Source organism: Roseococcus sp. (assembly GCF_965227005.1).
In the GTDB taxonomy this organism is placed as follows: Bacteria; Pseudomonadota; Alphaproteobacteria; order Acetobacterales; family Acetobacteraceae; genus Roseococcus.
Genome location: NZ_CBDDFJ010000024.1, coordinates 55440 through 99379 on the forward strand (window position 1 = coordinate 55440; position 43940 = coordinate 99379).

Annotated in this window: 45 protein-coding genes (1 of these 45 only partly in view); 26 read left to right on the top strand and 19 right to left on the bottom strand. The window is 68.6% G+C overall.

Features of this window, described 5'->3' with window-relative positions:
- The 8 genes from ACO057_RS13630 to mnhG form a co-directional block, all read left to right on the top strand.
- Nucleotides 1-297, top strand: partial view of a hypothetical protein gene (locus ACO057_RS13630; protein ID WP_421992592.1) — the 3' portion only. 81 nt of this gene lie to the left of the window's left edge; the window shows 297 of its 378 coding nt (coding positions 82-378); the start codon falls outside the window, past its left edge; the stop codon is at nucleotides 295-297.
- Between the two features lie 128 nt (nucleotides 298-425).
- Nucleotides 426-887, top strand: coding sequence for a PTS sugar transporter subunit IIA (locus ACO057_RS13635; RefSeq protein ID WP_421992594.1), 462 nt, complete (start codon nucleotides 426-428; stop codon nucleotides 885-887).
- Nucleotides 888-980: 93 nt separating this feature from the next.
- Nucleotides 981-3857 carry a monovalent cation/H+ antiporter subunit A gene (locus tag ACO057_RS13640; protein WP_421992596.1) on the top strand — a complete coding sequence of 959 codons (2877 nt, stop codon included), beginning with the start codon at nucleotides 981-983 and terminating at the stop codon, nucleotides 3855-3857.
- Entirely contained in the window at nucleotides 3857-4198 is a 342-nt protein-coding gene (locus tag ACO057_RS13645; protein WP_421992598.1) for a Na+/H+ antiporter subunit C, read from the top strand. The genes ACO057_RS13640 and ACO057_RS13645 overlap by 1 nt, the downstream gene beginning before the upstream one ends.
- A complete protein-coding gene (locus ACO057_RS13650; RefSeq protein ID WP_421992600.1) occupies nucleotides 4195-5799 on the top strand; it encodes a monovalent cation/H+ antiporter subunit D in 1605 nt (534 codons plus the stop codon). The genes ACO057_RS13645 and ACO057_RS13650 overlap by 4 nt, the downstream gene beginning before the upstream one ends.
- Before the next feature lie 8 nt (nucleotides 5800-5807).
- Entirely contained in the window at nucleotides 5808-6296 is a 489-nt protein-coding gene (locus ACO057_RS13655; protein WP_421992602.1) for a Na+/H+ antiporter subunit E, read from the top strand.
- Nucleotides 6293-6574, top strand: a complete 282-nt coding sequence (locus ACO057_RS13660) for a K+/H+ antiporter subunit F (RefSeq protein ID WP_421992604.1) — start codon at nucleotides 6293-6295, stop codon at nucleotides 6572-6574. Before ACO057_RS13655 ends, ACO057_RS13660 begins: the two co-directional genes overlap by 4 nt.
- The gene (gene mnhG, locus ACO057_RS13665) at nucleotides 6571-6951 is read left to right on the top strand and encodes a monovalent cation/H(+) antiporter subunit G (protein ID WP_421992606.1); all 381 of its coding nucleotides are present in this window, start codon (nucleotides 6571-6573) and stop codon (nucleotides 6949-6951) included. The genes ACO057_RS13660 and mnhG overlap by 4 nt, the downstream gene beginning before the upstream one ends.
- 23 nt (nucleotides 6952-6974) lie before the next feature.
- On the opposite strand, the gene ACO057_RS13670 is transcribed toward mnhG, so the two are convergent.
- From ACO057_RS13670 to ACO057_RS13715, 10 genes are all read right to left on the bottom strand, one after another.
- Nucleotides 6975-7133, bottom strand: a complete 159-nt coding sequence (locus ACO057_RS13670; RefSeq protein ID WP_421992608.1) for a hypothetical protein — start codon at nucleotides 7131-7133, stop codon at nucleotides 6975-6977.
- Nucleotides 7134-7519: 386 nt separating this feature from the next.
- Nucleotides 7520-8572 carry an Ldh family oxidoreductase gene (locus tag ACO057_RS13675; protein WP_421992610.1) on the bottom strand — a complete coding sequence of 351 codons (1053 nt, stop codon included), beginning with the start codon at nucleotides 8570-8572 and terminating at the stop codon, nucleotides 7520-7522.
- 20 nt (nucleotides 8573-8592) lie between these two features.
- Nucleotides 8593-9957 (bottom strand): LLM class flavin-dependent oxidoreductase, encoded by a 1365-nt coding sequence (locus ACO057_RS13680; protein ID WP_421992612.1) that lies wholly within the window; start codon nucleotides 9955-9957, stop codon nucleotides 8593-8595.
- 66 nt (nucleotides 9958-10023) lie between these two features.
- Nucleotides 10024-10845: an amidohydrolase family protein gene (locus tag ACO057_RS13685; RefSeq protein ID WP_421992614.1), complete on the bottom strand. Its 822-nt coding sequence runs from the start codon at nucleotides 10843-10845 to the stop codon at nucleotides 10024-10026.
- A 10-nt stretch (nucleotides 10846-10855) separates the two neighbouring features.
- Complete coding sequence (locus ACO057_RS13690; RefSeq protein WP_421992616.1) at nucleotides 10856-11833, bottom strand: Bug family tripartite tricarboxylate transporter substrate binding protein; 978 nt, start codon at nucleotides 11831-11833, stop codon at nucleotides 10856-10858.
- A gap of 49 nt (nucleotides 11834-11882) precedes the next feature.
- Entirely contained in the window at nucleotides 11883-12848 is a 966-nt protein-coding gene (locus tag ACO057_RS13695; protein WP_421992618.1) for a tripartite tricarboxylate transporter substrate binding protein, read from the bottom strand.
- A 23-nt stretch (nucleotides 12849-12871) separates the two neighbouring features.
- Entirely contained in the window at nucleotides 12872-13279 is a 408-nt protein-coding gene (locus tag ACO057_RS13700) for a Zn-ribbon domain-containing OB-fold protein (RefSeq protein WP_421992620.1), read from the bottom strand.
- A gap of 7 nt (nucleotides 13280-13286) precedes the next feature.
- A complete protein-coding gene (locus ACO057_RS13705) occupies nucleotides 13287-14483 on the bottom strand; it encodes a thiolase family protein (RefSeq protein WP_421992622.1) in 1197 nt (398 codons plus the stop codon).
- Entirely contained in the window at nucleotides 14480-15700 is a 1221-nt protein-coding gene (locus ACO057_RS13710; RefSeq protein WP_421992624.1) for a CaiB/BaiF CoA transferase family protein, read from the bottom strand. Before ACO057_RS13710 ends, ACO057_RS13705 begins: the two co-directional genes overlap by 4 nt.
- Nucleotides 15701-15712: 12 nt before the next feature.
- On the bottom strand, nucleotides 15713-16840 hold the full coding sequence (locus tag ACO057_RS13715) for a CaiB/BaiF CoA transferase family protein (RefSeq protein ID WP_421992626.1): 1128 nt from the start codon (nucleotides 16838-16840) through the stop codon (nucleotides 15713-15715).
- A 167-nt stretch (nucleotides 16841-17007) separates the two neighbouring features.
- Between ACO057_RS13715 and ACO057_RS13720 the strand changes: the two genes are divergently transcribed.
- On the top strand, nucleotides 17008-17655 hold the full coding sequence (locus ACO057_RS13720; protein ID WP_421992628.1) for a GntR family transcriptional regulator: 648 nt from the start codon (nucleotides 17008-17010) through the stop codon (nucleotides 17653-17655).
- Nucleotides 17656-17665: 10 nt separating this feature from the next.
- On the opposite strand, the gene ACO057_RS13725 is transcribed toward ACO057_RS13720, so the two are convergent.
- From ACO057_RS13725 to ACO057_RS13740, 4 genes are read right to left on the bottom strand one after another with little or no spacing between them, the layout of a single operon-like run.
- Nucleotides 17666-19261, bottom strand: a complete 1596-nt coding sequence (locus tag ACO057_RS13725) for an ABC transporter substrate-binding protein (protein WP_421992630.1) — start codon at nucleotides 19259-19261, stop codon at nucleotides 17666-17668.
- Nucleotides 19262-19299: 38 nt separating this feature from the next.
- Nucleotides 19300-20187, bottom strand: a complete 888-nt coding sequence (locus ACO057_RS13730; protein WP_421992632.1) for an ABC transporter permease — start codon at nucleotides 20185-20187, stop codon at nucleotides 19300-19302.
- A gap of 11 nt (nucleotides 20188-20198) precedes the next feature.
- A complete protein-coding gene (locus ACO057_RS13735) occupies nucleotides 20199-21152 on the bottom strand; it encodes an ABC transporter permease (protein ID WP_421992634.1) in 954 nt (317 codons plus the stop codon).
- Nucleotides 21153-21165: 13 nt separating this feature from the next.
- The gene (locus ACO057_RS13740) at nucleotides 21166-23214 is read right to left on the bottom strand and encodes a dipeptide ABC transporter ATP-binding protein (protein WP_421992636.1); all 2049 of its coding nucleotides are present in this window, start codon (nucleotides 23212-23214) and stop codon (nucleotides 21166-21168) included.
- Between the two features lie 88 nt (nucleotides 23215-23302).
- On the opposite strand from ACO057_RS13740, the gene ACO057_RS13745 reads away from it, so the two are divergent.
- From ACO057_RS13745 to ACO057_RS13755, 3 genes are read left to right on the top strand one after another with little or no spacing between them, the layout of a single operon-like run.
- On the top strand, nucleotides 23303-24070 hold the full coding sequence (locus tag ACO057_RS13745) for an SDR family NAD(P)-dependent oxidoreductase (RefSeq protein ID WP_421992638.1): 768 nt from the start codon (nucleotides 23303-23305) through the stop codon (nucleotides 24068-24070).
- A 42-nt stretch (nucleotides 24071-24112) separates the two neighbouring features.
- Nucleotides 24113-25156 (top strand): amidohydrolase family protein, encoded by a 1044-nt coding sequence (locus ACO057_RS13750; RefSeq protein WP_421992640.1) that lies wholly within the window; start codon nucleotides 24113-24115, stop codon nucleotides 25154-25156.
- Between the two features lie 54 nt (nucleotides 25157-25210).
- On the top strand, nucleotides 25211-26221 hold the full coding sequence (locus ACO057_RS13755) for a Bug family tripartite tricarboxylate transporter substrate binding protein (protein ID WP_421992642.1): 1011 nt from the start codon (nucleotides 25211-25213) through the stop codon (nucleotides 26219-26221).
- A 31-nt stretch (nucleotides 26222-26252) separates the two neighbouring features.
- Here the strand turns inward: ACO057_RS13755 and ACO057_RS13760 are convergent, their stop codons facing one another.
- Entirely contained in the window at nucleotides 26253-27140 is an 888-nt protein-coding gene (locus ACO057_RS13760) for an SMP-30/gluconolactonase/LRE family protein (protein ID WP_421992644.1), read from the bottom strand.
- Between the two features lie 186 nt (nucleotides 27141-27326).
- Between ACO057_RS13760 and ACO057_RS13765 the strand changes: the two genes are divergently transcribed.
- From ACO057_RS13765 to ACO057_RS13830, 14 genes are read left to right on the top strand one after another with little or no spacing between them, the layout of a single operon-like run.
- On the top strand, nucleotides 27327-28457 hold the full coding sequence (locus ACO057_RS13765; RefSeq protein ID WP_421992646.1) for a thiolase family protein: 1131 nt from the start codon (nucleotides 27327-27329) through the stop codon (nucleotides 28455-28457).
- Between the two features lie 22 nt (nucleotides 28458-28479).
- Nucleotides 28480-28881, top strand: coding sequence for a Zn-ribbon domain-containing OB-fold protein (locus ACO057_RS13770; protein WP_421992648.1), 402 nt, complete (start codon nucleotides 28480-28482; stop codon nucleotides 28879-28881).
- A gap of 53 nt (nucleotides 28882-28934) precedes the next feature.
- Nucleotides 28935-30509 (top strand): ABC transporter substrate-binding protein, encoded by a 1575-nt coding sequence (locus ACO057_RS13775; protein ID WP_421992650.1) that lies wholly within the window; start codon nucleotides 28935-28937, stop codon nucleotides 30507-30509.
- Entirely contained in the window at nucleotides 30509-31450 is a 942-nt protein-coding gene (locus ACO057_RS13780; RefSeq protein ID WP_421992652.1) for an ABC transporter permease, read from the top strand. Before ACO057_RS13775 ends, ACO057_RS13780 begins: the two co-directional genes overlap by 1 nt.
- Complete coding sequence (locus tag ACO057_RS13785) at nucleotides 31450-32328, top strand: ABC transporter permease (protein ID WP_421992654.1); 879 nt, start codon at nucleotides 31450-31452, stop codon at nucleotides 32326-32328. Before ACO057_RS13780 ends, ACO057_RS13785 begins: the two co-directional genes overlap by 1 nt.
- Entirely contained in the window at nucleotides 32328-33128 is an 801-nt protein-coding gene (locus tag ACO057_RS13790) for an ABC transporter ATP-binding protein (protein ID WP_421992656.1), read from the top strand. Before ACO057_RS13785 ends, ACO057_RS13790 begins: the two co-directional genes overlap by 1 nt.
- A gap of 43 nt (nucleotides 33129-33171) precedes the next feature.
- Nucleotides 33172-33312 carry a hypothetical protein gene (locus ACO057_RS13795; protein WP_421992658.1) on the top strand — a complete coding sequence of 47 codons (141 nt, stop codon included), beginning with the start codon at nucleotides 33172-33174 and terminating at the stop codon, nucleotides 33310-33312.
- Nucleotides 33309-34280, top strand: coding sequence for an ABC transporter ATP-binding protein (locus tag ACO057_RS13800; protein ID WP_421992660.1), 972 nt, complete (start codon nucleotides 33309-33311; stop codon nucleotides 34278-34280). The genes ACO057_RS13795 and ACO057_RS13800 overlap by 4 nt, the downstream gene beginning before the upstream one ends.
- Nucleotides 34277-35335 carry a LacI family DNA-binding transcriptional regulator gene (locus ACO057_RS13805; RefSeq protein WP_421992662.1) on the top strand — a complete coding sequence of 353 codons (1059 nt, stop codon included), beginning with the start codon at nucleotides 34277-34279 and terminating at the stop codon, nucleotides 35333-35335. Before ACO057_RS13800 ends, ACO057_RS13805 begins: the two co-directional genes overlap by 4 nt.
- Entirely contained in the window at nucleotides 35332-37941 is a 2610-nt protein-coding gene (locus ACO057_RS13810) for a CoA transferase (RefSeq protein WP_421992664.1), read from the top strand. Before ACO057_RS13805 ends, ACO057_RS13810 begins: the two co-directional genes overlap by 4 nt.
- Nucleotides 37942-38706, top strand: coding sequence for a metallophosphoesterase family protein (locus ACO057_RS13815; RefSeq protein WP_421992666.1), 765 nt, complete (start codon nucleotides 37942-37944; stop codon nucleotides 38704-38706).
- Between the two features lie 17 nt (nucleotides 38707-38723).
- Entirely contained in the window at nucleotides 38724-39734 is a 1011-nt protein-coding gene (locus ACO057_RS13820) for a Bug family tripartite tricarboxylate transporter substrate binding protein (RefSeq protein ID WP_421992668.1), read from the top strand.
- Between the two features lie 20 nt (nucleotides 39735-39754).
- Entirely contained in the window at nucleotides 39755-40729 is a 975-nt protein-coding gene (locus ACO057_RS13825) for a tripartite tricarboxylate transporter substrate binding protein (RefSeq protein WP_421992670.1), read from the top strand.
- A gap of 11 nt (nucleotides 40730-40740) precedes the next feature.
- Nucleotides 40741-41655, top strand: coding sequence for an SMP-30/gluconolactonase/LRE family protein (locus tag ACO057_RS13830; protein ID WP_421992672.1), 915 nt, complete (start codon nucleotides 40741-40743; stop codon nucleotides 41653-41655).
- A gap of 10 nt (nucleotides 41656-41665) precedes the next feature.
- Here ACO057_RS13830 and ACO057_RS13835 read toward each other — a convergent pair whose 3' ends face one another.
- The 4 genes from ACO057_RS13835 to ACO057_RS13850 all read right to left on the bottom strand — a co-directional run.
- Nucleotides 41666-42067, bottom strand: a complete 402-nt coding sequence (locus ACO057_RS13835) for a VOC family protein (protein WP_421992674.1) — start codon at nucleotides 42065-42067, stop codon at nucleotides 41666-41668.
- A gap of 76 nt (nucleotides 42068-42143) precedes the next feature.
- Nucleotides 42144-42527: a RidA family protein gene (locus ACO057_RS13840; protein WP_421992676.1), complete on the bottom strand. Its 384-nt coding sequence runs from the start codon at nucleotides 42525-42527 to the stop codon at nucleotides 42144-42146.
- A 4-nt stretch (nucleotides 42528-42531) separates the two neighbouring features.
- Entirely contained in the window at nucleotides 42532-42789 is a 258-nt protein-coding gene (locus ACO057_RS13845) for a DUF2798 domain-containing protein (protein ID WP_421992678.1), read from the bottom strand.
- Between the two features lie 13 nt (nucleotides 42790-42802).
- Nucleotides 42803-43940, bottom strand: a 1138-nt coding sequence (locus ACO057_RS13850) for a FumA C-terminus/TtdB family hydratase beta subunit (protein ID WP_421992680.1), incomplete at its 5' end; no start/stop codon positions are given.

Consider the following 43940-nt stretch of genomic DNA (forward strand, 5'->3'; position numbering starts at 1 on the left):
CAGGCCCAGGACCAGGGTGTCCGCCTGTTCCGCGTCGTCGGGCCGCGGGATGAGGTGACGATCGGCTTCACCGCGGCCGAGCTGGAGGCGATGGGCGCCGGCCCCGATGTGGAGCGCATCGCGCGCAAGCTCGTCGCGGAGGGGCAGGTCACGGCCTGGCAATATGCAGTGGGTCGCGCGCCGGACGGCTCCACCCGCTTCGGCACGACGCGCCGCGTGGCGATCCTGCGCAACGAGACGCTGCGAATCGAGTCCTACACGGCCGCCATACCCGTCGCACCGCCGCCGGCCTCCTAGGCAATCGCCTGACAGGCCCCCGCTTGGGACATCCGGGCCTTCGTGCTACATCCCATAGAATGACAAAACCGTTAGTCGTAAGACGGTTGCTATCTCTATGGGGGAGAGCGTCAGCCACGGAGACCCAGATGGCCATTGCAGACCTGTTCGCCACCCCCGAGGGGATCCTGACCCTCGCGCCTTCGAGCAAGAAGGAATTGCTGGAGATGCTGGCAACCGAGGCCTCGGCCCGGATCGACCAGCCCCAGGACCGGATTCTCGACGCCATCCTGGCGCGCGAGCGCCTGGGCCCGACGGCGCTCGGCCGCGGCGTGGCGTTGCCCCATGCGCGCGTGGACTGGCTGGACAAGCCCTTCGCCGTCCTCGCCCGCCTTGAGCGCGGGATCGACATGGATGCGCGCGACGGCGAGCCGGTGGATCTCGTCTTCCTCGTCCTCTGGCCCGAGGCCGCCTCCGAGGGCTTCCTGCCCGCCTTGTCCAACATCTGCCGCGTCCTGCGCGACAACCAGCTGCCCCGTCAGCTGCGCCAGGCCCGATCGGCGGAGGAGGCGCTGCAGACGCTGGTGGCCGCGGACCGCCCCCCGATTTAATCCCCGCAGGCCTGGACCAGCCCTTCGCGCGGGAAGCCAGTACCGGACCGCAGGCCCGCCGCGCCATCACCCGACGGAGAGCTCACCACCCCGATGCCAGATGTCTTCTACCTCTCGGCTGCGGTCCTCCTTCCGTTCCTCGGCGCCCTGATCGCTTCCATGCTGCCGCAGAAGGCGAGGCTCGAGGCCTGGCTTGGCGGGGCCGTGGCCCTGCTGACGCTGGTGATGGTGATCCTCTGCTATTCGTCGACCGCGGCCGGACGCATCCCGCGCATCGAGATCCCCTGGGTGCCGGAGCTGGGGCTTTCGATCGTCCTGCGGATGGATGGTCTGGCCGCCGCCTTCGCCATGATGGTCTCGGGCATCGGCTTCCTCATCGTCCTCTACGCCCGCTACTACATGTCGCCGGACGATCCGGTGCCGCGCTTCTTCGCCTATCTGCTGGCCTTCATGGGCTCGATGATGGGCCTCGTGCTCTCGGGCAACCTGATCCAGCTCGTCTTCTTCTGGGAGCTGACGAGCCTCTTCTCCTTCCTGCTCATCGGCTATTGGCAGAACAACGCCGCCGCGCGCGACGGCGCGCGCATGGCGCTGACCGTCACGGCCGGCGGCGGACTCGCGCTCTTCGCCGGCATGCTGGTGCTGGGCCATATCGTGGGCAGCTACGATCTCGACGTCGTGCTGAACTCGGGCAATGCGATCCGCGAGCATCCGCTCTATCTGCCCGCTTTGGTGCTGATCCTGCTGGGCGCGATGACCAAGAGCGCGCAGTTCCCCTTCCACTTCTGGCTGCCGCACGCCATGGCGGCGCCGACCCCCGTCTCGGCCTATCTGCATTCGGCGACGCTGGTGAAGGCCGGCATCTTCCTGATGGCGCGGCTCTGGCCCGTCATGGCCGGGACGGACGCCTGGTTCTGGATTCTCTGTCCGGTCGGGCTCATCACGCTGCTGCTGGGGGCCTATGTCGCCATCTTCCAGCATGACCTGAAGGCGCTGCTGGCCTATTCGACGATCAGCCATCTGGGGCTGATCACCCTGCTGCTCGGCCTCAACAGCGACCTCGCCATGGTCGCGGCCGTGTTCCACACGATGAACCACGCGACCTTCAAGGCCTCGCTCTTCATGGCGGCGGGCATCATCGACCACGAGACGGGCACGCGCGACATCCGAAGACTGTCCGGTCTCAATGAATCCATGCCCTTCACCGCGCGGCTTGCTCTGGTCGCCGCGGCGGCCATGGCCGGCGTGCCGCTGCTCAACGGCTTCATCTCCAAGGAGATGTTCTTCACCGAGGCCTTGACGGCCGCGACCACGCCGACCTGGCTGCACAGCATCCTCCCCATCGCGGCGACCATCGCGAGCATCCTCGCCGTCACCTATTCGCTGCGCTTCATCCATGGCGCCTTCTTCGGCCCGCCGACGAACGACCTGCCCAAGAAGCCGCACGAGCCGCCGCAATTCATGCGCGTGCCCGTCGAGATCCTGGTCTTCACCTGCATGGTGGTCGGCATCCTGCCGGCCGCGACCATCGGCCCGCTGCTCGATATCGCGGTCCGCTCGATCCTTGGCGACGCGACGCCCGAATACAGCCTGGCCGTCTGGCACGGCTTCAACCTGCCGCTGATCATGAGCCTCGTGGCCCTGGCCGGCGGCGTGGCGCTCTACCGGATGCTCTACCGGCATCTCAATGCCGGCATCGACGGCACGCCTTTGCTGCGCGGCCTCGACGGACGGCGCGTCTTCGACCAGGTGATGGTCTTCATCTCCTGGCGCATGTCGCGCGTGCTCGAGCGCCTGATGGCGACCGACGGGCTGCAGATGCAGCTGCGCCTGATGATCTGCATCGCCTTCCTCGCGGCGACGCTGGCCCTGCTGCCGCACGGCCTCACCGCCGGGCCGGTCCGCCTCACGCCGGTCGATCCCGTGGTCGCGATGATGTGGACGGTGGGCGTGGCCTGCGCCATCGCCGCCGCCTACCAGGCCAAGCACCACCGGCTGGCCGCGCTGATTCTCCTGGGCGGCACGGGCCTCATCATCTGCCTGACCTTCGTCTGGTTCTCCGCGCCCGACCTCGCGCTCACCCAGCTCCTGGTGGAGGTGGTGGCGACCGTGCTGCTGCTGCTGGGCCTGCGCTGGCTGCCCCGGCGCTCGGAGAATGCCAGCGCGGGCGACCTGCTGGCCCGGCTGCGGCGCGGGCGCGACCTGATCATCGCGGTCGCCTCGGGGGCGGGGCTGACCGCCATCTCCTATGCGACGATGACCCGCGCCTCGCCCGAGGGCATCTCCCGCCACTTCCTGGAGCGCGCCTATACCGAGGGCGGCGGGACCAATGTGGTGAACGTGATCCTGGTGGATTTCCGCGGCTTCGACACGCTGGGTGAGATCACCGTGCTCGGCATCGTGGGCCTCACGGTCTACGCGCTGCTGCGCCGCTTCCGCCCCGCGCCCGAGAGCGTGGGCGTACCGGACCAGCAGCAGGGCGACGCGCGCGACTGGTTGCTGGTGCCGGCCGTGACCATGCGCCTGCTCTTCCCGGTGATCCTGGCGGTGTCGATCTATCTGCTGCTGCGCGGGCACGACCAGCCGGGCGGCGGCTTCGCGGCCGGGCTCATGCTGTCGATCGGCATCCTGCTGCAATACATGGCCGGCGGGACGCGCTGGGTGGAGGACCACCTGCGCGTGCTGCCGCTGCGCTGGATGGGCTATGGCCTGCTGCTGGCGGCGGGGACGGGCACGGTGGCGCTCTTCTTCGGGCGGCCCTTCCTGACCACCTATTTCGCCTATGCGGATCTGGGGATCCTCGGAAAGCTGCCGATGGCGAGCGCCGTTCTCTTCGATCTCGGCGTCTTCGCGCTGGTCTTCGGCGCGACGGTGCTGATCCTCATCGTGCTCGCGCATCAGTCGGTGCGCAGCCAGCGCGCCGCACCGGCCCCGCCGCCCGCGACGCCGATCCCGGTGGGAGAAGACTGATGGAGCTCATCCTCGCACTGGCCATCGGCATCCTGGGGGGATCGGGCGTGTGGCTGCTCATGCGCCCGCGAACCTTCCAGCTCATCATCGGGCTCTCGCTGCTCTCCTATTCGGTGAACCTGTTCATCTTCAGCATGGGCCGCTTTCCCATCGGCGCGCCGCCCATCCTGGAGCCCGGCGGCACGGGCGACCCCACCGTCTATGCCGACCCCCTGCCGCAATCGCTGGTGCTGACGGCCATCGTCATCGGCTTCGCCACCACCGCGCTCTTCCTCGTGGTGATGATGGCCGCCCGCGGCCTGACCGGCGGCGACCATGTGGACGGGAGGCCGCGGCGATGACCGGCTGGCAGCAGCAACTCCTGATCGCGCCCATCGCGCTGCCGCTGATCGCGGGCGCGGTCATGGTCGTGCTGGACGAGAAGCGCAGCCGGCTGAAGGCGGCGATCGGCATCGTCTCGATCCTGGCCATGCTGGGGGTCGCCGTCGCGCTGGCGCTGCGGGCCGATGCCGGGGACACGACCATCGGCGTCTATCGCCTGGGCGACTGGCCGACAAGCTTCGGCATCGTCCTGATGCTGGACCGGCTGTCCGCGCTGCTGCTGATCCTGAGCGCGCTGCTCGGCCTCGCTGCGCTGCTCTATGCGCTCCCGCGCTGGCAGGGGATGGGCGCGCATTTCCACGCGTTGCTGCAATTCCAGCTGATGGGGCTGAACGGCGCCTTCCTGACGGGCGACCTCTTCAACCTCTTCGTCTTCTTCGAGGTGCTGCTCGCGGCCTCCTACGGCTTGGCCCTGCATGGGTCGGGCGTGGCGCGGGTGAAGGCGGGGCTGCACTACATCGCGGTGAACCTCGCGGCCTCGCTGCTCTTCCTCATCGGGGTGAGCATGATCTACAGCGTGGCCGGCACGCTCAACATGGCCGACCTCGCCGCGCGCATCCCGCAGATGCCCGCCGCCAATCGCCCGCTGCTGGAGGCCGGCGCGGCGATCCTGGGCGTCGCCTTCCTGGTGAAGGCCGCGATGTGGCCGATGGGCTTCTGGCTCATGCCGACCTATTCGGCCGCGAGCCCACCCTCGGCGGCGATCTTCTCGATGATGAGCAAGGTCGGCGTCTATGCCATCCTGCGGCTGGCGCTGCTGCTCTTCGGGCCCGAGACGGGCGATTCCGCCGGCTTCGGCGGCACCTGGCTGATGGTCGGCGGCGTCGCCACCATTCTCTTCGGCGCGGTCAGCGTGCTGGCCACGCAGGATCTGCCGCGGCTGGCGGGTGCCGGCGTCTATATCTCCTCGGGCACGCTGCTGGCGGCGATCGGCGCCGGGCAGGTGGCCGTCACGGGCGGCGCACTGCTTTATCTGGCGAGCTCCGCCCTCGCGACCGGCGCCTTCTTCCTTCTGATCGAGCTGCTGGAGCGCGGCCGCGAGGTCGGCGCCGACATGCTGGCCGTGACTTTGGAAGCCTATGGCGACGGCGATGAGGAGGAGGAGGCGGTCGAGGCCGTCGGCGCGCCCATCCCCTCGACGATGGCGGTGCTGGGCGTCTGCTTCCTCTGCTGCGCGCTGCTGCTGTCGGGGCTGCCGCCGCTCTCGGGCTTCATCGCGAAATTCGCGATGCTGAGCGGCATCCTCAATCCCAACGGCTTGGGGCAGGGGCCCGCACTGGTCTCGCCCGGCGGTTGGGCGCTGCTGACGGTGCTGGTCCTCTCGGGCTTCGCGACCCTGCTGTCGATGGCGCGAGCGGGCATCCGCAACCTCTGGGCCACCGGCGACCGGGGGGTGCCGCGCGTCGGCGCCATCGAGATCGCGCCCGTGGTGCTGCTGCTGTTCGTCTGCCTGAGCATGACCGTGGGGGCGGGGCCGGTGATGCGCTACATGCAGGCCGCCGCCGTCTCGCTCCACACGCCGCAGGAGTATGTGCGGCAGGTGCTGGGCCAGGTTCAATGAGGGGCGCGATGAGGCGGCTGCTGCCCCATCCGCTGGTCTCGGCCGGGCTCTTCGTGTTGTGGCTGCTGCTCAACCGCACGGTCGCACCGGGGCCTGCGCTGGTGGGCCTCGTGGTCGCGCTGCTGGGGGGCTGGTCGCTCGCGCTGCTCGACCATGCGCGGCCGCGCATTCGCCGGCCCGGGCTGGCGCTGCGGCTGCTGGGCTGGGTGCTGCTGGATGTCGCGCGGTCCAACCTCGCCGTGCTGCGCGTCATCCTTCAGCGCGACGGAGACCGGCGCGCGGGCTTCGTGCGCATCCCGCTCGCCCTGCGCGACCCGCAGGCGCTTGCCGTGCTGGCCTGCATCCTGACCGCCACGCCCGGCTCGGCCTGGGTGGAATACGACAGCGAGGAGGGCTGGCTGCTGCTGCACGTGCTCGACCTCGAGGCCGAGGGTGGCGATTGGGTGCGCTTCGTGAAGGAGCGCTATGAGGCGCCGCTGATGGAGATCTTCGGATGACCGTGACCCTGCTGAGCTGGTCGCTTCTGCTGGCGCAGATCATGCTCGGGCTGGCGATGTTCTGCGCCGCCTGGCGCGCGCTGAGCGGTCCCCGCGCGCAGGATCGCGTGGTCGGACTCGACACCCTCTATGTCAACGGCATGCTGCTGCTGCTGACCTTTGGCATCCGTTCGGGCACGGCGGTTTATTTCGAGGTTGCGCTGGTGATCTCGCTGCTGGGCTTCGTCGGCACGGCCGCGCTGGCGAAGTTCCTCATGCGCGGCGAGGTGATCGAATGATCGCCCAGGCCGCCGACCTCCCCTGGTACGCCGCGGTGCCCGTGGCGCTGCTGCTGCTCATCGGCGCGGGGTTGACGCTGACCGGATCGTTGGGGCTGCTGCGGCTGCGCGGCTTCTACGAGCGGCTGCATGCGCCGACGCTCGGCACCTCCTATGGGATGGGCTGCATCCTGCTCGCCTCGGCCATTTTCTTCTCCGTGCTGCAGACGCGGCTGGTCATCCATGAGGTGCTGATCGCGGTCTTCGTGGTGGTGACCACGCCGGTCACGCTGATGCTGGTGGCGCGGGCCGCGCTGCACCGGGATCGTCTGGAGCAGCGCGATCCCGTGCCACCGGCCCTGCGTCGCGGCGCCGCTGGGGCGGAAGACGCTGACTGATTCCGCCGAAGCGGAGGCATCGATCAGCCGAAAATATAGCCCAGGACGATCACGGCGAGGACGACGAGTCCCAACGCCCGCAGGACGGCCCAGACCTCGCCCTCGGACGTGCCTTCTTCTGGCCGCGCCGTGCGCAGGACGTTGACGGGCGAGGTGGAAGCAGGCGGCGGGTTGTCTTGCATGATGGAATTTCCCCAGGACACTTATTTCGGGTCCGTGATAACGCCGAATCTGCAGGGTTAATATTCAGTATTATCCCATATTTCGTCGAATATAGATCGAATCCGGGCGATGGTGTTGAATTGCATACCTATTATAATATACACAGCATGACCATTTGATCAAATATACAACCTTGAGTTGCTTTATTGGCGCGAGATATCGATATTTGGTTGTATTGAATGGCTTGAATCGAGACCGCGAATCTCGGCCTCCGCGTATCAAACGAAATCGCCCGGCCGAGGGGATGGCTCGGCCGGGCGCTACGTAACGAGGAGAGATTGCAGGTTCAACGTGCCCGAACCGCTTCGGTTGCTGGGCAAAGGAAATTTGGGAGACGCGCGGGCTTTTAGGTGAGGCCGAGCCTGTCGGCGATGCCGCCCTCCCGCGCCAGCGCGCCGAGCTTCTTCCAGGTGGCGTCCTCGATCTCGATTCCCTCGGCGCCGCGCTTCTGTTCCTGCCGGTGCTCCACCTCGCCGGGATAGAGCACGCCGTCGCTGCCCTTCGCCGGCGGCGTGTCCTTCAGATAATTCGCGAAATCGGCGACGTCCTTGCGGAAGCTCAGCAGGGGACGGAAGGCATCGACCTTGATGGCGATGAGGAAGCAGCCGTCATTGTGCCGTCCCGTGGGCTCCACGCCGAAGCCCAGCCCGGTGAGGATGCCGCAGAAGACCTCGCCCATGGCAGCGAGCGCGGTGCCCTTATAGCCCTCGCCCGGCCCGCCGAGGGGCAGCAGCGCCCCGCCCTTGATCTTCGCCGGGTCGGTGGTCAGCTCGCCCTCGCTGTCCACGATCCAGCCCAGCGGCACCTCCTGCCCGCGCGCCTCGGCGAGCTTGATCTTGCCCATTGCGACGGCCGAGGTGGCCATGTCCATGCAGAACTCGCCGTCGAGATCCGAGGGCACCGCCATCGCCCAAGGGTTGGTGCCGAGCCGCGCCTCGCGTCCGCCGAAGGGGGCCACGCCCTTGGGTGAGCGCCCGGAATCCGCCCAGGCCATGCCGATCATCCCCGCGCGCGCGGCCATCAGCGGATAGCTCGCCAGCCGCCCGACATGCCCCTGCCGGAAGACGGTGCAGGCGGCGATGTTGCTCTTCTCCGCCTTGTCGATGGTGAGCTGCATCGCCTGCTCGTTGATGACGTAGCCGAAGCCCCAATTGCCATCGACGACGGTGGTGGTCGGGCTCTCCTGCACGATGGTGAAGGGCGCGCCGGGAACGATCTGGCCGGCGCGCACGCGCTCGATGTAGTTCGGCAGCATGATGACGCCGTGGCTGTCATGGCCGGCGAGATTGGCGTTGACCACGTGGCGGGCGACGGTCGCGGCCTCCGCCTCGGGCACCTTGTTGGCGATCAGAAGTGCCTGTCCGATCTCGCGCAGGCGTTCGGCTGGAACCTTGGGCATGTGGCTTCTCCCTGTATTGGCTATTGCGCCGCCAGCTGCGGCTGCCAGTCCCCCCGCGCCGCGCGCGGCAGGCCGAGATGGTCGCGCAGCGTGGGGCCGGTATAGTCCTTGCGGAACAGCCCGCGGCGCTGCAGCTCAGGCACGACGTGGTCCACGAAATCGGTGTAGCTGCCCGGGATCACCGCGGCCGAGATGACGAAGCCGTCGCAGGCGCCGCCAGTGAACCAGGCCTCCATCTGGTCCGCGACCTCCTTGGGGCCGCCGACCATGTCCATGCGCGGGCGGCCACGGCCGCTGCCGATGATGAAGTCGCGCACCGTCGGGTTCTTCTTGCCGGTCCGCTCCACCACCCGGTCGCGGATGGCGTGCATGCCCTGGATGCCGGCCATTTCCTCGTCGCTGAAGGCCTCGTCCATGCCCTTGGTGGCGAAGTCGAAGTTCAGCGCCTCGGAGAGCAGCGACAATGCGTCGATCTCCAGCGGCAGCCGCTCGATCAGCGCGGCCTTGTCCTCGGCCTCGGCCTTGGTGGCGGCGCAGATCGGGTTGCAGAGCGTGGCCACCTTCACATGGTCGGGATTGCGCCCGGCCGCGGCAACGGCGGCCTTGAAAGCCTTGTACTCGCGCTGCCCGCCGGCGAGATCGTGATAGGCCACGAAGACCATCTCCGCCCAGCGCGCGGAGAAGGTCTTGCCCCGTCCGCTGCTGCCGGCCTGGATCACCACCGGGCGGCCCTGCGGGCTGCGCGGAACGGTGAAGGTGCCGTGGCTTTGCAGATAGTTTCCCGTAAAGTCGAGCCGGTGCACCTTCTGGCCGTCCCCGAAGCGGCCGGAGGACTTGTCGACGATCAGCGCGTCGTCCTCCCAGGCGTCCCAGTGGGACTGCACCACCTCCACGAATTCATCGGCGCGGTCGTAGCGCGCGTCATGCGCCATCATCTCGGCATGGCCCATATTGGCGGCCTCGCCGTCGTTCAGCGAGGTGACCACGTTCCAGGCCGCGCGCCCGCCGCTCATCAGGTCGAGCGTCTGGAACGCGCGCGCGACGTGGAAGGGCTCGTAATAGGTGGTGGAGGCGGTCGAACCCAGGCCGAGGCGGCTCGTCACGGCGGCCATCATGGTCAGCGTCACCACCGGGTCCATCTTCACGCAGCGGATGCCGTGCTCGATCGTATGCGCATGGTCGGAGCCGAAGCGGTCGGGCATGGAGAGGCGATCGTCGAAGAAGCCGAGATCGAACTTTCCGCGCTCGAGGATGCGCGCGATCTCCTGGAAGTAGTCGGCGGTCAGGAAGTCGGTCCGGCTCTCGGGATGTCGCCACGAGCTGGCGAAGATGGTGCAGTTCTGCGCCTGCAGAAATCCGACCAGATGCATCTGACGCTGCGCCATTTCGCGCTTCCTCCAATGATTGATGTCATCACAGGCCAGCGGCGCGGCAGCCGCAAGCCCCGGCTCTCATCCGAAGTCGTAGTCCCAGCCGATCCAGGCGCAGAGCCCGCGCCCCATGACGGCTTCGAGCTCGTCTCCCCTCAGCCACGGCAGTTCCTCCGTGAAGAAGGTCACGCATTGGCGGTAGCTGCAGGCCATGCGCGTGATGTCGGTGCCCCAGAAGAAGCGCTGGGGGCCGAAGGCGTCGAAGAGGCGGTGCAGCCCGTCCTGGATGTTGCGATAGGGATAGGGGGCGCTCGAATAGGCCGGCGCGCCGGTCGCCTTCACCGCGACATTGGGCAGGCGCGCCAGGGCCACAAGATCGTCGAGCCGGGCGAAGGCCGCCTCGTCCTGCGCCATTCGCACCAGCCCGCAATGGTCGAGGATCAGCTTCAGCCCGGGATGCGCCTCGGCGATGCGGCGGAAGTCGTCGAGGAAGAGGCTGCCCATGGTGGCGATGGCCACCCCCTCGCGCTCGGCCGCCGGCCAGAGCCAGTCGAGCGAGCCGTCGCGCAGCCAGGCCTGCTGCTCGGGCGCGATCAAGGGCCAACGCAGGCCCATCATGCCGGTCTGCCGGCGCCAGCCCCGGATCGTCGCGGGACTCTGCGGACGGTTCAGCGGGAACTGGCCCATGACGGCGAAGCGCGTGGGGTATCGCCGCGCGGCCTCCACCGAAAGGGCATTCGCGTCCGGATCCCAGCTGCAGGGCGGGTGGATCAGCGCGGCATCCACACCCGCTTCGTCCATTTCCGCCAGCATCTCCTCGGCGGTGAAGACGGGCACCTGGCGATGCATGTGGCCGGGAATGCCCTGGCCCCAGATGTGGATCTGCGCGTCGATGATCTTCATGTCGTTCTCCTCAGGCCGGCCGAAGCCCGGCGCGCACCGCGGCGGCCTGGGTGCGAGGCAGCTCGGTCGCCAGGAAGGCGGCGAAGCCGGCCGGCGTGCGTTCCTGCTCGGCCGCGACCTCGCTGCCGGTCTCGTTGATCCGGCGCTGGACCTCGGGCCGCGCGAGCGTGGCCGCCAGCGCGGCGGCAAGGGTGGCCTGGGCCTCGGGAGGCGGATTGGCGGGCAGCACCACGCCGATGAAGGCCGCCTCGCGGAAGCCGCGGACACCCGCCTCCTCGGCCGTCGGGAGATCGGGCGCCAGCGCCGAACGCGCGGCCGTCGCGATCGCCAGGATGCGGATCTGCCCGCCCCGGTGCAGCGGCATGGCGGTGCTGATCTCGGTGATGGCGGAATCCATGTTGCCGGCCAGCAGGTCGGTGACGATCTGCGCCCCGCTGGGATAGGGCACGTGCTGCAAGGTGAGGCCGGTGAGCGCGGCGAAGCTGGCGATGGCCAGGTGCCCGCTGCTGCCCACGCCCGAGCTCCCCACGGTCACCTGGCCTCGGTTCTCCTGGGCATAGGCGATGAATTCGCGCAGGTCGCGCACGGGCAGGCCGGGCTTCACCACGATGGTCAGCGGCGTGCGGCAGGCGAGGCCCAGCGGGGCGAAGTCGCGCAGCGGATCGTAGCCGAGGGCGGGCTGGATGGACGGATTCACCGTCATCGGCCCGTTGCTGCCGACCATGAGGGTGTAGCCATCCGACCGGGTGCGCGCGATCTGCAGCGAAGCAACGCTGCCACCGGCGCCGGCCCGGTTCTCCACGACGACGGGCTGGCCGAGGATTTCCGACATGGGCTGCGACAGGATGCGCGCCAGGACATCGGTGTTCCCGCCCGGCGCATAGGGCACCACGAGGCGTATCGGGCGCTCGGGAAAAGGCGCGGCGAAAGCGGGGCGCGCCGTGGCGAGCATGGGCAGCGCCAATAGGGTGCGACGTGGGGCGATCATGCGAGGTTCTCCGTTTTTGTTCTTGTTGTCGGCGCCGCGAATGCGGCCGTCAGTCTGGCAAGAGCCCCAGGGCGCGCACCACCTCGATCTTCTCGGCATTGTCCCGATGCGCCTGCGCCGAGAATGCCACCCGGTCGAGGAAGGCAATGGGTTGGCCCAGCCGGTCCATCACCGCACGGAAGCCCGTCGCTTCCGTGGCGGTGCGGCACAGGTCGCTCAGCCGCTCGACCACGGCGGCTGGCGTGCCGCGCGGGACGGTCACGCCGGCGAGGACCGGTTGCAGCGTGGGCAGGCCGAGCTCACGCGTGCTCGGCACCTCGGGCGCCTCGCCGCTGCGCGTGTCGCCGAAGACAGCCAGCATGCGGAGCGGCCGGCCGCGCACGCCGCCGAGCGTGCCCATGCCGAAATGCAGCCGGCCGCTGAGGATCTCGGGGAACATGCCCGCCTCGCCGCGAAAGGCCACATCCACCACCTGCAGCGACAGCGCATGGACGATGTTCGCGAAATAGACATGGGCGAGGCCGTTGGTGCCGTTGTGCCCGTAGTTCAGCTCGCCTGGCCTCGCGCGGATGGCGGCGACGAGCTCGGCCATGCTTCGAAGCGGCGAGGCCTCGGCGACGGTCACCCCCATCACATTCTCGAAGACCTTGCAGACGTAGTCGAAGGAATCGATCGAGAAGGGCACGCCGCGCACGGTATGGGCGGCGGTGGTGATCGGCGTGATCGGACCGAAGCCGATGGTGTAGCCGTCGGGCCGGGCGCTCGCGAGGGCCTGGGCCCCGACGATGCCCGAACCGCCATCGCGGTTGACGACGACGAAGCGCCCCTCCGCGGCATCGGACAGCATCTGCGCGAAGGCGCGGCCGACCGTGTCGATGAGCCCTCCGGCCTGCCAGGAGACGATCACCTGCACCGGGCGCGCCGGATATTCCTCCGCCGGCTGCGCCTTGGCGGAAGCGCAGAGCAGCGTGGCCGCGAAGGCCGCGCGCAGGGCGGCCCTGATCGTTCTTTTCATGGCTTCCTCCCTTCGCGGCGCGGCTAGTCCAGCGCGAAGCGCGGCAGCACCACCCCGTCCGGCATCGCGACATAGGTCAGGCTCACGCTCCGCCCGATGCTGTCGGGCCCGGGCATCGCGCCCTCGAGGTTGGTGATCATCGTCGGCCCCTCCTCCAGTCGCACGGCGATGGAGTTGTAGGGGGCCGGATAGGCCGGCAGGTATTGCCGGTGGAACACCACCCAGGAGAGGATCTTTCCGCGCCCGGAAATCTCCGTCCATTCCAGCTCGCAGGACAGGCATTTCGGGCAGGACGGCCCCGGTGGATATTGCCAGGCCGAGCAGGCGCGGCAGCGCTGCAGCCGCATCGCGCGCGCCGAGATGCTTTCCCACATCGGCGTGTCGTAGAGGCCCATGACGGGCTTCGGGGTCTTTGCTTCGCTCGCGTTCATGGCGCCCTCACCGGCCGTAGATGATGGAGAAGCATTTGCCCGCGACGTCGGAGGTGTAGTGGGCATGGCGCGCATCCGCGACCTGCCTTTCCCCGCATTCGCCGCGCAGCTGCCGCACGCATTCGATCTGATGCGCCCAGCCCTGCATATAGGTCTCCGACAGATGCCCGCCGCTGGTGTTCAGCGGCTGCTTTCCCCCGGGGCCGATGCCCTGCTCCCGCAGGAACTTCCCCGCATCGCCGACGTTGCAATAGCCGTAGCCTTCGAGCGCGAGCGGCACATGCACGGAGAAGCTGTCATAGACCTGAAGGACGTCCATGTCCTTCGGCCCGAGGCCCGAGAGCGCATAGGACTGCGCCGCCGCCGCCTGCTGCGCGGGGAGGTAGAAGTCGTCGATGCGCGGCTCCAGGCTGGTGGCGCCGCGATTGAGGTCGAAGCGGCCGAGGCCTTCGATGAAGACGGGCTTGTCGGTCATGCGCTTCGCCCGCTCCGCCTCGGCGATGATGATCGCGACGCCGCCGTCATTGATGAGGCAGTAGTCGAAGAGGTGAAGCGGCTCGCACACGTAGTTCGAGGCCATGTAGTCCTCGATCGAGATGCGCTTGCGCATGATCGCGTTGGGATTCATCGAGGACCAGCCGCGCTGCGCGACCGCGACCTCGCCCATCTCCCGCTCGGTGAAGCCGCGCGCATGCTTGTAGCTTTGCAGCGTCAGCGCATAGAGCGCGCCTTGCGAGGTCAGCCCCCAGGGCGAGTGATAGACGTAGGAGAGGAAGGCCCCGCCGCCCATCGCCTCGGGCCCGCCATATTGCGTGCCGACGCTGCGCTGGTCGTTGCCGTAGACGAGCGCGATGACCTCGGCGTAGCCGGCCTCGATCGCCATCACCGCCTGCGCGACGGCAAGCACGGCATCCGCCTGATCGCCCCAGCGCGGGTTGATGCCGGTCAGCTCGCCCAGGCGCTCATAGGCCGTGGTGGGGCCGGCGATCAGCCCGTCGATCTCGTCGCGCGAGATGTTCGCGTCCTTCAGCGCGTTGCGGAAGGCGCCCACGGCATAGCCGTAGGAATCCGTCGGGCGCTCTCCGGCGCGGCAGCGCGCCCAGTCGCCCACCCAGTCGGTATGGCCGATGCCGACCACCGCCGCGGCGCGCTTGTTGCGCGGGTTGGGGTGCTTGCGCGCGTAGTCGGGCTGCACGTCGTTCATGCCAGGATCTTCCTCTCCGCGAGTGCCGTGATCTCGGCCTGCGTCAGGCCCAGGAGGCCGCTCAGCACCTCCTGCGTGTGCTCGCCGAAGAGCGGCGGGCGCGAGAGCTCCACCCGCTCGCCATCGATGCGGAAAGGCGGCGAGGTGAAGAGCGCCGGTCCCATTTCCGGATGGTCCACCTGCTGCCAGTAATCGCGCGCGGCGAGCTGGGGATCGTCCTCCACGAGGTCGCGCGAGGAGGCCACGCGCGCCGCGGGAACGCCGGCATTCTGCAGGATGCCCGCGGCCTCGGTGGCGGAGCGGCCGGCACACCAGGCGCCGACGGCCGCCTCCAGCTCATCCCGTGCGGCCAGGCGCCCTGCGGCCGTGCGCAGATCCGCCCGTCCCGCCAGGTCCTGCCGGCCGATGGTCGCGGCGAGCGCGATCCATTCGCCATCCGCCTCCACCGCCACGGCGCACCAGCTGTCCTCGCCGTTGCAGCGGAAGACGTTGTGCGGGGCGTCGGCGCGCGAGCGGTTGCCGGGGTGCTCGGGCTCGGCGTCGGTCTGCGAGGCCTCGAGCAGCGAGGCGCCGACGAAATTCGCCGTGGACTCGACCTGGCTGAGGTCGATCTTCATCCCCCGGCCGGTGTGCCGCCGGTGGCGCAGCGCGGCCAGTACGGCGAAGGCGGCGTGATAGGGATTGGCCGCGTGATCCGGGTAATGCGTGCCCGGACCCAGCGGCTTCTCGCCATTGCCATAGCCCGTCATCCACATCATGCCGGTGACGGCGGCGATGGTCATGCCCACGCCGAGCAGCGTCGAAAGCGGGCCCGCCTCGCCGTACATCGGCATGGAGAGATAGATGATGTCGGGCTTCACTGCCCGGACCTCGTCATAGGTGAGGCCCAGCCGCTCCATGGCGCCGGGGCCGAAATTATTGCTCACCACATCCGATTGCGCGATGAGCTTCAGCGCGATCTCACGCCCTTCGGGATTCTTCAGGTCGAGCGAGAGCGACTTCTTGCCGGTGTTGCGCGAGGCGAAATAGCCGCTGCGGTTGGTGCCCGCGATGCCGTCGCGAAAGGGGCCGCCGCGACGGACCGGATCGGGCCGCGACATGCTCTCGATCTTCAGCACCTCGGCGCCGAAATCGGAGAAGACCTTGGTGCCGAAAGGCCCCGCGCCGGCCCAGGTCAGGTCGGTGAAGCGGATGCCTTTGAGGAAATCGGGTTTCATGGCTTCTGCCTCCTAGATCGTGTGCTGGCCGAGGGCGGGCGCCGGCGAGACGGACCAGACCGGCTCGGATAGCTTGTAGGGCGCGCCGGGGAAGCGGGCGCCGCCCTCTCCCATCGGCACGAAATAGTCGCGCCAGACGAGCTGCTCGTCGTCCAGCACGTCGCGCAGGCGGGCGACGGGGGCCATGACGATGCGCCGTTTCAGCGCGTTGTCGACGAGCTCCTTGCGCGTGAAGCCCTGGGTGAAGGCCTCGAAGATCGGGTGGAACTCGGCGCGCGCCTCGGGTGTGGAGCGATAGGGACGGCTGAGCCATTTCTCGTCGCTGAAGAGGTCGAAGGAGGGGTGCTCCACCTCGCCCATCCAGGCGAGGAGCGACTTCCAGGACACGCCCGTCGTCGGCGGCGAGGCGAGGAAGACATGCCCGTCGCGGCAGGCATAGATGTTCTCGCTGGCGTCGCGCGTGCCCTCGCCCGCGCGGTGGGAGACGCGCCGCTCCAGGTCCCAGACCTGCAGGGCGTTCTGGAGCGAGTGGGCGATGCACTCCTGGGCCGAGATGTCGATGATATGCCCGCGTCCACGCGTCTCGGCATCCATCAGCGACACCGCGATGACCGCGCCCGCATAGACCGAGCAGACCATCGCGGATTGCCCGCCGGGCAGGCGCAGCGGCGGCTCGTCGCCGCGGCCGGTCATCCAGGCGATGCCGCCGGCTGCCTGGAGCGTGAGGTCGGAGGCTGGCGCATCCTCCAGCGGCCCCCCCAGCCCATAGGGCGAGACGAAGGCGATGACCGAGGTCGGGTTCAGCTCGCGCAGCCAGGGGATTTCCGCCGCGCCGAGCGGGCCGCCGCGCTCCATCACGACGATCTGCGCCTCGCGCGCCAGGTCGGCGAGGCGGGCGCGGCCTTCATTGCCGGCGAGGTCCAGTACGAGGCTCTGCTTGCTCGCATTGAAGAAGGCGAAGGCCTCCGCGCCGCCGGGGCGCGCGGCGGTGTCGCGCACGCGGTCGGGCAGGCCGCCGGGCGGCTCGATGCGGATGACCTCGGCGCCGAGATCGGCGAAGAGGCGCGTGGCATAGCGCCCGAGGTCATGCGTCATGTCGAGGATGCGGATGCCCGAATAGGGGCGGAACTGGTCCGTCATGCGGCGGCTCCGTGGGTGAGGGATGCGGGTCGGGGGGTGGCGCCGCGCGGGTTTCGCACGGAGATATAATTTATATTTAGCAGCCGTTTCGAATCCGTGAGATTGGAGGCGGCGGCCGGCAGGCGTAGTGCTGCCGCGGATTTGGCGACGAAACGGAGACGGTCGGAATGGCGTTCGAGACCAAGCAGGATCAGGTGGCCGAGATCCTGCGGGAACGGATCATCGCGGGGTTCTACCCCCGGGGCATGAAGCTGAAGCAGTTCGATATCGCCCAGGAGCTGGGCGTCTCCATCACCCCCGTGCGCGAGGCGCTGCACATCCTGGAGGCCGAGGGCTTCGTCGCGGGGGCGTCGCACAAGGGCCTCACCGTGCCGCTCGTCGCGCCCGAATCGGCGCGCGAGATCTTCGACCTCCGGCTTATGCTGGAGCGCGACCTGACGGTCCGCGCCCTGGAGCGCATGGATACGGCGACGCTCGCCGAGCTGCGTCGCGGCCAGACGATCATCGCCGCCATCGCCGGCGGGAAGGACCGCCTCGCCAGCCGCACGGAGAACTACCGCTTCCACTTCCGTCTCTACGCTCTGGCCGGCCGACCGCAGAGCCTGCAGTTCACCCGCGTGCTCTGGGCGAAATACCCCTTCATCAGCCAGGAGCTCGGCGGGCGGCGCCTGAAGCATGTGGATGAGCACGAGACCTTCCTGCGCCACGTCGAGGCCGGCGCCATGGACCTCGCGGCCGAGGCCATGGTCGCGCATATCCGCAGCGGCTGGAACGACTTGCGTGCCGACTTCGCCGACCGGAGCGCGGCGCAATAGCGCCACCGGCTCAGCGCCGTTCCGGGGCGAGCCAGACATCGCGCAGGTCCTGGTAGATCATGTGGGTGGGCGCCATCGACCAGCCCTGGACGCGGCTGTTCATCACCACGATGCGTTGCCACCACAGGATGGGCACCGCATGCGCCTGGGCCATGGCGCGGGTCTCGAACTGCCGGACGAGCTGCTTGCGCTTCACCTTGTCGACCTCCTGGGCCTGGGCGTCGAAGAGCGCGTCCAGCTCGCGGTCCGTGGCGCGCGCGACGGCGACCTCGGCGCGATCGAAGGAGATGTACTTCACCAGGACGTTGGTCGGGTCGTCGCTGAACTGGGTGAAGCTGTCGATCATCACCTGGAAGTTCCCGCTGCCCTGGGCCGCGTACCAGGCCGCGAGCTCGACCTGCTGGTGCTCCACCCGCAGCCCGATCTGGCGCAGCTGGTCCACCACGAAGATGCCGGCCGTGACATAGGGCTGGTGGTTGCGGTTCATCAGCGTGAAAGTGAGGTTCTCCGCCCCCGCCTCCTTGAGCAGGCGCCGGGCCTCGGCGCGGTTGGCCGCCATGTCGCGGCCGTAGCCGGGCCATTGCTCCATTTCCGCGTGCGAGGCGGACCACTCGCTGCCTGGCCGCACCATGCCGCCGACCTCGCCGAGCTGGGAGATGCGCTTCAGGGAGTCCGACCCGCCCCAGCGATCCAGCGCCAGCGACAGCGCGCGGCGCACGCGAACGTCGTTGAAGGGCGGCTTCTCGTTGTTGATGGTCATGATCATGTGCAGCATCCAGCTGCTTTCCTGGACCCGCGCCTCCGCGCCCAGGGCGCGCACGATGCGGTCGCGCTCATTGGGCGTGAAGCCGCGGAACTCCGCCAGAATCTGCCGGCCGGAAAGCGCGTTGACCATGGCCGAGGGCGACATGGTGATGGCGCGGAAGCCGTCGAGATAGGGCTGGCCCGCGCGGAAATACCCGTCGAAGCGCTCGCCCACCCAGTGCGAGCCGGCGACATGCTCGACGAAGCGGAAGGGCCCGGTGCCCATGATGTTGCGGACCGGGAAGTTCGGGTCCTGCGCGAGCCGCGCCGCGCTGAAGATCGAGTTCCAGGGCGAGGCGAAGGTGTCCAGGATGGACGCATCGACCCGCTTCATCCGGAAGACGACGGTGAGCGGATCGGGCGTCTCGATCGCGGCGATCTGCGAGAAGGCCGGCTGCCGGTTCGAGGTCACGGGCGGCACGGGCGCGATCATGCGCTGGTAGCTGGCGCGCACATCCTCGGAGGTGAGGGTGGTGCCGTCATGGAAGCGCACGTTCGGGCGCAGGCGGAAGGTATAGGTCAGCAGATCGGGCGCGGCCTGCCAGCTCTCGGCGACGTCGCCGACGATGTTGGGATAATTGCCGGGCTCGTAGGTGAGCAAGGTGGAGTAGTGCGGGGCCACGCGATGCATCACCGCGAAGGTGCCGGTCTGGTGCAGGTCGTAGGTCGGCGGCTCGGCGGCGACGGCATAGGTCAGCGTGCCGCCGCGCTGCGGCGCGCCTTGCGCATAGGCCGCGCCCGACAGGGCGCCCAGGCCGGGAAGGGCAAGCACCGCGCGGCGCGACAGGTCGTGTTGGGTCATGGTCGAACTCCCTCGGGACTTTTTTTGTTCTTGATGGATCAGCTGTGGAACTTGGGATCGAGCCAGTCGCGCAGGGAATCGCCGAAGAGGTTGAAGGCGAAGACCGCGAGCGAGATGGCGAGGCCCGGGAAGAGGATCATCCAGGGGGCCTCCTGGTAGAAATTCGAGCTGTCGCCAGCGAGCATGAGGCCCCAGGCGGGCTTGGGCTCGGAGACGCCCAGGCCGAGGAAGGAGAGCGACGCCTCCAGCAGGATCGCCTGCGCGACATAGGCCGTCAGCAGGATCAGGAAGGGCGCAAGCACATTGGGCGCCATGTGGCGCAGGATGATGTAGCCCGAGGAGTAGCCGCCCGCCCGCGCCGCATCGATATAGGGCATCGCGCGCACGGACAGCGCCGCCGAGCGCACGACGCGCGCCGCGCGCGGGATGATCGGGATGGCGATGGCGAAGATCAGGTTGAGATCGATGCCCCCCACCGAGGTCTTGCCCATCACCGCGACCACGACCAGCGCCAGCACGATGATCGGGAAGGAGAGGATCACATCTACGAAGCGCTGGATGACCAGGTCCACCGCACCGCCGAAATAGGCCGAGGCGGTGCCGAGCAGCCCACCCAGCGTGCAGCCCAGGAACGAGGACAGGAAGCCGATGGTGAGCGCCGTGCGCGCGCCGTAGATGATGCGCGTCAGGATATCCCGCCCGAAGGCGTCGGTGCCGAAGGGGTGCGTCCAGGAGGGCGCCTCCAGCATGGCGGCGAAGTCGATCGTCTCCGGATCGAAGGGCGCGATCGCCTCCGCGAGGATGGCGGCCGATCCCATGGCCAGGATCACGAAGAGGCCCGCGGCGCCGAGCGGCTGCGCGGCGATGAAGGCCAGCACCGGATTGCGGCGGCGCGGGCGGGCCAGGGGCAGGGCGGTGGCGGACATGGCGCGCTCCCTCAGCCGTATCGAACCCGGGGGTCGAGCAGGCCGTAGAGCATGTCGATCACCAGGTTCATGGACACGAAGACCAGGGCCAGCATCATCACCAGCGCCTGGATCAGCACGAAGTCGCTGCGCGAGACGGCCTCGACGAAGAGCCGGCCGATGCCGTTGAGGTTGAACACCTGCTCGGTGACGACGAGGCCGCCCACGAGGAAGGCGAATTCCAGCCCGATCACCGTGATGGCCGGCAGCAGCGCGTTGCGCATGGCGTGGCGCGAGACCACCAGCCGCTCGAACACGCCCTTGGCGCGGGCGGTGCGGATATAGTCCTCGCGCATCACCTCCACGATGGAGGAGCGCACCATCCGGGCGACGACGGCCGCGTAGCGATAGCCCACGGCCAGCGCCGGCCAGATGAGCTGCGCCAGGTTCTGCATCGGATCCTGGAAGAACGGCGTGTAGGTGACCGGCGGCGACCAGTGGAAGACGGTCAGCAGCATCAGGATCGTCATCATGCCGAGCCAGAAGGAGGGCACGGCCAGCCCCGCGATGGTGAAGATGCGCACCACATAGTCGATCCAGGTGTCCCGGAAGAGCGCGGAGATCGTGCCGAGCGGAATGGCGATGAGCACCGAGATGATCGCCGCCATGACCGCCACCTGCAGCGTCAGCCCCAGCCGCGCGCCGATCTCCTCGGAGACGGGGCGGCCGGTCCACATGGAGTTGCCGAGATCGAGCGTGACGAGGCCCTTCATCCAGTCGGCGAATTGCGCGGGCAGCGGCTTGTCGAGGCCGAGGCGCGCGCGCTCGCGCTGGAGGATCTCCTCGGTGACGTGGCCGCCATCGGCGCGCAGCTTCACCTCCACCACGTCGCCGGGGATGACGCGGAGCATGAAGAAAGTGAGCAGCGCCACGCCCAGTAGCGTGGGCACCATCAGGGCGATACGGCGGGCGGCGTAGCGGAACATCCGGCGTGCCTCCTCAGAGCTTGATGCAGGCGGCCATATGGCCACTGTGGATTTCGCGCAGCGCGGGGACGGCCTGGGCGCATTCGGGGCCGGCCATGGCGCAGCGGGTGTGGAAGACGCAGCCCGTGGGCGGCGACAGGGGCGAGGGCAGCTCGCCGCCCAGCGCGCGCGGCGCGCGGGCGCGCTCGACGGCCGGGTCGGGGATGGGGGCGGCGTCCAGCAAAGCGCGCGTATAGGGGTGCAGCGGGCGGGCGTAGAGCGTGTCCCGGTCGGCCACCTCCATCACCCGGCCGAGATACATGACCACGATCCGGTGCGAGAGATGGCGGACCACCGCGAGGTCGTGCGCGATGAAGAGATAGGCGATGCCGAGCTTCGCCTGCAGCTCGGAGAGCAGGTTGACGATCTGGCCCTGGATGGAGACGTCCAGCGCCGAGACCGGCTCGTCGCAGACGATGAATTCCGGCTCCATGGCCAGCGCGCGCGCGATGCCCACGCGCTGGCGCTGCCCGCCCGAAAGCTGGTGCGGATAGCGCTCCGCCATGTCACGCAGCAGGCCTACCTGATCGAGCAGCTCGGCCACGCGGTCGCGCGCGGCGGGACGCTTGAAGCCGCGCCGTTTCACCAGCGGCTCGGCGATGGTGTCGCCGATGCTCATGCGCGGATTGAGCGAGCTGAAGGGGTCCTGGAAGATGACCTGGATGCGGCTGCGCAGCGCCTTCATCCGGCTGGCGGAGGCGGTGGCCAGATCCTCGCCGTCGAACAGGATCTGCCCCGCCGTGGGATCGTCCAGGCGCAGCACCATGCGGCCCACCGTCGTCTTGCCGCAACCGCTCTCGCCCACCAGGCCCAGCGTCTCGCCCCGGCCGATGGTGAAGGACACGTCCTCCGCCGCGCGAACTAGCGCCTTGCCGCCGAACAACCCAGGCAGGCGGACGTCGAAATGCTTGGTCAGGCCGCGCAGCTCGACGAGGGGCGAGGCGGTCTCGATGCGATGCCGTGCCTCGCCACGCGCCTCGGCCTGGGGCGGCGGGGGCATCTGCTCCGCGAAATGGCAGGCGGAGCGCTGGCTGTCGCCGACCTCCTGCAGCGCGGGATCGGTCGCGCAGATGTCCTGGCGCCAGCAGCAGCGCGGGGCGAAGCGGCAGCCGGTGGGCGGATCGAAGAGGCTGGGCGGCAAGCCCTCGATGGTCTCGAGGCGGCCGTGCCGTGCCTCGTCCAGGCGCGGCACGGACCGCAGCAGGCCCACGGTATAGGGGTGGCGTGGGGCGCGGAACACCTCCTCCGCGCGGCCCTGCTCGACGATGCGTCCGGCATACATCACCGCCAGCCGGTCGGCGTAGCGTGCCACGACGCCGAGGTTGTGCGTGATGATGACCAGTGTGATGCCCAGGCGCCTCGAAAGGTCCTTCATCAGCTCCAGGATCTGCGCCTGGATGGTGACGTCGAGCGCGGTCGTCGGCTCGTCGGCGATGATGAGGCGGGGATCGCAGGCCAGGCCGATCGCGATCATCACGCGCTGGCGCATCCCGCCGGAAAACTGATGCGGATACTGGCCGAGACGACGCTCGGCATCGGCGATGCCGACCAGGCCCAGCAGCTCGATCGAGCGGGCGCGCGCGGCGGCGTCGCTCATGCCCAGATGGATCTTCAGCGGTTCGGCGAGCTGCAGGCCGATGGTGAGCACCGGGTTCAGGCTCGTCATCGGTTCCTGGAAGATCATCGCGATGTCGCGGCCGCGGATCTCGCGCATTTCCCCTTCGGTGAGGTCGAGCAGGTTGCGGCCCTGGAACATCACGCGGCCGCCGGCGATGCGGCCGGCGGGCTTGGTCAGCAGGCGCATGACCGCGAGGGCCGAGACGGATTTGCCGCAGCCGGATTCACCCACCAGCGCCAGGGTCTCGCCGGGCATGACGGACCAGCTGACGCCGTCGACCGCCCGCATGGTGCCGCGGCCGGTGGCGAATTCGATCCTCAGATCCTCGACGGAGAGCAACGGCTCCACCTGGCAATCAGGCCCCGGTGACAACGCGACGTCCGCCAGGTGCGGCAGAATGTTCATGCCCTGCAGCCCCCTCCCTCTTTTCTTATAAAATATATAATGCATTCTCTCAGGGGCGACGCAAGAGCGCCCCTGGGGATTGGAACGCATGAAATTCGACGATCTGGCCGGCAAGACCGTCCTTGTGACGGGCTCCTCCACGGGCATCGGCGCCGCGGTGGCGCGCGCCTTCGGTGCGCAGGGTGCGCGCGTGGCGGTGCATGGAAATTCGAGCCTGGCCGCGGCCGAGGAGGTCGCCGCCGCGATCCGCGCTGCGGGCGGCGAGGCGGTGGTGCTCCAGGCCGATCTGCGCGATCTCGGCGAATGCGGACGGCTTGTGCGCGACGCGCAGGCGGCCTTCGGGCGGCTCGACATTCTCGTGAACAACGCGGGCGGCGTGGTGGCGCGCAAGCCGATCCGCGACGTCGAGGACGAGCTGTACCAGAGCATCGTCGAGCTCAATGCGCGCTCGGTCTTCGGCTGCTCGCGCGCCGCGCTGCCCTTCATGGAAGCGCAGGGCGGCGGGGCGATTGTGAGCACGACCTCGCTGGCCGCGCGCAATGGCGGCGGCGGGCGCTCGGTGCTCTATGCCGCGTCGAAGGGCTTCGTCTCCACCTTCACGCGCGGATTGGCCAAGGAGGTCGCGCGCTTCGGCATCCGCGTGAACGCCGTCGCACCCGGCGTCATCGACAAGCCGAACAAGGACGCCACCACGCCGTCCCACCAGCTCGAAGCCTCGATCCGCCAGACCCCCATGCGGCGCACAGGCACGGTGGAAGAATGCGTGGGCGCCTATCTCTACCTGGCGTCGGAGGAGGCCGCGTCCTTCGTGACCGGCCAGATCATCGAGGTGAATGGCGGAATGATCATGCCCTGACGTGGCGGAAGCCGCCGTGCCGAAGCCGCGAAAGGAACGCCCATGACCCAGACGGACGACAGGCCCCACAATCCCCATCTGCCGATCCGGCCCGACTGGCTGGCGCGGCGGCAGGAGGAAATCCTGGACCCGGCGTTGCCCATCATCGATCCGCACCACCACCTCTGGGTGGAGCGCGGCGGCACGGCCTATCTGCGGCGCGATCTGCTGGCGGACATGGCCGAGGGACACGACATCCGCGCCACCGTCTTCGTCGAGTGCAAGGCCCGCTACCGGACCGGGGGCGAGGAGGCGATGCGCCCCGTCGGCGAGGTGGAGTTCGTCGTTGCCGAGGCGGGCGCGCCGGAGGACGGCGGGCCCAGGATCGGCGCGGGTATCGTGGGCTATTGCGACCTGCGGCTCGGCGCCGCGGCCGCGCGCGTCCTGCAGGCGCAGATCGCCGCGGGCGAGGGGCGTTTCCGCGGCATCCGCAACACCTCGGCCTGGCATCCCGACCCTTCCGCCTGGGGATCGGCCGTGCTGCCGCCGCCGGGGCTGCTGCTGGAACCTAAGTTCCGCGAGGGCTTCGCGCAGCTGGCGCCGCTGGGGCTCAGCTTCGACGCCTGGATGTTCCACACCCAGCCGGCGGAGCTGCGCGATCTCGCCGACGCCTTTCCCGACACGACGATCATCCTCAACCACATCGGCGGGCCGCTCGGCATCGGGCCCTATGCGGCGCGGCGGGCCTTCGTCTTCGCGGAATGGCGTGCCGAAATGCAGCGCCTGGCGCGGCATGCCAATGTGCATGTGAAGCTTGGCGGGTTGGGCATGCGGCTCTTCGGCTTCGATGTGCATGCCGGGGAGATGCCGCCCTCCTCGCAGCAGCTCGCCGCGGCCTGGGGCCCCTATATCGAAACCTGCATCGAGCTCTTCGGCCCGGAGCGCTGCATGTTCGAGAGCAACTTCCCCATGGACAAGGGCAGCTGCAGCTATGCCGTGCTGTGGAACGCCTTCAAGCGGATCACGGCCGGCTGCACGGCGGCCGAGCGCGCGAGCCTCTTCCACGGCACGGCCGCGCGCCTGTACCGACTGCCGCCGGTGACGTGACGGAACGCCAGAAAACCAAACCCGGATGAACGGGATTACAGGGAGGAACACGATATGATTCAGGTGACAGGAACCGGGATTCGACGCTGGGCGGATCGCAGGACATTCCTGCTCTCGGCGGGGCTTGGGGCCGCGCTGGCTGCGCCCGCGATCGCACGGGCCCAGGGGCGCTTTCCCACACGTCCGGTGCGCGTGATCTGCGCCTATGGCGTGGGCGGTACGGCGGATGTCGTCTCGCGCATTCTCTGCAACTGGATGTCGCAAAACACCGGCCAGCAATTCGTCGTCGAGAATCGCGGCGGCGCCGCCGGGACCATCGCGGCCAATGCCGTCGTGAATGCGCCGGCGGATGGCTATACGCTGCTCTATGACGCCACCGCGCATTCGGTGAATCCGTCGCTGTTCGGCGCGCGGCTGCCCTACAACACCGAGCGCCAGCTCATGCCCGTCTTTCTCTCCATGGTCGCGCCCAATACGATCAACGTGCATCGCGATTTCGGGGCGCGGACGGTGCCCGAGCTCATCGCCATCGCGAAGGCCTCGCCGGGCGGGTTGGACGCAGGCTCCACGGGCGTCGGCTCCGCGCAGCACATCTCGCTCGAATTGTTCAACAAGATGGCCGATGTCCGCATCAACCACGTGACCTATCGCGACACGCCGGCCGTGAGGAACGACATGCTGGCGCGGCGCATCGCCCTGCATCTGTCGAACGTTCCCGGCTCCGTGCCGGTGCTGCAGATTCCCGAGGCGCGCGTGCTCTGCCATGCCGGCGTCGTGCCCGTGGAAGTCTTGCCCGGCGTCGAAGCGATCGCGACGACGTTGCCCGGCTACGAGACCTACGAGTGGAACGGCATCTTCGCGCCGGCGGGAACGTCGAGCGAGATCATCCAATACCTGAACACCACCTTCAATCGCGCCATTCAGGCCCCCGCGGTGGCGGAGCTGCTGCGGACGCTCGGCGCGGTGACCCGGGCGAACACGCCCGACGAATGCGCGAGCTTCCGCCAGGCGCAGATGGCGCTGCACGGAAGTATCGTCCGCGACGCGAATATCCGCATCGAATAGGTACTTGATCGACGCGCGCGACATGGGGCCGCTATCCGCCGAAGAGCGGCTCCGCCACGCCCGTCACGCCGAGGCCGTGCACCTCGAAGAGCGCGCCGGCCAAGGGTTGCCTGGCGCGCTCGGCCTCGTCCAGGAAGACGGTGCCCGAGGTCACATAGAGCACGTCCAGATTCGGTCCGCCGAAGTTGCACATCGTGGGGTGCGAGACGGGGAGGCGGACGATGCGGTCGAGCCGCCCCATCGGATCGAAGCGCCCGACGGACCAGTCGCCGAGCAAAGCGCACCAGTAATAGCCCTCGGAATCGAAGGTCGCGCCGTCCACGCGCCAGGGCAGGTTGTGCGTCGTGAGATAGACCTGACGGTTGGCTACGGTGCCGGCCTCCAGGTCGAGATCGTAGCGGTAGAAGGTCTGGGCGGTGCTGTCGCCGAAGACCAGCGTGCGGTCGTCCGGGCTGAAGGCCATGCCGTTGCTGACGATGAAGCCCGTATCCATCTTGTGGCAGGTGAAATCGGGATCGAAGCGGTAGAGCGAGCCCGTGCCCTCCCCCGATCCGGGATTGCGCGATCCCACCCAATAGCGGCCCCTGCGGTCGCACCGGCCGTCATTGAGGCGGTTCTCCGGCAGGTGAGGTTCGGGATCGAGGATATGCTCGATCTTGCCCGTCTCCAGATCGACGGCGGCGAAGCCCGTCTTGAGTCCGGCGATGATTCCGCCTTTCCGGCGGAAGACGTAGGAGCCGATATTCGTGGGCATCGGCCAGGTCCGGACCGAGCCGTCCCGGTTGAGCCGTTGCAGCGAGGGCTTGCGCGTGTCCACCCAGTAGAGGACCTGCTCGATCGGGTGCCACATCGGGATCTCACCCACGATGTTCTGGCCTTCATAGGCCACCCGGATTTCGGGCGTGATCACCTTCGGCATCGTTACGCTTTCTCCCATCTTCTTGATGCGCCGCAGCATGATCCGCGGTCGTTGGTCGATGATTTCCGCACTAGCGGGCAGGCGAAACCATGCCTACACTCCGTATGATGAAAGCGCTTTCTTGCAGGGCGCGCAATCGCGGACGAACCGCGATCGATGGAGGGAAACGGCGCATGGAAAAGCTCCATGAATGACTGGCACAAGCTGAAGGACCGCATCGCGATCGTCGGTGTCGGCAACACGCCCTACGGAAATTTTCCGGAGATCGACGATTACGGCCTCGGCGCGCGCGCCTTCCGCAATGCCGTCGAGGATTGCGGCATCGATAAGAACCAGATCGACGGCCTCCTGGTCTGCCGCGTGCCCGGCTACGCGCGCATGGGCGAGATCCTCGGCCTCAATCCGCGATGGACCATCCAGCTGCCACCGCATGGCCGCATGTCGGGGATGGCGATCATCGAGGCGGCGGCCGCGCTCGATGCCGGGCTCTGCGACTATGCCGCGCTGATCTACGCCAATATCGGCCGCTCGCGCCGCGTGAACTACGGCGGCGAGGAGAGCCCCGGCGTCTGGGATCCCTGGGGCTTCACCTCGCCCGGCGCCGCCCATGCCATGATGTTCCAGCGCCATCGCGCGCTTTACGGCACCACCACGCGGCAACTCGCCGAGGTCTCCGTCGCTTTCCGCCATCATGCCTGCCTGAACCCGTCAGCCGTGATGAAGCAGCCCATCACCATCGACGACCACGAGGCCGCGCGCCCCATCACCGAACCGCTGCGCCTGCTCGACTACTGCCTCATCAATGACGGCGCGGTCTGCATCATCCTCACCACGAAGGAGCGGGCGAGGGATCTGAAGAAGAAGCCCGTGATGATCTCGGGCATCGGCGCGCGCGAGGCCTTCACCACCGGCTCCATCGGCAATTTCGACCTCAACTTCTGGTATGATGAGATGCGCGATTTGGGCCGGCAGGCCTATGGCATGGCGGGCGTCGGTCCCGGCGATGTCGATGCGCTGATGTGCTACGACAATTTCAGCCCGACCGTGCTGTTCAGCCTGGAAGGCCTGGGCTTCTGCGAGCAGGGCGAGGCGGGAAGCTTCGTGGAAGGCGGCGCGCTCAAGCTCGGCGGCCGGCTGCCGACGAACACGGATGGCGGGCACCTGTCCAATTCCTACATGCAGGGCTGGGCGCTCAACATCGAGGCCGTCCGCCAGATCCGCGGCGAGTGCGGCGAGCGCCAGGTTCCGGGCGCCGAGGTCGTCCAGTATTGCGGCGCGACGCCCTGCTCGCGCTCCATCATCTATACGCCGGGTTGAGGGAAAGCCGATGTCATCGAGCATGACCAAGCCGCGCCCGAAGATCGACAACGTCAATCGCGGGTTCTGGGAGAACGCGCGCGACGGGAAGCTCTCCGTGCAGCAGTGCGACGCCTGCGCGGACCGGCATTATCCAGGCTCGCCCGTCTGCCCGAAATGCCTTTCGGAAAGCCAGTCCTGGGTGCCCGTTTCGGGCCGCGGCACGCTGCTCTCTTGGGTGCGGTTCCACCGCGCCTATTGGGACAGCTTTCGTGAGGAGCTGCCCTATCTCGTCTGCCTCGTCGGCCTGGAGGAGGGACCGCTCCTCGTCAGCAATCTTCTGGGCGGCGAGCCCGGCGATACGGCGATCGGATCGGCGGTCGAGGTCGTGTTCGAGACGGTGGATGACGAGCTGACCCTGCCGAAGTTCCGCTTCGCAGGCTGATCCGGCCCAGAAGGCGCGCCAAGCGCCCGGGCCTCCATGGGAGGAACGATTGCATGAAGCGCCTGATCCTGATGGCCGCGCTGGTCCTGTCCAGCATCGCGTCCGCACCGGCCCAGACGCCGGACCGCGCGAGCACGCTGCGCGTGGTGGTGCACGCCAATCTCCAGATCCTCGATCCGGTCTGGACCACGGCCTTCATCACCAACCGGCACGGCTATCTCATCTACGACACGCTTTATGCGCTGAACTCGCGTTTCGAGCCGCAGCCGCAGATGGCCGAGGGACATGAGGTGCTGGAGGATGGCCTCGTCTATCGCATCCGCCTGCGTGACGGCCTGCGCTTTCACGACGGCGCCCCGGTCCGCTCGGCCGACGTGCTGGCCTCGCTGCGGCGATGGATGGCGCGCGACTCCATGGGCCAGCGCCTGGCCTCCGTCACGGCAAGCCTGGACGCGGTGGACGAACGGACCTTCGAGATCCGCCTGAAGGAGCGTTATGGCCTGGTGATCGAGACGCTCGCGAAGGCGGCCAGCCCGGCTTACATCATGCCGGAGCGCATCGCCCTGACGCCGCCGATGACGCAGATCACCGAGACGATCGGCTCGGGCCCCTTCATCTTCGTGCGCGACGAATGGCGCCCCGGCAACCGCGTCGTCTATCGCCGCAATCCCGACTACATGCCGCGCGCCGAGCCGGCCGACTACATGGCCGGCGGCAAGCGCCCGCTGATGGAGCGCATCGAGTGGCTCTACATCCCCGACCAGAACACGGCGCTGGCCGCGCTCAACGCCGGGGAGATCGACTATTACGAGGCGCCGCCGCTGGACTTCATCGCGAGCCTGGAGCGCAACCGCAACATCCGCATCGTCGAGATCGACCAGCTCGGCACTCAGGGCCTGATCCGCGCCAACCAGCTCTTCCCGCCCTTCAACGATCCGCGCGCGCGCCAGGCCGTCGCGCATCTGGTCCGGCAGGAGGACTATATGCGGGTCGTCGTGGGCAATCCGCGGCTGTACCGCAACTTCTGCGGCGCCTTCTTCCAGTGCGGCTCGGGCAATGACACCGCCGTCGGCAGCGAGCCCTTCCGTCAGCCCAATGTCGAGCGCGCGCGGCAGCTGCTGCGCGAGGCGGGCTATAACGGCGAGCGCATCGTGGTCATGCAGCCCACCGACCGCGCGCAGTACAACGCCGCCACCATGGTGCTGATCCAGAGCTTGCGGCGGGCCGGTGTGAACGTCGACGTGCAGGCGATGGACTGGAGCACGCTGCTGTCCCGCCGCGCCAATCGCAATCCGCCGGACCAGGGTGGCTATCACCTCTTCATCACGACCCATGGCGGACCGGATACGGCGATGCCCGTCTCCAACACCTGGTTCAACTCACGCTGCGATCGCGCCAATCCCGGCTGGGCCTGCGACATGGAGCTCGACGCCATGGTCGGCGAATGGTCGCGCGAGGCCGATCCGGCGGCGCGCCGGCCGATCCTGGAGCGCATCCACCGCCGCGCCTGGGAATCGCTGCCCTATATTCCCTTCGGTCAGTACACCCAGCCCATCGCGGTGCGCGCGAACGTCCAGGGGATCGTGGCGGCGGGCATGCCGGTCTATTGGAACATCGAGAAGCGCTGATGTTCTCCTATGTCGCGCGGCGGGTGCTGGCCACCATTCCCGTCCTGGGGGTCGTGGCGGTCATCGTCTTCCTCATGCTCCGGCTGAGCCCGGGAGACCCGGCGGCGATCATCGCCGGCGACAACGCCACCGCGGATGACATCCTGATGATCCGCGAACAGCTCGGCCTCGACCGGCCGATGGTCGAGCAGTTCGTGCAATGGCTGTGGCAGCTGCTGGGCGGGGATCTGGGCAATTCCATCTACCTCCAGCGCCCGGTGCTCGGATTGATCCTGGAGCGGGTGGAGCCCACTCTGGCGCTGGCCCTCACCACCCTGGGCTTCGCCATGCTGCTAGCCATCCCCATGGGCGTGCTGGCCGCCTGGCGCGCCGGTTCGTGGGTGGACCAGACCATCATGGCGCTCTCGGTGCTCGCCTTCTCCGTGCCGGTCTTCCTGATCGGCTATGGTCTGGTGATCGGCCTGTCGCTGACGCTGGAATGGCTGCCCGTCCAGGGCTTCGTGAGTCTCGCCGAGGATCCCCTCCAGTTCGCGCGGCATCTGGTATTGCCCACCATTGCCCTCGGCCTCGTCTATACCGCGTTGCTGGCCCGCATCACGCGGGCGACCATGCTGGAGACGCTGAGCGAGGACTTCATCCGCACCGCCCGCGCCAAGGGGCTGGGCGAGCCGCGCGTGCTCATCCTCCACGCGCTGAAGAACGCCTCGGTGCCCATCGTGACGACCATCGGCACAGGTCTCGCGCTGCTGATCGGCGGCGTGGTGGTGACGGAGAGTGTCTTCGCCATTCCCGGCATCGGCCGCCTCACCATCGAGGCCGTGCTGCAGCGGGACTATCCGGTGATCCAGGGCGTCATCCTCGTCATCGCGGCCGTCTATGTCTTCGTGAACCTGGCGATCGACCTCGCCTATCCGCTGCTTGACCCGAGGATCCGCTTCTGATGAGCGCGACGACCCTCCATCCGGCCGAGGCCATCCCTCGCCGGCGCGCCGTCCTGCTGCGCCGCATCCGCCGCCAGCCCTTGCCCGCCTTGGGCGCGATCCTGCTCGTGGCACTGGTGGTCACCGCCATCGCCGCGCCCTGGATCACGACCCACGATCCCTTCGAGATGAACGTTGTCGACCGTCTTCAGCCACCCGGCGAGGACTACTGGTTCGGCACCGACGCCTTTGGGCGCGACATCCTGAGCCGCACCCTGCACGGCGGGCGCGTCTCCCTGGCCATCGGCCTCTCGGTCGCGGCGGCGAGCACGGGCATCGGCCTGGTGATCGGCGTGATCGCCGGATACTTCCGCACGGCCGACGCCATCCTGATGCGCATCATGGACGGGCTGATGGCCATCCCCGGCATCCTGCTCGCCATCGGGTTGATGTCGGTGACGCGGGCGAGCATCGGCGTGGTCATCGTCGCCATCACCATTCCCGAGATTCCGCGCGTGGTGCGCCTGGTGCGGGCCGTCGTCCTGACGGTGCGCGAGCAGGTCTATATCGAGGCGGCGAGCGCCATCGGCACGCGCTTCCCGCGGCTCATGTGGAAGCACATCCTGCCCAATACGCTCGCGCCACTCATCGTGCAGGCGACCGATATCGCGGCTTCGGCGGTGCTGGTGGAATCCTATCTCAGCTTCCTGGGCGTCGGCACGCCGCCGGAGATTCCGAGCTGGGGCAACATCATCTCCGAAGGGCGGCTCTACGTGCAGATCGCCTTCTGGAACATTCTCTTCCCGAGCTTGTTCCTGGGAATGATGGTGCTCTCCATCAACATCCTGGGCGACGGGTTGCGCGACATGCTCGACCCTCGCCTGGCGCGGCGGCTGTGATGGAAGCGCCGATACTCGCCATCGAGGGACTGCGTACGGAATTCGCCACCGGGGAAGGTCCGCCGCGCATCGCCGTGAACGACCTGTCGCTGACCGTTCGGCGCGGCGAGACGCTGTGCATTGTGGGCGAATCCGGTTGCGGCAAGAGCCTCACCGCCTTGTCGATCCTGCGGCTGCTGCCGCGCCCCTATGGGCGCATCGGCGCGGGGCGCATCCTCCTCGACGGGCAGGACCTCGCGAAGGTCTCCGATGCGGAGATGCGCGCCATCCGAGGCCGCGCCATCTCCATGATCTTCCAGGAGCCGATGAGCAGCCTGAACCCGGTGCTGACCGTGGGCCGGCAGATCGCCGAGACCGTGATGGTGCATGAGGGGCTCGGCTGGGGCGCCTGTATGGACCGCGCGCTGGAGATGCTGAAGCAGGTCCGCATCCCCGAGCCGCAGCGCCGGCTGCACGAGTATCCGCACCAGCTCTCCGGGGGAATGCGCCAGCGCGTGATTATCGCCATGGCCCTGGCCTGCCGGCCGCGACTGCTGCTGGCGGACGAGCCGACGACGGCGCTGGACGTCACCATTCAGGCGCAGATCCTCGATCTCGTCCGTGAGCTGCAGCAGGAGACGGGGACGGCGGTCATCCTCATCACGCATGATCTCGGCGTCGTCGCGGAAATGGCCGAGCGCGTTCTCGTCATGTATGCGGGCCACAAGGTCGAGGAAGGCAGCGTCGAGGAGATCTTCGACGCGCCGACCCATCCCTATACGCGCGGCCTGATGGCGGCGATGCCCGCATCTGGGCGGTAGTGGCGAGGGGCCCCGTGGCCGGCTGAACGAGATTCCCGGCGTGGTGCCGGCGCTGAATGCGCGCCCCGCGGGCTGCTCCTTCGCGCCGCGCTGCGGGCTCGCTTTGGATCGCTGCCGCGCCGAGACGCCGCCGCTGACCTCGGCCGGTGGGACGCATGCGGCGGCCTGCTGGGTGACCGCATGATCCCCGTCCTGCAGGTCGAGGGCCTGGTGAAGCATTACGGCATCGCCGGCGGCTTCCTCGGCCGTGCCGTCGCGCAGGTCCGCGCCGTGGACGGCATCAGCTTCGCCATCGCGCCCGGCGAGACGCTGGGCCTCGTGGGCGAGAGCGGCTGCGGGAAGTCCACCGTCGGCAAGGCGGTGCTGCGCCTGGTGGAGCCGAGCGCGGGGCGGATCGTGCTCGAGGGGGAGGACATCACCCGCCTCGGCCGCTCCGCGATGATCGAGAAGCGCAAGCGAATACAGGTCATTTTCCAGGACCCCTATTCCTCGCTGAATCCGCGCATGACGGCGGGCGATATCGTGCAGGAGCCGCTGGTCAATTTCCGCATGGGCACAGCGGCCGAGCAGCGCGAGCGCGTGGGCGCGCTCTTCGCACGCGTGGGATTGCGGGCGGATCAGCGCGCGCTTTACCCGCATGAATTCTCCGGCGGGCAGCGCCAGCGCCTGGGCATCGCCCGCGCGCTGGCGCTGGGGCCCAGCGTGATCATCGGCGACGAGCCGGTCTCGGCGCTGGACGTCTCGGTGCAGGCGCAGGTCATCAACCTGATGGTGGAGTTGCAGGAGGAGCTGGGGCTCAGCTATCTCTTCGTGGCGCATGACCTCGGCGTGGTGGAGCATATCAGCCATCGGGTGGCGGTGATGTATCTGGGCAAGATCGTCGAGATCGGGCCGCGCAAATCGCTCTTCGAGGCGCCGCGCCATCCCTATACCGAGGCGCTGCTCGCCGCGGTGCCGGTCGCGCATCCGCGCCTGCGCCGCAAGCGCGCGGTGCTGAAGGGCGACGTTCCCAGCCCGATCAACCCGCCGCCGGGCTGCCGCTTCCACACCCGCTGCCCCATCGCGGTGCCGCGTTGCCGCGAGGCCGAGCCGCCGCTCGTGGCCGACGGCGCTGGACATGCCGTGGCCTGCCATCTACGCGCGCCGGCATGACCCTCAAGCCCCGTCCGCCCAAGCCTCACGCAAAGATCCGCATCGAGGAGGTCGCGCGCGCCGCCGGCGTCTCCGCCGCCACCGTTTCGCGCGCGCTGAACAATCCGCATCTCGTGAGCAAGGAGCTGCGGCAGAAGGTCGAGAAGGTCACGACCCGCCTGGGCTATGTCGCGCATGGCGCGGCGCGGGCACTGGCCTCGCGCCGTTCCCGCGCGCTGGGGGCGGTGGTGCCCACCTTGTCCAACACGATCTTCTCGGATGCCATCGGCGCCTTCCAGCGGCGCCTGGAGGCCGAGAACTATACCATGCTGCTCGCGACCTTCGACTATGACGCCGAGGTCGAGTTCCGCAACGTGCGCACCATGATCGAGCGCGGGGTGGATGGGCTGATGCTGGTCGGCGTCACCCATGGCAAGCCGCTCTACGACCTCCTCGCGAGCTCGGGCGTGCCCTTCGTGCAAACCTGGGCCCCGGCCAGGACCAGCCCCCATCCGACGATCGGCTACGACAATGCGGCGCTGACGCGCATGGTGGTGGATCACCTGGTCGGCCTCGGCCATACGGAGATCGGCATCGTCGCAGGTGTCGCCATGAACAACGATCGCGTGCGGGCGCGGCTGGTCGGGATGCGGGCGGCGATGCGGCGGCATAAGCTGCCTTTGCCGGCCAGCCGTATCGTCTTCACGGAATATCGCATCGACGCCGCGCGCGCGGCCTTTCGCGAGATGCAGCAGCGCGGCCCGATGCCCACCGCGCTCATCGCCAATAACGACATCGTGGCGATGGGGCTGATGCTGGAGGCGCAGTCGCAGGGGATCCGCGTGCCGCGCCAGCTCTCCATCGTGGGCGTCGGCGACCTGGAGATGGCGGCGCATTTCCACCCGCCGCTGACCACCATCCGCACGCCCAAGCAGACCATCGGCACGCTGGCGGCGGAATATCTGCTCGCGCGCATCCACGACCGGCCGGTCAGCCTGCCGCCCGAGCTTCCCCTCGAACTGGTTGTGCGCGGCACGACCGCCCCGCCGCAGATCCGTAAGGACAGGACCGCATGACGAATTCCGAGACCAAAGGCCCGCTGCCCCGCCAGGACGCGGCGCATCTGCCCGGCATGCTGCAAGGGCTGCGCGTCATCGAGGTGGCGGACGAGACGGGCGAGTATGTGGGGCTCACCCTCGCCGGGCTCGGCGCCGAGGTGATCAAGATGGAAGCGCTTTCAGGCGCGCCGACACGCCATATCGGCCCCTTTCTGGACGACGTGCCGGGCCCGGAGCGGTCGCTGCATTTCTGGAACTACAACCGAGGCAAGCGCTCCGTCGTGGCGGAACTCGATACGCCGGAGGGCGCGGCCGATCTGCGCCGGCTGCTCGCCTCGGCCGATATCCTCGTGGATGCCAGCGGCGGCGCGGTGGCCCGTGCGCTGGGGGTCGAGCCCAAGGCGATCGCCGCCCTCTTTCCCGGGCTGATCGCGGCCCGGATCACGCCCTTCGGCGATCATGGCCCCTGGAAGGACCACAAGGCGTCCGACCTCGTGCATCTCGCCCTCGGCGGGATCATGATGAATTGTGGGTATGACCCCGATCCGGCGCGGCATTACGACCTGCCGCCGATCGCGCCGCAGCTCTGGCACGCCTATCACATCGCGGGCGACCAGGCGGTGGTGGGCATCCTCGCCGCGCTGATCCACCGCCTGCACACGGGCGAGGGCCAGGATATCGGCCTGGCGATCCACGACGCCGTGTCCAAGAACACCGAGCTCGACGTCATGTCCTGGGTGATGCGCCACGCGCCGCTGTATCGCCAGACCTGCCGCCACGCCATCGAGAACCCGACGCATGTTCCCTCCATCGGTCACACGAAGGACGGCCGCTGGTACATCGCCGCTGGCGTCTCCGTGCGCGACCAGACGAACCTCGTGCCCTATCTGGCGAAATACGGCATGCAGGCGGATCTCGCGATGCCGGGGCCCGAGGCGGATACGCGCGCGCGCAACGTCCCCGGCTCGGGCGCCAGTGACGAGGGCAAAGCCCATGTGTCGGAGATCGTGCAGCGCTTCATCCGCTCCTATCGCTACGAGACCATGCCCTGGCGCGAGGCGCAGGATGCCGGGCTGCTCTGGGCGCCGCTGCGCAAGCCGCAGGAGAATGTCGCCGACGTCCACTGGCAGACGCGCGGCACCTTCGCCGAGATCGAGCATCCCGAGCATGGCCGCAGCTTCCACTACCCGGTGAGCCGATGGCTCTCGACGGAGACCAACTGGCAGGCCGGGCGCCGCGCGCCACTGCTGGGCGAGGACACCGACGCGGTCCTGGCCACGGCGAAGCCGCGCGTCGCGAAGCAGCCCGCACGCCCGCGCGCGGCGACGGCGCCAAAGTTGTCGGGCTGGGGGAAGCCCTTTCCGCTGCAGGGCGTGCGGATCTTCGACTTCTCCTGGTTCCTCGCCTCGGCCGGCGGCACGCGCTTCGCCGCCGCGCTGGGTGCCGACGTCATCAAGGTGGAGTGGAAGGCCAATCCGGACACACGCCTGGCCGCCATGTCGCCCGTCGGCGGACGGGAGGCGCGCCGGGCCGCGACGGCGCCGCTCAAGGGCGTCACGGATTCCGATATGGGCGGGCAGTTCAACAACAAGAATTCCGGCAAGAGCGGCCTGTCGCTCAATATCCGCCACCCCAAGGGCCTGGAGATCGCGCGCCGGCTCATCGCGCAGTCCGACGTGGTGGCCGAAGGCTTCTCGCCCGGCGTGCTGCAGCGCCTCGGCCTCGGCTACGACAAGCTGACCGAGTTGCGGCCGGACATGATCTACGTCCAGCAATCCGGCATGGGCGGCGTGGGCACCTATGGGCGCTTCCGCACCATCGGCCCGGTGGCGGCGGCCTTCGCCGGCACCTCGGAGATGTCGGGCCTGCCGGAACCGGCGATGCCCGCGGGCTGGGGCTATTCCTTCCTCGACTGGATCGGCGCCTACAGCTTCGCCACGGCCATCCTGGGCGCGCTGTATCACCGCGATGTTACCGGCAAGGGGCAGTGGATCGACAGCTCGCAATGCGAGTCCGGCATCTTCCTCGGTGGCGTTCCCGTGCTGGATTGGTCGGCGAACGGGCGCATCTGGTCGCGCATCGGCAATCGCTCGCCCTATAAGCCGGCCGCGCCGCACGGCGCCTATCGCTGCGCGGGGACCGATCGGTGGATCGCCATCGCCTGCTTCGACCAGGCGGATTGGCAGGCCTTGGCGCGCGCGGCCGGACATCCGGGCTGGCTCGCCGATCCACGCTTCGCCACGCTCGAGAGCCGGCTGTTGCACCAGGACGCGCTCGATGCCGCCGTCACGCAATGGACGGTCGGACAGGACGCCTATGCCGCCATGGAGGCGCTGCAGAAGGCGGGCGTGGCCGCCGGCGTCTGCCAGAACGCGGAGGATCGCTGCGAGCGGGATCCGCAGCTCGCCGCGCTGAACTGGTTCACCGAGGTGACGGGCACGAAGATCGGCCGCTGGCCGGTGACCGAGCTGCCCATGAAGCTCGCCGCCACGCCGCCCTATAGCGGCGGCCTCATCGACCGCGGCGCGCCGGGCTATGGCGAGGACAATGCGCGCATCCTCGGCGAGATGCTGGGCTATTCGGCGGAGCAGGTCGCGGCCCTCGCGGAGGAGGGTGTCCTCTGAATGGGCGAGGTGGTCTTCATCGGCGACATCCATCGCCAGTGGCACCATGTGGTTCGCGGCCTGGCGGGGCTGGAGCAAAAGCCCGCGGTGGCCGTGCTGCTCGGCGACATGGAGTGCGACCGCCCGCTCGACGAGGTGGCGGCGCCGCTGCTCGATGCGGGCATCGACGTCCGCTGGATCTGGGGCAACCACGATTACGACGGCGGCCCGCAGATGTGGGCAAACCTGACCGACCCCGCGCTCAACCCACGCACCTGCGGCGGCGCGCTGAATGCCCGCGTGGTGGAGATCGGCGGGCTGCGCATCGCGGGCCTCGGCGGCACCTTTCGGCGCCGCGTCTGGGAGCCGCCGCATCCGCGCCGGCTGCACGGCCGCGCGGAGCTGGCAGCCGATGTCGCCACGCTCGGCGCGGACTGGACGGAGGCGCAGCGTGCCGCGATGGCGGATGCGCTCGGCGCCATGGCCATTTGGCCCGAGGATTACGACACCCTCGTCGGCCTGCGCGCCGATGTGCTGGTGACGCATGAGGCGCCCTCCAGCCATCCACAGGGCTTCGCCATGATCGACGGGCTGGCCCGTGCCATGGGCGCGCGGCTGCTGGTCCATGGTCACCACCATGTCGGCTACCGCGCCCGGGCCGAGGATGGCCTGGAAGTCCAGGGCGTGGGCGCGGGCTGGGCCATGGGGCTCGACGGCAGGACCTGGTGGCCCGGTGAAGCCGATCGCTGGCTCGGGGCTTTCCCCAAGCCCTGGCGATCCACCTAGAACAGGAAACAGGGACGATGCGAAACACGGATCCGAAGGGCAGGGCGGTCGTCACCGGCATCCTTCCCCGAAGAACGCTGCTGCGATCCCTCGGTACGGCGCCGCTGGCGATCGGCGGGGCGCGGGCGCAATCCGCCTATCCCGACCGACCGATCCGCGTGATCGTGCCCTATGCGGCGGGCGGGGGAACCGACGTCACTGCAAGGGCCGCCACCCAGCGCCTCACGACCGAGCTCGGCCAGCAGATGCCGGTGGACAACCGCACCGGGGCCAATACGGCCATCGCGGCCGAATATGTCGCGCGGTCGCGGCCGGATGGGCACACGCTCTTCGTCTCCGGCTCGACGACCTTCGTGCTGCTGCCTTTGCTGAGCCAGCGGCTGCCCTTCCGGCCCGGCGATTTCGCGCCAGTCTCGCAGCTCACGCGCTTCCCCATGGCCTGTGTGGTGAACAGCACGGTGCAGGGCGGCTTCCCCGAGATCGTCGCGCGCATCCAGCGCGCGCCGTCCGAGTTCCTCTACGCCCATACCGGCATCGGCAGCTCCGGACACCTGATGGGCGAGCGGCTGTTCATGAACCATGGGCTGCGCCTCACCTCGGTGCCCTACCGCGGTTTCGCGCCGACGCTGGTCGATATGATGGCCGGGCAGATCCCCATGACCTTCGAATCCGTGCCGGCCGTGATGCCCTTCCATCGCGACGGGCGCGTGCGCATCGTGGCCGTCAGCAGTCCCGAGCGATGGCCGGCCCTGCCCGACGTCCCGACCTTCCGCGAGCTCGGCTATGGCTCGATGGCCTTCCACGGCTGGTTCGGCATGGTGGCGCCTGCGGGCACGCCGGCGGCCATCGTCGATCGGCTCTCGCAGGCCGTCGCGAAGATCAGCGCCGATCCGGGCTATCGCGCCGCGATCGACGCGACGGGCCAGCAGGTCGTGCACAATTCGCCGGAGGACTTCGCCTCGCTCATCGCCGAGGAGACCGGCGAATGGCGCAAGGTGATCGAGCCCCTGAACATCCGCCTCGATTGAGCCAGGAAGGGAGAACGACAATGCCCCAGACCCGACAGGGCCGCAGAAGCCTGCTGGTCGGCGCGGCCGGCGCCGCGCTCGCGACGCCGGCCTTGGCCCAGCGCGAATTTCCCACCCGGCCGATCCGCCTGATCGTGCCCTGGCTCGCCAGTGCCGCGGCCGATATCCAGCTGCGCGGCCTGGTCCAGGTGGCGACGCGCTATCTCGGCCAGCCCATCATCATCGAGAACCGCGCGGGGGCGAGCGGAATCCTGGGGGCACAGCTTCTCGCCAACGAGGCGCAGGGCGACGGCTATCTGCTCACGCAGATGCACAATTCGGCCCTGCGCGTGCCCTTCATGATGCCGCGCGCGCCCTATGACGTGCAGCGGGATTTCAGCTTCGTCATTCGCCTCGTCGGCTATTCCTACGGCGTCGTCGTGCGGCCGGATTCGCCCTGGCGGACGTGGCAGCAATTCGTCGATCACGTGAAGGCCAACCCCGGCAAGGTCAGCTTCGGCACGGCGGGCGTGGGCACCACGCAGCATGTCGCGATGGAGCAGGTGGCGCGCATCGCGGGGCTCGACTGGGTGCACGTGCCCTTCCGCGGCGGCGGCGACGACGTGCAGGCGCTGCTGGGCGGCAATCTCGACGCCGTCGCCTCCTCCAGCCTCTGGGCCGAGATGGTGCAGAACGGCCAGCTGCGCCTGCTCGTCTCCTTCGGCGAGGAGCGCATCCGCCGCTTCCCGCAGACGCCGACCCTGCGCGAAAGCGGCCTCGACGTCGCTCATACCTCGCCCTATGGGCTGGTCGGGCCGAAGAACATGGATCCCGGCATCATGCGTGTGCTGCACGACGCGCTGCACCGCGCGCTGACGGATCCCGAGCATCAGGCCCTGATCGCGCGGATGGACATGCCGCTCGCCTATCTCAACAGCGCCGACTACGCCGCGAGTATCCCCGCGACGCTGGAGGAGCAGCGGATCATCGTCCGCGACGTGGGGCTGCGGATGTGAGGGAGAGCGACATGAACGATATCAAGGTTCTGGCCAGTGGCCTCGGTTTCCCCGAGGGGCCGGTGGTCATGAAGGACGGCTCCGTCGTCTTCGTGGAGCTGAACGGCGGCAAGGTGTCGCGCGTCGATGCGCAGGGCGTCTATTCCGTGCTCGGCCCGACGGGGGGCGGGCCGAACGGCCTCGCGCGTGGGCCGGACGGCATGCTCTACCTCTGCAACAACGGCGGCAGCCACTACGAGCCCGGCCACTTCGCGGGGCAGGGCCCCTCGCGCGACTATAAGGGCGGCTCCATCGAGCGCGTCGATCCCGCGACGGGGGCGCGCACCACGCTCTACACGGAATGCGACGGCCACCGGCTGGCCGCGCCGAACGACCTCGTCTTCGACCGGCAGGGGGGCTTCTACTTCACCGACCTGGGCAAGCGCCGCAAGCGCGACCGTGACCATGGCGGGCTCTACTACGCGCTGCCCGACGGCTCGATGATCCGGGAGCTCGCTTTCCCGGTTCTCTCGCCCAACGGCGTCGGCCTCTCGCCCGACGAGCGGACGCTCTATGTCGCGGACACCGAGACGGCGCGCCTCTGGGCCTTCGACATCGAGGCGCCGGGGGTGATCCGCAGGGAGGGCTTCCCCTCGCCGCATGGCGGGCGCTGCGTCGTGACCATGCCGGGATTCTCGCGCTTCGACAGCCTGGCCGTGGAGGCCTCGGGCAATATCGCCGTGGCGACGCTGCTGGCCGGCACCGTCACGGTGATCGCGCCCGATGGACGCATCCTGCGCGAGGTGCGGATGCCGGACACGCATCCGACGAATATCTGCTTCGGCGGAGCCGATATGCGGACGGCCTATGTGACCCTCTCGCGCAAGGGCGATCTGGTGGCGCTGCCCTGGCCGGAGGCCGGCCTCCGCCTCAACTTCCAGGAGTGAGGCGCGCGGTTCAGGATTCGCCGTAGCTCGCGATCTCGATCAGGTTCCCATCGGGATCGCGGCAATAGACCGAGGTGATGGAGCCCAGCGCGCCGTCCTTCGCGACAGGGCCCTGCTCCACCGTCACGCCGCAGCTGTGCAGGTGCTCGATCACCTGCGGCGCCGTGGTGGTCACGATGAAGCACAGGTCCTGGCTGCCCGGGGCGGCCGCCGTCCCGCTCCACCACTCGGCCTGCGTGGCCTCGACGGGCCGGAGGTTGATCTTCTGCCCGCCGAAGCGGACGGCCGTTCGGTTGTGCGGGCCGAAATCCGCACGCTCCATCCCCAGCACGCGCTGGTACCAGGCCGCGCTGATCTCCACGTCCTTCACGGTCACCACAAGGTGGTCGAGGCGATCGACGGCGAAGCGCATGGGCTACTGCTCTCCTGAGCGGGAGGGCCGCCGGCGCGAAGGCGCCGGAGACCCGAATCCCGCGATCATACGATACCTAGCGGCGACGCCGCGCGGTGACCTGGATCTCGATGCGCATGGCATCGGTCTGCAGATTGGCATGGATCAGCGTCGAAGCGGGCTTCGCCACGCCGAAATACTTCTTCACGACCGGCCAGCAGGGCTCCCAGTCCTCGCGCCGGGGCACGATGAAGAGCACTTGTACCACGTCGTCGAGCGTGGCGTCGGCCTGCTTCAGCGCGGCTGCGATGTTGAGGAAGGTCTGCTCGCACTGGCCGACCACGTCCTCGACGATGGTCATCTTCGCATAGTCGTAGCCGGTGGTGCCGGAGACGAAGATGTCGTCCCCATCCACCACGGCGCGCGAATAGCCGATCTCCTCCTCGAAGCGGGAGCCGGAGGAGATGAGGCGTCGGGTCATCGGATCAGGCTCCTGAGGGTTTGGTGAGCGCGGCGGTGAGCCGCCGGACGAAGGGCAGCACGACCAGCAGCGTCGGGAAACCGATGATCCAGGACGAACCCCAGGCCAGCGGCCAGGCGAAGAGCGCCTCGCGGGTGATCCCCAGCGCGAGCAGGGTGGAGACGCCCGAGATGACGCAGGTCATCAGGATGGAGAGCAGGAAGGGCAGCACGATCCCCGCATAGCGGGCGGGGATCCTCCAGTGGGAAGTGGGGCGCGCCAAGGCGGGCCGGCCCCTATTCGAGCCCCTCGTAGAAATCATTGCCCTTGTCGTCCATCACGATGAAGGCCGGGAAGTCCACGACCTCGATCCGCCAGACCGCCTCCATGCCGAGCTCGGGATATTCCAGCACCTCGACCTTCTTGATGCAGTCCTGCGCGAGGCGGGCCGCCGGCCCGCCGACGGAGCCGAGGTAGAAGCCGCCATAGGTCTTGCAGGCGTTCAGCACGGCCTTGCTGCGATTGCCCTTGGCCAGCATCACCAGCGAGCCGCCGGCCTTCTGGAAGGCCTCGACATAGCTGTCCATGCGCCCGGCCGTGGTGGGGCCGAAGCTGCCGGTGGCCATGCCCGTCGGCGTCTTGGCGGGGCCGGCGTAATAGACCGGGTGGTTCTTGAGGTATTCGGGCAGGCCCAGCCCGGCCTCGATCCGCTCCTGCAGCTTGGCGTGCGCGATGTCGCGCGCGACCACGATGGTGCCGTTGAGCGCGACGCGGGTCTTCACCGGATGCTTCGAGAGCTCGGCGCGGATGGCGTCCATCGGCTGGTTGAGGTCGATGGTGACGACCTCGCCGCCCGAGATCGTCTCGGAATGCTCGGGCAGGTACTGGGCGGGATCGTGCTCCAGCTCTTCCAGGAACACGCCCTCGGCGGTGATCTTCGCCTTGATCTGCCGGTCGGCCGAGCAGGAGACGCCGATGCCGATCGGCAGCGAAGCCCCGTGACGGGGGAGCCGGACCACCCGCACGTCATGGCAGAAATACTTGCCGCCGAACTGCGCGCCGATGCCGAGGTTCTGGGTGAGCTTGTGGATCTCCTGCTCGAGCTCCGGATCGCGGATCGCATGGCCCGCCTTGCTGCCGGTCGTGGGCAGCTCGTCCAGATACTTGGTGGAGGCCAGCTTCACCGACTTCAGCGTCGTCTCGGCGCTGGTGCCGCCGATGACCACCGCCAGGTGGTAGGGCGGGCAGGCGGAGGTGCCGAGCGTCTTCACCTTCTCCTCGATGAAGGCCAGCAGCTTGGCCTTGTTCAGCACCGCGCGCGTCTGCTGGTAGAGGAAGGTCTTGTTGGCCGACCCGCCGCCCTTCAGCACGAACATCAGGTGCATCTCGTCGGCCTTGTAGTCGCCGGGATTGGCCAGGATGGTGAACTCGACC

Bases quoted from the DNA above. Each gene is read 5' to 3' on its own strand.
- ACO057_RS13635 (WP_421992594.1), top strand. From the start codon at position 426: ATGGCCATTGCAGACCTGTTCGCCACCCCCGAGGGGATCCTGACCCTC.
- ACO057_RS13640 (WP_421992596.1), top strand. From the start codon at position 981: ATGCCAGATGTCTTCTACCTCTCGGCTGCGGTCCTCCTTCCGTTCCTC.
- ACO057_RS13645 (WP_421992598.1), top strand. From the start codon at position 3,857: ATGGAGCTCATCCTCGCACTGGCCATCGGCATCCTGGGGGGATCGGGC.
- ACO057_RS13650 (WP_421992600.1), top strand. From the start codon at position 4,195: ATGACCGGCTGGCAGCAGCAACTCCTGATCGCGCCCATCGCGCTGCCG.
- ACO057_RS13655 (WP_421992602.1), top strand. From the start codon at position 5,808: ATGAGGCGGCTGCTGCCCCATCCGCTGGTCTCGGCCGGGCTCTTCGTG.
- ACO057_RS13660 (WP_421992604.1), top strand. From the start codon at position 6,293: ATGACCGTGACCCTGCTGAGCTGGTCGCTTCTGCTGGCGCAGATCATG.
- mnhG (WP_421992606.1), top strand. From the start codon at position 6,571: ATGATCGCCCAGGCCGCCGACCTCCCCTGGTACGCCGCGGTGCCCGTG.
- ACO057_RS13670 (WP_421992608.1), bottom strand. From the start codon at position 7,133: ATGCAAGACAACCCGCCGCCTGCTTCCACCTCGCCCGTCAACGTCCTG.
- ACO057_RS13675 (WP_421992610.1), bottom strand. From the start codon at position 8,572: ATGCCCAAGGTTCCAGCCGAACGCCTGCGCGAGATCGGACAGGCACTT.
- ACO057_RS13680 (WP_421992612.1), bottom strand. From the start codon at position 9,957: ATGGCGCAGCGTCAGATGCATCTGGTCGGATTTCTGCAGGCGCAGAAC.
- ACO057_RS13685 (WP_421992614.1), bottom strand. From the start codon at position 10,845: ATGAAGATCATCGACGCGCAGATCCACATCTGGGGCCAGGGCATTCCC.
- ACO057_RS13690 (WP_421992616.1), bottom strand. From the start codon at position 11,833: ATGATCGCCCCACGTCGCACCCTATTGGCGCTGCCCATGCTCGCCACG.
- ACO057_RS13695 (WP_421992618.1), bottom strand. From the start codon at position 12,848: ATGAAAAGAACGATCAGGGCCGCCCTGCGCGCGGCCTTCGCGGCCACG.
- ACO057_RS13700 (WP_421992620.1), bottom strand. From the start codon at position 13,279: ATGAACGCGAGCGAAGCAAAGACCCCGAAGCCCGTCATGGGCCTCTAC.
- ACO057_RS13705 (WP_421992622.1), bottom strand. From the start codon at position 14,483: ATGAACGACGTGCAGCCCGACTACGCGCGCAAGCACCCCAACCCGCGC.
- ACO057_RS13710 (WP_421992624.1), bottom strand. From the start codon at position 15,700: ATGAAACCCGATTTCCTCAAAGGCATCCGCTTCACCGACCTGACCTGG.
- ACO057_RS13715 (WP_421992626.1), bottom strand. From the start codon at position 16,840: ATGACGGACCAGTTCCGCCCCTATTCGGGCATCCGCATCCTCGACATG.
- ACO057_RS13720 (WP_421992628.1), top strand. From the start codon at position 17,008: ATGGCGTTCGAGACCAAGCAGGATCAGGTGGCCGAGATCCTGCGGGAA.
- ACO057_RS13725 (WP_421992630.1), bottom strand. From the start codon at position 19,261: ATGACCCAACACGACCTGTCGCGCCGCGCGGTGCTTGCCCTTCCCGGC.
- ACO057_RS13730 (WP_421992632.1), bottom strand. From the start codon at position 20,187: ATGTCCGCCACCGCCCTGCCCCTGGCCCGCCCGCGCCGCCGCAATCCG.
- ACO057_RS13735 (WP_421992634.1), bottom strand. From the start codon at position 21,152: ATGTTCCGCTACGCCGCCCGCCGTATCGCCCTGATGGTGCCCACGCTA.
- ACO057_RS13740 (WP_421992636.1), bottom strand. From the start codon at position 23,214: ATGAACATTCTGCCGCACCTGGCGGACGTCGCGTTGTCACCGGGGCCT.
- ACO057_RS13745 (WP_421992638.1), top strand. From the start codon at position 23,303: ATGAAATTCGACGATCTGGCCGGCAAGACCGTCCTTGTGACGGGCTCC.
- ACO057_RS13750 (WP_421992640.1), top strand. From the start codon at position 24,113: ATGACCCAGACGGACGACAGGCCCCACAATCCCCATCTGCCGATCCGG.
- ACO057_RS13755 (WP_421992642.1), top strand. From the start codon at position 25,211: ATGATTCAGGTGACAGGAACCGGGATTCGACGCTGGGCGGATCGCAGG.
- ACO057_RS13760 (WP_421992644.1), bottom strand. From the start codon at position 27,140: ATGCCGAAGGTGATCACGCCCGAAATCCGGGTGGCCTATGAAGGCCAG.
- ACO057_RS13765 (WP_421992646.1), top strand. From the start codon at position 27,327: ATGAATGACTGGCACAAGCTGAAGGACCGCATCGCGATCGTCGGTGTC.
- ACO057_RS13770 (WP_421992648.1), top strand. From the start codon at position 28,480: ATGACCAAGCCGCGCCCGAAGATCGACAACGTCAATCGCGGGTTCTGG.
- ACO057_RS13775 (WP_421992650.1), top strand. From the start codon at position 28,935: ATGAAGCGCCTGATCCTGATGGCCGCGCTGGTCCTGTCCAGCATCGCG.
- ACO057_RS13780 (WP_421992652.1), top strand. From the start codon at position 30,509: ATGTTCTCCTATGTCGCGCGGCGGGTGCTGGCCACCATTCCCGTCCTG.
- ACO057_RS13785 (WP_421992654.1), top strand. From the start codon at position 31,450: ATGAGCGCGACGACCCTCCATCCGGCCGAGGCCATCCCTCGCCGGCGC.
- ACO057_RS13790 (WP_421992656.1), top strand. From the start codon at position 32,328: ATGGAAGCGCCGATACTCGCCATCGAGGGACTGCGTACGGAATTCGCC.
- ACO057_RS13800 (WP_421992660.1), top strand. From the start codon at position 33,309: ATGATCCCCGTCCTGCAGGTCGAGGGCCTGGTGAAGCATTACGGCATC.
- ACO057_RS13805 (WP_421992662.1), top strand. From the start codon at position 34,277: ATGACCCTCAAGCCCCGTCCGCCCAAGCCTCACGCAAAGATCCGCATC.
- ACO057_RS13810 (WP_421992664.1), top strand. From the start codon at position 35,332: ATGACGAATTCCGAGACCAAAGGCCCGCTGCCCCGCCAGGACGCGGCG.
- ACO057_RS13815 (WP_421992666.1), top strand. From the start codon at position 37,942: ATGGGCGAGGTGGTCTTCATCGGCGACATCCATCGCCAGTGGCACCAT.
- ACO057_RS13820 (WP_421992668.1), top strand. From the start codon at position 38,724: ATGCGAAACACGGATCCGAAGGGCAGGGCGGTCGTCACCGGCATCCTT.
- ACO057_RS13825 (WP_421992670.1), top strand. From the start codon at position 39,755: ATGCCCCAGACCCGACAGGGCCGCAGAAGCCTGCTGGTCGGCGCGGCC.
- ACO057_RS13830 (WP_421992672.1), top strand. From the start codon at position 40,741: ATGAACGATATCAAGGTTCTGGCCAGTGGCCTCGGTTTCCCCGAGGGG.
- ACO057_RS13835 (WP_421992674.1), bottom strand. From the start codon at position 42,067: ATGCGCTTCGCCGTCGATCGCCTCGACCACCTTGTGGTGACCGTGAAG.
- ACO057_RS13840 (WP_421992676.1), bottom strand. From the start codon at position 42,527: ATGACCCGACGCCTCATCTCCTCCGGCTCCCGCTTCGAGGAGGAGATC.